Origin of the sequence: Bacillus cereus group sp. BfR-BA-01383 (genome assembly GCF_022663495.1) — a bacterium.
GTDB classification, from domain to species: domain Bacteria; phylum Bacillota; class Bacilli; order Bacillales; family Bacillaceae_G; genus Bacillus_A; species Bacillus_A cereus_AU.
The window spans coordinates 57672-115342 of record NZ_JAKUFP010000007.1; the positions used below are offsets into that span (position 1 = coordinate 57672).

Genomic DNA, 57671 nt, shown 5'->3' on the forward strand with positions numbered 1-57671 from the left:
AGAACTCTTTGCCCAGGCCATTCATGAAGCGAGCCTTAGAAGCAAGCAACCTTTTATCCCAATTAATTGCGGCGCTATTCCTGCCGCTCTCTTTGAAAGCGAGCTATTTGGTTATGAATCTGGAGCATACACAGGAGCCGCTAAAGGCGGAAAAGCTGGAAAGCTAGAATTAGCAAATGGCGGTACATTATTTTTAGACGAAGTAGGAGAACTCCCGCTTGATATGCAAGTGAAACTACTTCGCGCTTTACAAGAAAAAGAGATTTACCGCATTGGCGGGCAAACGCCGAAACAGATAAACGTAAGAATTATTGCCGCAACGAATCGTATGTTAGAAGATATGGTGCTCAGCGGGACATTTCGATCTGATTTATTTTATAGACTAAATGTATTCACAGCGCATATCCCGCCATTACGGGAACGGACGGACGATATTTCCTTCTTAACTCATCATTTCTTAAAGGAATTTTCTTTTAAATATAACAAGCCCGCCCCATTCGTTCATCAAGAAGCAATGAATCGACTACACACGTATTTTTGGCCAGGTAATATTCGCGAACTGCGCAATATAATAGAAAGATTAATTGTCCTTCATGACGGGAAAGAAATACGGGAAGCAAATATTTTGCAACTATTGCCTTCGCAAAAGTCTGTTCATCATACAGAGCGCTCACTCACTGATGAGAAAAAGAACTTAGAGAAAACTAGAATTATACAAGCTCTCGAAGACACGTACGGAAACAAAAGCATCGCTGCGAAAAAGTTAGGCATGTCCCGGGCTAATTTATATAAGAAGTTGAAGAAGTATGGGATTACTTATGAAGTAGAGCGTTAATCAGCGGTGTGTGTGTATTCATAAGCCAATAAAAAAGGCATTTATTCATTGTGGAATTCAAGCTACATATTCGTTCTTGGGAGGTGCTGTGGCACCTCCTTTTCTTTTCCAACAAACGGGCCAGATTGTTGGGGCTCTCTTCTGAAATAATTGGATATTAATATTAAAATAGATGGGGATTATGAAGTCATGTACTTAAACTATAGGACGGGATTATGGATTTCCTATATAATTATAGTAAACAAAAGATAGGTTATTTAAGGATGGCTGATATGTTGAAAACAAAAACTAAATATCAAACTTGGATACGAATTTACAAACTAATTATTTTTTTGGTTATTTCACTCATTCTTCTCTCGGTAACATTATTACCTGTTAATTTATATCTGCGAATCCTGTCAGGTATTTTTGCGTTACCTTTTATTTATATAGCATTTATACTTTCTTATTCAGTTTACCAATTTGCAGCATTTGGGGGGAATTATCAGTCAAAGATACATGATTTAATTGTTGCCAAGGTGAATTGGGATGGAAAAGGAAAAATACTAGATATAGGAACCGGTAGTGGTTCACTGATTATTAAACTGGCAAAGACTTTTCCTAAGTCCTTTCTAACTGGAATTGATTATTGGGGTGGAAATTGGGAATATTCCAAATCCCAATGCCAACAGAATGCTGAAATAGAAGGGGTCTCTGATAGAATTGATTTTCTGAAAGCAAGTGCTGCAGAACTCCCTTTTACTGATGATGAATTTGATATAATTGTAAGCTGTCTAACATTTCATGAAGTAAAAGATAGAGAAAATAAAACTGAAGTAATTAAAGAGGCTTTAAGAGTGTTAAAACCTGGTGGTGAATTTGTTTTCTTAGATTTGTTTATGGATGAAAAAATATTTGGGGATGAAAGAGAGCTCTTAAATGTCTTAAAGAAACATGGTGTATCTGAATTGAATAGCTACAAGCTTGCTGAAGAAATGGAGTTACCAAAACTCTTATTGAACAAAAAAGTATTAGGAAATGCAATGATTTTGAGTGGTAGGAAATAAGAATACACTAATTCGCCTTTATAATAGCGCGGACTTCTCTATTATAAGGGCAACTACTTAATTTAACTTAACAAAATGATGTATCTCTATTTGTTTTTTGCATCTTTTTTAGAAACATCGTAACTTTATTTCAAATTCACACAAACTATTATTTAGGTATTAACGAACATTAATGGTAGAAACATACGCATTTCCAATCTACAACCAACCCCACACTCTACAAAAATATATCGACGATTATTCAATTATATCGACGTTTCGACACAACTTATCGACTTACCGACAAATTCCGCATTTCCATACCCGGTAACCACCAACCAATCCCACACCTGGACCTCCACCGAGCATCCGAGATTTCACCTATACCTACGTCAAACAAAAAAATCCCCCAAAACCCGGGGGACCCATCAAACCCTAACCACCACCACATCCGGCACTTGCTTCGCAATCTCCTCACCAATCTTTATACTAGCCGTCGCGGCCGGGGATGGTGCATTGCAAATATGCAGCGAATTGATGCCAGGGATAATGCAGAAGTCATCTACCATATTTCCGTTTGATAAGATGGCTTGTGCCCTTACACCCGCATGCGTTGGGACGATATCTTTTTCTGTTAGTTCTGGTATTAAGCGCTGCAAGCTTTTTAGAAATGATTGTTTACTAAATGAGCGCACCATTTCTTTTATGCCTTCTTTCATGTTTGGCATCGCCATTTTCCAAAAGCCTGTGTATGTCATTGTTTCCATGAAGTCTTTAATATCAAAGTCTGTTTTCGTGTAGCCTTCTCGCTTAAAGCTTAATACTGCGTTCGGTCCTGCATGTACGTCCCCATTTATCATTCTTGTAAAATGAACACCTAAAAACGGAAATTCTGGATTTGGAACTGGATAGATTAAATGTTTTACGAGATGGCGTTTTTCTGGGACAAGTTCATAATATTCACCGCGGAACGGAACGATTTTCATATCCGTTAATATGCCTGTCTTTTTCGCAATACGATCACTATGTAAGCCGGCGCAGTTAATGAGAAATTTCGTTTTAAATGTGCCTTTGTTTGTCTCAATCGTTACAGCGTCTTTCTTCTCAGTAATACGCTCTGCGGCTGTTCCTAAATGTACTTCTCCGCCGCTTTCTTGAATCAAACGAGCAAATGCATAACTTACTCCTTTATAATCAGCAATCCCGCAAGAAGGAACACGGATTGCCCCAAGTCCTTTTACATGAGGCTCAATTTCAGCTAATTCTTCCTTATCTATTTTTAAAATATGTAAATCGTTTTGTAAGCCTCTCTCATATAAATTATGTAAAAGAGGAAGTTCTTCTTTTTCTGTAGCGACAATTACTTTTCCGCACATGTCATAAGCGATGTCATTTTCTTTACAAAATTGAACCATAGCTGCATTTCCTTCTTTGGCAAACTTTGCTTTATAACTTCCTGGTTTATAATAAATTCCAGAGTGAATTACTCCGCTATTATGCCCAGTTTGATGATGTGCAAGTTCCTTTTCTTTTTCAATGATCGCGATTTTCGCACGAGGGAATTTTTTCGTTAAAGCCATTCCAGTTGAAAGGCCAACAATTCCTCCGCCAATAATTATAAAGTCATACATCCTACTTCCCCCTTAATAGTATAAAAGGCAGGTCTCTTTTCAAGACCCGCCGTACATATTATTTAGAAAAACAACCACGCTGACGCATTAGTTCTCTATATAAATCTTTATTTTTTTCAAATGCAGCTCTTCCGTGCATCCAAAATAAATTGTTTAAAAGAACTAAGTCACCAACTGGTAATTTTAATGCATGTGTCGCTGGTGAGTTTTCAACTGAATATGATAAGTCTTTCAGATAGTTTGCTTGTTCAATATTATCTGGATAAGCGAACTGATCAATAAAGCAAATGCATGGTGCGTTATTTACATCAAAAAACGTTTCACGATAAACGATTTCTTGCGAATTTTTACTTGGTGGTGCTTTATACGTAATTTTAACAGATGCGAGCGAATGATCTCTAAATTTTTGAAGATCTTCCCAATCGTCTAAATGTAGTAAACGGGATTCCCCTCCTACTGCATTTTGCTCTTCAATTTTCATCATAAGAAGCCAATCTGTCGGTTCATCAACGAATGTACCGTCTGTATGAAGTGTAAACAATCGGTACGCTTGACGAAGGTAAGAATCACTACTATCCGTATCTTTCACATTAAATCTAGCATAATACGTTCCTGTCATCGCATCAAAGTTCGGCGCCCCGATTAAATGCGTTAATGCTGTTGCAAATTTCACGTAGTCTGCTGGATCTGCCGTTTCACCTTGCACCCCAATTGTAAATCCGCCCGTTTCACGGTCATGAATAATGCCGCGAATGTTATCCATAAATGATTGCCCAAAAATCTTTCTCATGCTATCCGCAATATTAAACCGAGAATACGGAATATATTGTAATGACTGCTCTGAATGCTCTTTTACCTCTTCAAAAAACTGCTGAAGCAATTGCTGATTTAATACGATATGATATAAACGTTTATGCTCTGGATGAGGAACAATTTCATACCCCTCATATTTCTTTGCAAACCTCATCTTCGTATTTTGTTCTGTAATAATCGACATTTCAATTCCTCCCTAAATTAAATATGAAGAACGTATTGACGCTTTTTACAGACAGTTATCCTTATCTTCTTATGCTGAGATTCGGTCTTACTGCCCTAACAACGAAAAAGCCAGTCATACGCATCCACGACATAACAATCGCAGATACATACAACTGGCTCATAATTACGAATGTTCTTTAATCTCTTAAAGTACAATAATAATAGACAGTTCATATGAAAATATGTGTAAAACAGGAAAGCAAGATCGAATATAGAGAAGGCTAATTTCTCGTATGGATCTTATTAATTAAATAATAATTCATAATATTCTAACTGTCAATTCGTTTTTTGTTATTTTCTCTACAAACTTTACACATTTTACAAATCCCCTTACTTTCCGCACATCTTCTTTTTTTCGTCTCTTGTTTTACAACTTGCACTTCATTTAACTTTTTCATATTCCTTGCCTCCTCAATAAAAATAAGCCAGTCGTATCCCGTTAACGGAAATACAACTGGCTCTTGTTTATGGTAATAAACTAGACAGTTTTTATGGTGTTGTTTCCTCGTACTCTCCCTCGAGCTGTTCATCATTTAAATAACTTACATATTGGCGATGCAAATCTTTTACCGCACTGACGATAGCATTTTGCGCTTTTCCTTGATAATGATCTGTAATATCTTGAACGATTTCTTCAATACCATCTCGTAAACTATGTCCTCTCAAAATTTGAGCAACGAAGTCTCTACCATGCTCTGTCGCAAGCGTACATGACGCTTCAATAATGACGTGATATTTATGATCTGCCTCAATTGTAATTGTTAGTGTCTCGTACATACTACGAACAGCCATACCTTTCGGAAGCCTAGAGTGTCCTGCCATAAAAAATGTCCCTTTACGCATATTGCATCCTCCATTACTATGTTTTTTATTGTTTATACTTGATCTACGTATACTGTCTTTATTCTCGTGTAAAATTCTTTCGCCGCTTTTCCTTGTTCACGCGGTCCAGCACTGGAGTTTTTCATTCCGCCAAACGGAACTTGAGGTTCTGCTCCTGCAGTTTCTGAATTCACATGAACCATTCCAACTTCCATATCATCAATGAACCTTTGCGATAAACTTAAATTATTCGTACAAATCGATGCACTTAATCCGTATTCTGTATCATTCGCTAAAGAAACTGCTTCTTCATAACTATTCACTTTAAATAAACATATAACTGGACCGAAAACTTCTTCTTTTGCAATGCGTGCATCTACATCTACATTTTCAAAAATAGTCGGTAACACGTAACAACCGTCCTGCAATTCTGCTTCGTCCGGTACGCTGCCTCCATAAAGTAAAGAAGCCTCTCCTTTTCCTACTTCAATCATCGATAAAACAGATTGCTGCTGCCCCTTGGAAACACATGGGCCCATAAATGTACCCTGTTCTAACGGGTTCCCAACTGTAAGAGCTTCCGTGCGCTGCAATAGTTGCTCACGGAACGCTTCATAAATGCCCTCTTCGACTATTACTCTACTTGTTGCGGTACACTTTTGCCCCGTTGACATAAACGCACCTTTTATCGTAATATTTACCGCCTTTTCAATATCGGCATCCTTTAATACAACTATCGGATTTTTCCCGCCCATTTCTAATTGTACTTTTTTCCGCGTTTCAACGGCTGCTTTTTGAATGATATTGCCAACGTGATTAGAACCCGTAAAAGATACCGCTTTTATATCCGGATTTCCCGTTAACTCTGCTCCAACTTCAGAGCCTTTGCCGAACACACAATTTATAACACCTGCCGGAATGCCTGCCTCATGAAAAGCTTCCACGAGATGGTACACCGATTTTGGCGTAACTTCAGCCGGCTTAATAACAATCGTATTTCCGTAAATAAGTGCTGGCGCCATTTTCCACGCCGGAATCGCAATCGGAAAGTTCCACGGCGTAATTAATCCAACCGGTCCTACTGCTACACGTTTACTGTAAAGCATCGTACTTTCATTAGCAGACGGAATGATCTCTCCGATCGGCTGATTCGCTTCCCCTGCATAATATTCAAGAATGCTAATTGCTCGCTTCGTCTCGCCTATGCCTTCTGCAATCGTCTTTCCTTCTTCATTCGTTACATCTCGGCCAATTTCATTTACTTTTTCTTTTAAAATAGCTGCCGCTTTCCATAAATAACTTGCTCTCTCTTGAAACGATAATTTTTGCCATTTATGAAAAGCTTCTTTCGCTGATGCGATTGCGACTTGTGTATCTTCTACTGAACTAAATGGGAATTCACCTAGCACTTCCCCGTTATGCGGATTATAATTTTTCACATATGCATTCGTGGAAGGTTCTTTCCACTCACCGTTTATATAATTGAAAAACCTCATGCCCCTGCCTCCACCATTTTTTTATTTTGATAGTTTCGCAATCGCAGCTTCTAAAATAGTAAGCCCTTCTTCAAGCTGTTCATCTGTTATAACAAGAGGCGGTAAGAAGCGAAGTACATTGCTATAAATACCAGCACTTATCGTAATGACCCCTTTATTATGCGTTTCCTTCATAATCGCTTTAACTTCTTCCGCTGCTGGCTCTTTCGTCTCTTTATCTTTTACAAGCTCAATTGCAGTCATCGCGCCGAGTCCTCTAACATCGCCAACTAATTCGTATTTATCTTTCCAGCTATTAAATACTTCCATCATGCGTGCACCAATTTCTACAGCACGACCTACTAAATTCTCTTCTTCGATTATATCTAAAACAGCTAATGCCGCCACACAAGCAGCCGGACTTCCTGAGAAAGTACCACCTAATTGACCTGGTCCAGGTGCATCCATCAAATCCGCTCTTCCTGTTACTGCGCTAAGCGGCATTCCAGCAGCGATTGATTTTGAAAAAGTCATTAAATCAGGAGCTACGCCGAAATGATCCATTGCAAATAAGCTACCCGTACGAGCAAAACCAGTTTGAATTTCATCCGCAATCATCACAATTCCGTACTTATCACAAATATTTCGGACACCTCGCATGAATGTAGTCGTCGGAACGATAAATCCACCTTCTCCTTGAAGCGGTTCCAAAATAATTGCAGCGATATTATCACTTGCCACTTCCTCTAACATAAAGCGTTCGAAATATGCTAAAATTTGCGCGTCTACTTCTTCTGGCGTCAATCCTTCTTCAGCACGGTAATAGTATGGGTATGGTAATTTGTATACTTCTGATGCAAACGGACCAAATCCATGCTTGTACGGTTTCACTTTACTTGTAAGTGACATCGTTAAAAGTGTACGCCCGTGATAGGCACGCTCAAACGAAACAATCGCACTTCTTCCCGTAGCTTTTCTAGCAATCTTCACTGCATTTTCTACTGCTTCAGCACCACTATTCGCAAACATCGTTTTTTTCTTGAAATCACCTGGTGTTAATTCATTCAGTCTTTCAGCTAATGCAATATAACTTTCATACGGCGCTACATGAAAACAACTATGAATGGAAGACTCCACTTGATCTTGAATCGCCTTTACTACTTTCGGATGACAATGCCCAACATTTTGCATACCAATTCCGCCCGCAAAATCGATTAATTCATTACCATCTACATCAGTAATAATCGCTCCTTTTGCTGATTGCACATACAACTCTGTAATATTGTAAGGCCCTTCTGGTACTGCATTTTTTCTTCTTTCATGTAATATGCTAGATTTTGTAGTTGTAATATCTTTCTTCTCTTTCAACATGGAACATACCCCTTTTCTTATTCTTTCTCTAAACTAACTTCCGAATCTTTTATAATCGTAAAATCATTCAACTTTTGCTTATCTAACTTTCTAACTCTTAGAAAATAGCTTATTATTACTACGATTGTAGCTAGTAACGTCATATAGAATTGCATGCGCATATCTGCTATAAATGCTTGTGAAACAAATATCGTAACAATCATTAGAAGCGTTGCATATGTGAGATAAGGGAATAACCACATTTTCACTTTTAGCTTTCCAGCCCCTTCTCTTTCCCGTTCTCGTCTTAACTTGACATGTGAAACGGCAACGAACATATACATAAGCATTGTTACCCCGCCTGAACTATTCGCTAAAAATGCGAACAGTTTATCAGGAGATATAAATTTCAACATCGCGCAAATAAATGCAAATACGATACTTGCAAATATCGCTACAACCGGCGTTCCTCTGCTGTTTAACCTTGAAAAAGAAGAAGGTGCATCTCCTTTTTTAGCAAGTGAAAATAACATACGCGAACTCGTATATATACCTGAGTTCATAACGGAAAGCAACGATAAAAATACAACACCATTCATAATTTCTGCGGCTGCAGGTACCCCTGCCATATTAAATAAACTTGCATACGGAAGTTTTAATAACTCTTTATCCGTCCACGGAATAAACATGACTAAAATTGTTACTGACCCTACGAAGAAAAGCATAAGACGCCATACAACACTATTAATCGCTCGTATAACATTCTTCTCTGGATTTTCCGATTCCCCGGCTGCAATAGCGGCTACTTCGCTTCCCGATAAAGAGAAAGAAATAAACACAACGCTCAGTAAGACAGGGACAACTCCATTCGGGAAGAAACCACCGTGTTCCGTAATAATAGCAAGACTCGGTCTATCCACCCCAGGAACAAGTCCAAAGAACATCGAAACTCCTAAAATTAAAAACGCAACAATCGCCACAACTTTAATGAACGCTAACCAATATTCAAACTCACCGTACAATTTTACTGAATATACATTCGTCATCGTCATTAAAAGGACCATACATAAACTCGCGATCCATGCTGGAACCGAAGGAAACCAATTGTTAATCATCACGCCTAAAAGCACCGCTTCAATTGCGATAATAATGACCCAGTTAAACCAATACAACCACCCAATCGTATACCCTGCCCACGGCCCAATTGCTTTATTCGCATACGTTGCGAAAGAACCGCTATCAGGATTTTCCGCTGCCATCTCTCCTAACATCCGCATCACGAGCACAACCATTAAAGCACCGATAATATAGGACAAAATTGCCGCAGGCCCTGTCGATTGAATAATCGTTCCACTTCCTACAAACAAACCTCCCCCGATAACACCGCCAATTGAAATCATTGTTATATGCCGAGTTTTTAAATCCTTCTGTAACTCCTTTTTCTCTTTAGCCAAACAGTTCACCAACCCCTCCATTAGCATGAACGTGCGCCATAACCCATTGACAACGCTTTCTCAAAATCCCCTCCTACGTTTTAAGAAAAAATAAAAAGAGCCAGAAAAACAACGCATATAGTCGCATTGAATTTTACTGCCTCTATCCTTATGGCTCGTCCTCCTGCTAAGGAAGCTCAAGTGGAAAGAAGTTCCTCTATTCATTTTCAAACATACATCCGGGCTTACAGAGAGGCTAATCACTGTCATCCGATAATAAGTTAATCATAATACAAATAAACTGAATATTCAATATTAATTTGAGATGAAATTTCCAAATCACCCCAACATATACTGTTCAAAAGCAAAAGGAAGTGATCTCATGTACTATGGAACAAAAGGCTGGTACGTAGCTGAGCTTAAAAAATTAGGTGTTCGTTATTTTGAAGGACGGAAGCTAGAAAGTTACCGTGGACACGTATTACGCAATTTACTAATTGCGCAACAAGAGAAAACGAAAGAATAGTAATTTACTAACAAAACAACTCTCGGAATATATCGGCTACTCGGAAAAAACCTTCAAATCACACATTGATATAAACCAAAAAAGGGCACCCAAACGGGTGACCTTTCCTATTCACAAACAAGAATTTGTCTAGAGAATGTTCCTTTTTTTGCGACACCACGATCTGTGATTTCAAATCCAGCTTCATGAATCATGTCGTCCATCGTTTCCATCGTGACAACGACTACTTTTTTTGCAATGCGGCGCGCACTTGAGAGAATTGAGAGTTGATCTTCTGGTGTTGCGTGCGTAAATAGATCGTACGGCATATCGATAATCGCGACGTCGTAGTTCTCAGTCATTTCTTCAATTGGACCTTTTGTTACTGTTCCTTCAAACCCGAAATGCGCGATGTTTTTTCTCGTTCCAAGAACTACAAGTGGATTTATATCTCTACCAACGATGTTAATTCCCATAGAAAGTGCTTCTACTACTACTGTTCCAATGCCACAGCACGGGTCAATAGCTCGTACTCCCTCGGGGTTTGGTACAGCGATATTTGCGACAGCTCTAGCAACACGTGTGCTCAGTGATGTCGAATAGCTATGCGGTTTTTTTATGTGATGATACCAAACTGGATCACTTTCTACATAGTGTCCGAAATACCAACGTCCTCCAAGAGGAACAATCCCAAATACACGCTCTGGATTACGAACGTCTGCTTCTCCTTCGATATGCATACCGAGGTCTCGCTCAATAAGACGTCTTTCTCCATATTCAATTTTATTCTCTCCAACAAAGTCATTAATTTTAACGAAGATAACTTTGAATGTTGCTCCCGCCAAGTCAATTTGTTCCACTTGTTTCAAGATGCTTTCTAAGTCGTCTCCTTCGTACATAACTTCAACTCGCTCTTTAATAAACGGACTTCTACTTGGATCAATTTTGACATCACTTTTCAAAATGTTAACGTGAGACTCCATTCCAAATAATGAACGCATTTCCAAGTAACATAAAGAACGTTCATCTTCACGAAATGCATACGTATATATACATGCAGGTGTTTTACTATGATTACTCAATCTATTATCATCCTTTATCGTTTAAAATTATTATGATCACAATTACTCGAATACTTTTTCATATAAAATTAAATGATATCATATGCCCGAAATAAAGAGAAACTTTTATAGTTCATTTCATAAATAAAAGAGATCGCCCATTGGCAATCCCTTTTATCATTATCCCTATTAATTAGCGGTAAGAAGATACGTCATTACCTTTCCACTCATAATAGTCTAAAATACCAGCATAAACTGCTTCTGCTGCACGTTGTCTCCATTTTTCTGAAGATAGTTTTTCACCTTCACCTTTTGCATCAATAAATCCTAGTTCAGCTAGAATAGCCGGCATTGTATTATATTTAATTACATAGAAGTTATCTGTTTTTACCCCTCTATCGTTTGTATCAAGGGCATTAACTAAACGTTTTTGTACTTTTTCTGCTAGTACACGGCTGTCATCTGTATTTGGATTTGTTACTGCTGATCTATAGTAGTATGTTTCAGTACCTTCTACTTTGTTGTTAAATCCATTAGCATGAATGCTTACGAAAATATCACCATTATTTTTATTAGCAAATTCTACACGTTTCCTTAAAGAATCGCCAGCATCATCTCCTGGGCGTGTATCATCTGTACGTGTTAATAACACAGTAAACGGTGTTTTCTTTTCAAATAATTTTTGTACTCGTAATGATGTATCTAATACAATGGCACTTTCATCCATATTTACACCAAGATGTCCTGGATCCTCTCCACCATGACCTGGATCAATAATAATCGCTTTACCTTCTAAGAAGTTACCTTGCTTCACTGGGTTTAACTGATTTTTATCAACCCATTGGAAGCCACTATTTGTACGGATACGAATCCAGCTATCTTTTTCTTCAATAACCGTTACTGTTTGCGCATCATATTTACCTACCACTTTAGAAGAATGTTCCGGTTTTTCATACGCAGTAAATCCTTCTTTAATACCTTCTGTTTTCTCTACTAAAGGTGTCCATTTATCACCTTTGCTCGTTACAATTTTGATCCATCCACCACGTTCTTCTTTTACTACAACCGTTTGTGGTTCATGTTGCATGTCAGTAATTCCTGATGATAAAGATGGTTGATGATATGTAATGAACTTATGATCTATATACAGTTTCTTCGTTGTGTCTTCTGGTTTACTAGTATTATCATTATTTTTCGTTAGCTTGTCCGCTTTATAAGTCATTTGTGCTGCTTGTTCACGTGGTATAGAAAGATTTGGGCTCCAAGTTGTCCCTCCTGTACCAGCAGAAATTTCTAACGCTACTAAAATATTTGCTGCTTCTTTACCGAAATGACCTTCTAAATCAGTAAACTTATTCGTTACTGGGGCTTTTACCAAACCTTGTAATTTATAAGCCTTCACAAGCATAGATGCCATCTCAGCACGTGTTACTTTCCCATCAGGATCAAATACACCTGCTTCTCGCCCTGCAATAATATTCTCTTTTTCAATTGCTGCAATATACTGAGCAGCCCAATGATTTTTTGAATCGTTAAAAGATGGCTTCCCAGCTGGATTAACGTTTAATCCAATTGCTTTCGCTACAATTGTCGCTGCTTCAGCACGTGTTAAAAGACCCTGTGGTGCAAAAGTACTGTCCGTCATACCGCTAATTACATTTCTCTCTACTAAATAGTAAATTGCGTCTTTTGACCATGCGTTGTCCGGAACATCTGAAAACTTCTTCGTTTCTGCTAAACTACTAACTGGATAAGCTAGTAAACTTGCCGCTAACATACCAGCAGCTATTGCTTTGTACTTCATAAAAAATAAATCTCCTCTCGAAATCTCACATTATACAATTCTCTTAATCAAACTAATATTAAAAATATTAACTGGTAAATAACTCCTATCATAGTTTATAACATTCTATCAATGTAGTAAATACGTTTTCTATCTATATTATTAAAGATAACCATATAAGGAATAATAAATATAAATAAACCTCAAAAAAGCGATTAGTTTCCCACCAAACTAATCGCCCTTTCTATTCTCTCCCAAATGAAAAGCTGATTAAAAATACTATTTTCAATCCGATATCTCTATTTTTTATGAAATTAGTCTTCAATTAAATGAGACATTACATACGCATAGACTAATGCTTCTGTATGCGCAATCGAGCTCTCATGCGTACGCTCAAATGCATGAGAAGAATCTATACCAGCTCCAATTAATGCATGTTTCACATCAAATCCAGCGCGAATCGCAGCTGATGCGTCAGAGCCGTAGTACGGATATATATCTACCTTATATTCAATATTGTTCTTTTTCGCAAGCTCTACTAAATGTTTACGTAATGCATAATGATACGGGCCACTAGAGTCTTTTGCACAAATAGATACTGTGTATTCATCTGATGCTTGTCCATCCCCTAATGCTCCCATATCAACTGCTAAATATTCAACCGTTTCTTCTGGAATGTTAGAGTTACCACCATATCCGATTTCTTCATTATTAGAAATTAAGAAATGAGTTGTATATGGTAATGTTACGTTTTCATCTTGTAATCTCTTAATTAATTTTAATAGAATCGCGACACTTACTTTGTCATCTAAATGACGTGATTTTATGTATCCACTCTCTGTAATTTGAACGCGTGGATCAAATGAAACGAAGTCTCCTACTTCAATTCCTAACTCACGTACTTCATCTGCTGAAAAGACACGCTCATCAATACGAACTTCAATATTTTTCTCATCGCGCTTCGCTTCCCCTGCATCTTTGTACACATGGACAGAAGTTTGATGCATTAAAATTGTACCTGTATACGTCTTACCGCTCGACGTTTCAATCTCGCAATATTCCCCTTCTACAGAGTTCCAGCGAAATCCACCAATCATAGATAGACGAAGACGACCGTCAGGCTTAATTTCTTTCACCATTGCCCCTAACGTATCAACGTGTGCCGTTAATAAACGGTGCTGTGCATCATTTTTCCCTTTTACCGTTAAAATAAGTGCTCCTTTATTGTTACGCTTCGTTTCTACGTTCCACTCACTTACATAGTTTTCAATAAAACGAATGATTTTCTCTGTATTTCCAGATGGACTCGGAATAGAGACAAGCTCCTTAATGAGTTCCATCGTTTCTTTCGCATGATGTGCCATTGTCATTTCCTCCTCATTTTCTCTACTATTCAGTATACAGAATTTACTATGAAACCTCTACTTATATAGCTTAATTTTCTAAATTGCAATAAAATTCACTTTAACCTAATCTTAATGACAAAAAAGCATCGCGTTATCCACTAACGCGATGCTTTTTCTATAAAACTATTCTTCTGAAACATCTAATAAATAAATGCCTCTTTCAAACCCACCGCGCTCTACTTCTTTCTGCTTGCGAAGACGTTCTACATCTTCAATCGATGCACCTTCTGCACGCGCTAATGAGATGATAACTTCCAGTGCATCTGCAAGAGAATCTAGTGCATGTTCACGCTCTTTCATAGAAGCAAATTCACGAATTTCTTCCGTTCCAATTTTCGCTAAAGCTTGTATGTATGCTTGTCCTGTTAATTTTTGTGCTGTATACGTTTTTCCAGACATTAAAATCTTCTCTGGAACACGATCTCTTACTAATTTATTATATGCTGACATCATTCATCCTCCTATGTTTAATAACAACCGAGCTCTGCTTTATAAAAAAACCACTCTTTTTTCACACAAGCACTTAACATATCAATTCCTGATCCGTGCGCCCTTACTACCGGAAAGAAGTAATGCTCTGGTTCTTCTTTCTTATCGCCGTATAAGGTTTGGTACTCATCAGGAATCGCCTCTTTTTTCACATCTCGTTCTTTCGTTACTTCACCAGAGAAAGCAACAGTTGGATGCCCCTCAAAGAATAATGCAGTCCGTACCGCAAGAGATGGTGTACTATGCAAAGCATAATATGTAAGTAAAATCATAACGATAACACCGATAATTTTCTTCATTTATTACCCCTAAAAAAAGTGCTAACACAATTATACTAAAATGTGTTAGCACTTTCTCCCTTTTATTCACCTTTAAATGTAGGTAAACGCTTTTCTAAAAATGCAGCAATACCTTCTTTATGGTCTGCTGTTTGTCTCATCGCATATTGCCCGCGTTTTTCAAGCTGCAGCGTTTGTTCTAAATTAGAGCGATTTACTTCACATAAAATTTGCTTCGTTTGAATCATCGCTTTAATCGGTTTTTGTGACCATTCATTAATTTTTTGCTTCACAGCTGTTTGGAAATCCTCGCCGATTACTTCATCAATTAAGCCGATATCTAACGCTTCTGTCGCCGATAATTTCTTTCCTTCCCAAATAATTTGCTTCGTCACATTTTCACCTACGCGCTTTTGCAGGAAGAAATGACCGCCACCATCTGGAATTAAAGCGATTCCAATAAAGTTCATCGCAATAACTGATGATATATCTGCCATAACATAATCAGCTGTTAATGCAATACTTAATCCAAGACCAGCAGTTGGTCCATGAATTGCACTAATAACAAGCTTCGGCATCGTATATAAAGTCACAACGACTTCAGAAATGGTATTCATAATACCATCAAACTTGCTTTCGTCATTACTTGAAAGCATCGATTTAATATCTCCACCCGCCGAAAAACCACGGCCATTCCCGCATAGTACAACAATATGCGCAGAACTCTCCGCTACTTCTTTCAACTTTTGTAATAGCTCTTTTAATGTTGGCTCATCTAATGCATTTAACACCTCTGGGCGATTGACCATAACCGTTGCAACGTGCCCTTCATATTTCACAACGACAGATTCTGTTTTACTTGTTACTTCCATTATATATACCCCTCTTTTCCACATAAAGATTATACTTATATAATTATAGAAAGTAGATGAAAAACCCTTCTTTTTTCTAAATTTTCTGTCTAATAATCTCATAATTTGTATATACCCTTGTATAAAACATACAATTTCGTTGAAAAATATAGCAATTAAAGTCGGTTTACTCATACATTTCATCTATTTACCATTACAATGAAATGGTGTATTCTTAAGTTTGATATAAAAAACAAGTATAGAAATTCATTCGCCTTCCTATTAATAAAGGGGTGCTGAAATAAAGGAATGAAGGAATGGAGGAACATATGGTTACTAAGTTAAAACAGATGGATAACTACTTCCCACATTTCCTACTGCTATTCATTGTGTTTCAACCAATCTTAGATTTATTAACATCTTTTTCAATCTATGTATTACACATGAGTGCAACAGTCGGAATCGTAGTCCGTTTCGCCTTTATGCTTCTTGCATTAGGTTATCTACTTCTTCATCATAAACAACAAGGTGCGAAAAAATACATTCTCTATTTATGTCTATTTGGCATTGTACTCGCAATCGGCCTTGTGAATAATTTAATGGTCAAATCTCCAATTTCATTTGGAGAAGAAGTGAAATTTATTATGAAGAGTGTATATCCAATTGTAATACTTTTTGGATATATTATCGCACTTAAAGAACTAAAAAATAACGAATATGCGTTTCATAAAATCATTACCTATTTCTTATATGCAACGTTAATTTTGAGTATCTCAATCATTGTGGCAATGGTAACTGGTACAGATTTCCCAAGCTATCCTAACTCAAAAATCGGTTCAAGAGGATGGTTCTTTGCTGGAAATGATTTAAGTTCCATTTTTGCCATTATGTTCCCAATCGTTGTCTTATACTCAGTTCATAAAACAACTTCTTTCTCAAAAGTTTATTACTGGATTCCAACTGTACTTGCGATGTATGCAAGCATTATGATCGGAACGAAAGTAGGTTACGGTGCCATTGTTATTACACTTGGTATCGCTCTTTTATTCTTATTCATTGAATATATGATGCATCGTAAAAAAGAAGGAAAAGGATTCACATATCTTGTAAACACAGTTGTTGCTGCTATCGTACTAGGAGGTTTACTCGTACTTACACCACACACTCCTATCGCCAAAAATATGACGATCCATTTACAAATATATGAATACAAAAAATCAGTACAAGAAGAAAAAGACCGAAAAGAAGGAAAAGTAGTTAAAGAAGAAGAACATAAGCAAGGCGAACTAACAGACTCTGAAATGAAAAGTTTAATTTACAGTGATCGTGACAAGTTTTTAAAAGTATATAAACAATACTATAAAGAAGCACCACTATCTCAAAAACTATTCGGAATGGGCTACGCTGGTAACTATACAACGAAAATGAAGTTAGTAGAAATGGATTTCCACGACCTATTCTTCGCATTCGGAATTGTCGGGTTCCTTATGTACTTACTACCGCTTCTTTATTTCGGTATTAAAATATTCATTCGTATTATTACAAACTTCAAGAAACTATTTAGCACAAAACACATGCTACTAGCTAGCACACTCGTCCTATCGCTCGGCATAGCCTTTATGTCCGGCCACGTATTAACAGCGCCAGCCGTAAGTATATTCTTTGCTGTGATACTTGCTTATATGATTGTTGATTTGGAAATTGAATAACACTTGAAATACCATGCCCCTGTTTTAAGGGCATGGTATTTTTTATATTTTCTATGTGTATTCATCGTCACTCATTATGAGATTGCAACAATCAAACAGCTGAACTCTCCTTCGAATTAGCAATCTGCCTGCTCGAAAATACTTAGATAATAAAAAAATCCCTTGCAGGAAATTTCCTACAAGGGATTTTCATCAATAACAGATATACTATCTATTATTTAGTTTCAACTACAGCAGCTGATGCAGTTACTTCACCAAGTGCTAACTTGTTACCAGTAGCATCTGTAATGTTGATTTCTGCGTTATTTGCACCTTCTGGTACTACACTAATTGTTGCAGCTTGAGCAACGTTTAGTGCTTTTTCAGTTGTTAAGTAAACAACTTTTTCATTTTTAGCAGATTTTTTAATGTTAGTAACTTTTGCAACGTTACCATTTACAACAACTTTTAAGTCATTGATAAAGTCAGTATTGTCTACAATTGCTCCAAGGTTTTCATCAAATGTTACTTTGATTTCATTTGAAACATCAGTTTCGTTATTAGCTTTCACATAAACAGCGCTTGCTAATTTTGGAGCTGTGTTATCAGCGAAGTTGATTAATTTTTCAACTGGAGCTTTCGTTTGAGCGTTAGCTACTACTTTGCTTCCAGAAGCAGTTAATACGTTTGTGCTAATTGTAAATTTAGCATCTTGAGCTTTTGAGAAATAATTTTTCGGTAAAGAAATCTTAACGATTTGTTTGCTACCAACGAATTCTGCAGTTGTACCTGTTGGTAATGCTTTACCGTCAATTTTGTAGTTCTCTACATCTTTCGCGTTACCGCTCATGTCTTCACCGTAATTTACAGTGATTACATCACCTGCGATTGAAATAATGTCAGCATTTTTTTCTACAACAGGTGTTACGATACCTGTTTTACCAACAGTTGTAATGAATGCAACGTTGCTGTTTGTGTTTACAGAGTAAGAAGCTAAGTCGTTATCTACTGCATACTTAACAGCATCAGCTTTTAATTCTACTGTGTAAGAATCGTCTTTTAATTCAACGTTGTTTTTAGAAGTAACTTTTAATACGTCACCGTCAGTTACGAAAGTAGACTCTACAACTACGCCACCTTTGTCACGTACTACGATTTTAGTGTCGTCATTCACAGCAATTTTACCGTTGAATTTAACTTCTAAAGTATTACCGTTGATTTTGTTTAAGCTATCAGTAGCTACTTTTGGTGTAGCAGTATCTTCAGATAAAGAAACGCTCATATCAACTGGTTTACCAAGTAAGTTTGCTCCATCTTTGAAGTTTTTAAGGTTAACACTTAAGTTAACGTTCTTTTCACTACCTGCATATAATGGGTTAAGAGCTTCCTTTGCATCTTCTTTAACAGAAACGATGTATGAAGTTGGATCTTGTGGATCTTTTGTAAATTGTACCTCTCCTGGTTTGCCTGGAGTATCAATTACAGCTGTTGGGAACGTGTAGTTACCTTTTTTCACAGTTACTTCAGGTTGTTGGCTTAATGGCTCTGAGAATGTAACTTTGAAAGTACGGCTGTTAATAGCTTTTAATTCTTTCACTTCTGGTGCTTTTGTATCAGAAGATACAGTGTATTTTGTTGTTAAGATTGAAGATGTATTAGGATTTTCGCGTAGTGTATCTTTCGCATCGTATACAACTACTTCATGATCACCTTTAGCGAAGATTCCATCTTTTCCTGTAACTACATCAGTTGTTAAAGTGTATACTCCTGGAGTTTCACTTGCAGTTTTTGTTTCTTTAAGCTCAACACCATCAATTTTAACTTTTGCATCTGTTGTCACTGGTTTGTTGAATGTTAATTCAACTTTTTTACCAACAACGCGTGCACCTAATAATTCTGGAGCTGTTGAGTCAGAGAATGTTTTTTCTGAATCAAGATATTTTTCAACAGGTTTTAAGTCAGCACCTAATACGCCTGTAGTTACGTGTACTGCATATTTGTGAGAGTTAGCAAATGCTTTCTCAGCTTTTAATTTGAAAGTTACGCTCTTACCATCTTCTGAAAGAACACCTTTCTTACCTGCGTCACCTAAGAAATCAACAGATGTTAAGTCAGCACCATTTTGTTTGAAAATGTAGTTAGCTTCGTTAATCGCAGATTTTTCATTTACTGGGTTTGTGAATGTAACTTTAATTTCTTGAGCGTTGATTGCACTTACAGATTCAACTTTAGCTTCTGTTTTTACTTCCGGGCTATATGTCATCGCATTGTAGATGAACTGAGCAGCTTGCTCACGAGTTACAACGCCGTTTGGATTGAATTTGCCTTCACCTTCACCAGCTACGATACCTAAGCTTGCAAGAGTCTCGATTGAAGATTTTGCAGTTGCCCAAGATAAACCGTCGATGTCATTGAAAGTTTTTTTGTTGTTTTCATCAGCTTTGAAGCCGTATGCGTTAACAAGAAGCTGTGCCATTTGTGCACGAGTTAACTTCTCGTCTGGACCGAATTTATTGTCGCCTAAACCAGCCATAATTTTGTTAGATTCAGCAGCTGAAACGTATTTAGCATACCATTTGTTTGCATCTACATCTGTAAATGGAGTTTTTGTTGAACCAGCTTCAATGCCTTTCGCTTTTACCATGAAAGTAGCTACTTCAGCACGAGTTACATCGTCACCAAATCCGAATAGGCCATTACCAGTACCTACGATAATACCTTGTGCAGCCATAGAGTTGATCGCATCTGCAGACCAATGTCCTTTAGGAACATCTTTAAATGCGCCCTCTTCTGCTGCTGTAGCAACTGGTGCTACTACTCCTGCTACCATTGCAGCTGTCATTGTACCAGCCATTAATTTGTTAAAAGACTTATTTTTTGCCATTGATTTATTTCCTCCTTGAGAAATATAATACTAGCTTTAGAAATATGTATTTGAAAAACTAGTGATTTACTAAATTCATATATTAATACTACAAACACTTTTTGAAGAATAGTAATTTATCAGCCATAATAAATTCTATCTTTTACCAAAAAGTTAAACCATGTATATAATACGTCATAATTCTTTTTTTTAAAAGAATTTATTATCGCATAATTCGACAAATTTTAAATATTTGTCGAATTATATATTTATCGACAATTCTAATATGTAAACGTATATATATATCGCTTGTGTTTAATATATAAATAGCATTATAACACAGAATGCAAATAGAATGACAATTTATATTATTTAAAATTATCGACACTGTTCGACATTTACACGTTTATTTTTTGTTTTTTTGTCTAATTATTTGTTATTATTTGCATAAAGTGGGATTGTTTTCATTTTAATGTCATTAAATAACATTCTGTGCTGTCGTTCGTTTTATTCGGCAAACAAAAAACTGATCACCTTTTCATTTTTCACAAAATGAATCTAGATGATCAGTCTTTTTTACTTTATTAGTGTTTTACATACTCTATACTGTCTTTTGCAATATACGCTTCATTTACAGCAGGGTCATCAGAAATGATTTTAACCCACGCTTGTCCATTTATCGTTTCTTCGCCTGTAACTGTTACAACTTTATTTGTAGTTAAACGATACAGTCGTTCATTCGACATATGTGGATCTTTTTTCACTTCCACATTGTTCGTAACACGAGCAAGTTTATACTTGTTGTACTCTTTTTTACCTAAATAGGAATCAAAACGGAACATATGCCCTGCTACTTTTTTACCCCAGTTCGCATCAGATGCATATTTCATATTTAAACCGCCAGCTTTATCACCTGTATACGTCGCTGTATAACGCCAATGTCCCGGATTTAAATAACCTTCATCCATGTATACTTTCGCTGCATGTTCAATACAATCTTCTTTTGTGTTGAATGTTTCTCCATTACCATATGGACTATTATCTGTTGCTCTTAAACCGAATAAGTTATTTTTATCTTGTGCAAGAGCACTTGTTCCATAGAAACTTTCATGAACTGCTAATGAATATAAGAATAATGCATTTACATTATACTTACTTTCTACTTCTTTAAATTTCGCACCTAAACCAATTAGTGGCGAATCTGGTTTAACTGATTTTACATAACTATCTAATTGCTCTGCTGTGTATTCTGTTTTAGAACGTAATGATACATAATTAAAATATTGATAGAATGTTTCATTTCCAAATGTTTTTCCATCTACACTATACATTGATTGCCCTTGCTTCATGAAAGAAGGCGCCGCACCATATCTAAACTCTGTATATCCAGGTGAACTTGTATTATACGTATAATATCTATGGTATAAATATCCATCTGATTTTACGTAATAGGATGACTTTTTCATTTCATTTTCAGGAATTAAAGTGACTTCATTTTTCTTCACATAACCTGTTAAATCAGAGAGTTGAACTTTCACGCGATCTTCTCCAACTTCTAACACTTTAAATTCCGTTCCGTACTGAAGGTATGTATACACCATTTCTAAATCATTGCCGTAAACATTAATTGTATTTCCAGAAATTTGCTTCGCACTTGCAAAGCCATCTTTAATCCATACGTATTCATTTTCATACTTCACTGCATTAATACCTTTATTTTGCGCAGCCATAACAGCTTCTTTATATGTAGTGTAACGCTCTACTACTTTTCCTGCATCATTTAACAATACATAATTCTTTGTTTCTACAGGCGTTTCTCCCCCGTTATTGCCAATTTTATCAAGCATCAAATTCAGCATCGCCGAAGCCATACCTCTTGTCGCTGATAAATGTGGTCTAAACGTATTATCTTCTGGATAGCCTTTAATAATCCCGGTAGCTACCATAACTTGTACATGTTCTTGATAGTTAATACGATTCGTATCAGCAAATGTAAGCGGATTTACAGTTACTTTAATATTTTTATAGTCTAGCGCCTGTTTTACCATTACCGCCATTTCTTCACGTGTAATAACATCACCAGGTGCAAAAGTCTCAGGACTACGCCCCTTAATAATTCCCGCTCCGAACGCTCTACTTACACCGTCATATAAACCGTAAGTTTTTGGCACATCATTAAAATTCGAATCTGCTTGTGGAAGTTGTAACGCTTTCGCTATTAATGTAGCAAACTCTGCTCTCGTTATCTCCTTGTCAGGTAAATACACATTATTTCCATACCCTGACATAATCCCCTTATTAATCAAAGTACGCATATGCTGCTCAAATAAATGCCCTGTAATGTCATCACTCGCCGCATAACTTGAAATAGGAGTTAAAAGCAATGATCCTGTTAATGCAACTGCTGTAATCCCCTTTGAAAATTTCTTCACGGTTATCCTCCTCGTAATCTACGAATTTATCATTCCAACACCGATTATATACTAATTATATACACATGATAAATAAAAATTCGTATACAGCCTTTTTAAAATACAAATTTTACTATATAAAAATAATATATATATATACCTGCCATCTTCTTTCGTACCTCATTCCTTTTACAACCGTGAAATCCTTTATGATATAATGGCGTAGTTATTTCTGTTTATATAGAAATAACTAAAAAGATATTACATACTACGGAGGATAATTATGCCTAGATTATATGCATTTGCATTTAAATCACTGCAAATATTAACATTATTATTTTTTGCAATGACTCTGATTTATTCATTGCAATTTTTAATAACTGAACCGAAGTACAACCACACCTTTTTCCTTGTAGTTGCACTCATGATCGTTCTAATCGGTATTATATTCATTTCTATCATCGTGAATCGATTCTTTACCCAAACACAATTTATCATATTTCTTTGTTTACTAGCATTCATACTTCGCCTTGCATGGGTGTTAACAGTTCATACAAATGTCGTACAAGATTTCGCACGAATGTATAACGGAGCCGTTGATGCAGCGAATAACGATTTCTCATTCGCGAACAATGCATACTTTACTACTTGGGTATATCAATTAGGCTTTACAATGTATCAAGCTGGTGTTGTGAAATTGTTTGGCGAAGGTGTATTAGCGATTAAATTATTAAACATACTGTACTGCACCGGTATTACGTACTTTATATATCGCATAGCTACGCAGCTGTTTAACGAATTTAGCGGTAGAGTCGCAGCACTTATTTTCGCAACATACATCCCTAACATTATGATGACTTCTGTTCTAACAAATCAGCATCTCGCAACATTCCTATTCTATGCTGGTTTTTATCTTTTCGTAAAAAAAGGAATCTCACATTCGTATGCATGGATATTTGTTAGTATCCTTATTGCATTTGGTGATATTATGAGACCGATCGGTATTGTTATTTTACTAGCTCTCATTCTATTCTTATTTATCGCTCATATAATAGGTGATCAAAAATTAAGCAAAAAAATGGTTGTGTCAAAGCTAATTGGCATGATTGGCATTTATTATATCGTGCATTTTATCTTTAGTTACACATTAATTGCTACAGGGGTTACACAATATCCTTTATCTAATCGAGACCCTTATTGGAAATTTGTAGTCGGATTCAATCCTGAAACAAAAGGTGGTTTCTCTTTCCCGGACTATGAACTTATAAATCAATATCCTCTTGGTGAGGAACGTTTCGAAGTTGAAAAACAGCTCATTAAAGAAAGAACTACCGATAAAGGACAACTATTATTGTTATTCAAAGATAAATTTAAAGTTATGTGGGGAGATTATGACGCAGCCATTTATTGGGGGCTAGAAGGGTATACAAAACCCGAGTTATCAAAATTACTGTGGACGTTAGAAAAATTATGTTACGTAAGCATTTGCATATTCGCTTGCATAGCCTCCATCAAAACGATAAAAGAACAAAAAAATAAAACGTTACTATTCTTCTCATTATTAATTTTAGGTTACGCAGGAGTGCATATATTCATTGAGGTTCAATCGCGCTATCGTTACTTTATTATACCAACGATTATGATAATACAAGGTTACGGTGTCTATCTCATTACGCAATATATGAAAAAAAGATTCCAACGTAAAGAAATACACTAAAAAAAACACTCTACTTTTTTAGTAGAGTGTTTTTTTCTATATGATAAATGAGTTTCTTGGCCGCTTGTTCGCCTTGTAGTTGAAGCTCATCTACTCTTATTTGTAAAGATTGCTGCATATCCTCATGCTGCGTCACTTGTTTTTTCGCAATTTTATATAAATCCTCGGCACTCCAGTCCCCATCTACACTTCCTATAACAGGTTGATTCACTTGTCTTAAAAACGAATCGATTTTCGGATCGTACGAAATTCCAACCATTGGTGTTTTCGCGACAGCAGAAAAAATAAGAGCGTGAAGGCGCATACCAATTAAAAGTGAACACTCTGATAAAATAGATATTTTCTCATCAATATCCATTTTATATGGAAGCATATACGTCTCTTCCCCCATTAAATCCACTACATCACGCGAAGCATTTTGATCAAACGGACCATGCATCGGGACGAATAAAATTTGGTATCCTTCTTGCTTTAACCTTTTTAAAGCAATCGCTAACTTTTTTATATAATCTTCTTTTGCATTCCAGTTGCGCACACTCACCGCAATTATTTTCCCGTGCAGCGAATGTTTTTGCAACCAATCCGATTGTTTTTTTCGTTTCCATGTTAAAACCGGATCTGGAACAAGTTCAATATCCCTTTTCATTCCAATTTCTTTTAAATATAAGAATGAATCCTCATCTCGAACTGATATATATGCCGCTTTCGACAAATACCGTTTTACTAATAGTCGATTATGTCTTTTTGTAATCGGCCCTATTCCTTGTGAATAAATGTAATACGGTTTTTTTAACATACGGGCAAACCCCATAATGCCCGTGTAATATAAAATACTTTTCACACTCGTTTTATCTTGGAGGAGGCTCCCTCCACCGCTAATTAGCCCGTCACTTTTTTTGATTGCATTATAAACCGATTTTATACTCCAACGATTTACCGCTTCTACTCCGTACATTTTCTTTGTATAGTCAGGGTCATTTGACAGCACAACGAGTTCAATATTCGGATTCTCTTTATGTAACGATTCAATAATCGATTGTAGAATAGCTTCGTCTCCAACGTTATAAAAACCATAATATCCTGATAAAACTAACCGCACTCTTAATCTCCTCCAACATTTGGTAACCAATTGTTTCATTCATCATAACTGGCACCAACTCCTTACCTAAAAACACAATATCATAAAAAAGTATCGTCACAATAAGCCCGTCCGAATTCCAATCCTAAAATTTCGTAGTTCTATATTTATTTTTTTAAAAACGATATTTGTTTTGTTGATATCCAGTTTAATTTCAAAGCACATACCCCATACAAAATTATTGCAATAGCAAGTGCTACACCACTAAATAATAACGCAATAATTCTTGAAGATGTAACATCTATCACCGTAGATAATTCATATAATCCTAATCCTAAAATACAAGATACTCCTATTACAGCAAAAAATCTTCCTGTGTGAATAGAATAGGAAAGATATTTTCGAATGTATAGATGATTTACGATACAGATTAACACATATGTAATCAATGTACTATACGCAGCTCCATCTATACCAAACTTTTTAGCTAATACGATGTTTAACAAGAATTTCACAAAACTTGCTCCGATTACAATCCAAGCTGCTTGTACAGAGCGGTTAATCCCCTGTAAAACACCTATTGATAATACCATAACCGATGTAAAATACGAACTACCAATCATAACAGCTAACATACTGCTCCCTTTTGCATCTGTAAACAATCCCACATTTAACGGAACCGTTAATGCAACTAGCCATATCGTTAACGGAGCTGTCAATACATGCATGAGTAAGTTAGTATTTTGAACTGTTGCTTTTGCTAAATTCATATCTCTCTTTGCTAGCGCAGACGTTAATAATGGTATTAACGGAAATACAATTGCACTTGCAAACACAACTATTAATTGTGTAAACGCAAAACCACGGCTATATATACCAAATTGCGCTTGAATTTCAGCCGATGATCCTTGCAGCACATGTGGTACTGTTAGAGAATCAACCAAATTTAAAAGCGGCATGGATAAAGCCCCTATAGCAATTGGAATAGATACTTGTAATATTTTCTTTCCGTCTTTTCTCAAATCTCGAAGCGAATATGAGTTTTCCTTATAACGATATGAACTCTTATTATATGTCATACGTAAATATATAAGGGAACTTATTACCCCGAGAAAAGATCCAACCATTGCCCCACTAGTAATGACAGCACTACTTTTATTCCAATATACTAATATATAAGCGATGATTAACATAAAAAATACTCGTACAAATTGCTCAATGACTTGTGATACCCCCGTCGGTTTCATATCACCAAACCCCTGAAAATAACCGCGATAAACGGCCATATATGGTGCAACGAGTAACGCAAATGACGTAACCAGTAATGGCATCCTCGTTTCTTGCCCACCAAGCATATTTGCAATTTCAGTAGAAAATAATATGATCACCAAACATCCGAATGCTCCAAATGCCATTCCTATAATCGATGCTGATTTAAATAATTTTGCAATTTCTTTTTGCTTATTTTTTTCTTTCAACTCTGCAATCAGTTTTGAAATTGCTAATGGTACACCAGCTACTGACAGTGTAAGAGCAATCATATAAACAGGAAATACGAGGCGGAATATACCAAGCACTTCATCTCCTGCAATATTTTGTAATGGAATTTGAAAGAAACTTCCAAGCAATTTCGACAAAAACGTTGTAATTGTTAAAATTGCTGCACCTTTCACAAACTTCTTATTCATTTTCCTTCTCTTTTCTTTTATACATATATTCTCAAACGTATTGTTACAAATTATAGAGACCGTATTTTATCTCATTAAATTATCATACCAAATTTCTTATATATTGAATACTTTCTTTTTTACCATAAAACAAAAGTATACTTACTCAAAAAACGATTTTACTCAAATCTCCTACCACTTTCCATTTCTACTTTTTTCTAGTATAACTATGCTATAATGTATCTATTGTCAGTAAGAGGAGTGTTACAAGAATGCTGAATTCGGTCAAGAAGTTATTGGGAGATTCACAAAAAAGAAAGATTAAAAATTATGAACAAATTGTGAATGATATTAATCAATTAGAATCTGTAATGGAAACATTATCAGATGATGAATTACGCAAAAAAACTATTGTTTTTCAAAACATGTTACAAAATGGAAAAACAGTTGATGATATAAAAGTAGAAGCATTTGCTGTCGTTCGAGAGGCTGCAAAACGAGTACTTGGTCTTCGTCACTACGATGTACAGTTAATCGGTGGCCTTGTATTACTGGAAGGCAACATCGCTGAAATGCCTACAGGAGAAGGAAAAACACTTGTTTCTTCTTTACCTACGTACGTACGTGCTCTTGAGAAAAAAGGTGTTCACGTTATTACAGTTAATGATTATTTAGCAAAACGTGATAAAGAATTAATCGGACAAGTTCATGAATTTCTCGGCCTAACAGTCGGATTAAATGTACCGCAAATGGAATCTATTGATAAAAAACATGCTTATGAATCTGATATTACATACGGAATTGGGACTGAGTTTGGTTTTGATTACCTTCGTGATAATATGGCATCATCTCGAGCACATCAAGTACAGCGTCCATATCACTTTGCAATTATTGATGAGATTGACAGCGTTTTAATCGATGAGGCAAAAACCCCTCTCATTATCGCTGGAAAAAAAGCAAGCAGTTCAAATTTCCACCATTTATGCGCAAAGGTAATGAAAACGTTCCAAGATACTGAGCATTATATTTTTGATGCAGAAACAAAATCATGTAGCTTTACAGAAGACGGTATTACAAAAATTGAAAGCTTATTTGATATTGATAACTTATATGATTTAGAGCACCAAACTTTATATCATTATATGATTCAAGCATTACGTGCACACGTCGCTTTCCAACTAGACGTTGATTATATTGTAGAAGATGAAAAAATTGTACTCGTTGATATTTTCACAGGGCGCGTTATGGATGGCCGTTCTTTAAGCGATGGATTACATCAAGCACTTGAAGCGAAAGAAGGCTTACCGATTACAGATGAGAATCAAACGCAAGCATCTATTACAATTCAAAACTTCTTCCGTATGTATCCAGCATTATCTGGTATGACTGGTACAGCAAAAACAGAAGAGAAAGAATTTAACCGCGTATATAATATGGAAGTTATTTCAATTCCAACAAATCGCCCTATACTTCGTGAAGACCAAAAAGACGTCGTATATGTAACAGCTGATGCTAAATATAAAGCTGTCTGCGCAGAAGTAATAAATATACATAAGAAAAAACGTCCTATTTTAATTGGTACGATGTCAATCCTCCAATCAGAGACTGTTGCACGTTATTTAGATGAAGCAAAGCTATCTTATCAACTATTGAACGCAAAAAGTGCTGAGCAAGAAGCTGATTTAATTGCATCAGCTGGAAAAAAAGGACAAATTACAATTGCAACAAATATGGCAGGACGAGGAACGGATATTTTATTAGAAAAAGGTGTTCACGAACTTGGTGGCTTACATGTAATTGGAACAGAAAGACATGAATCTCGCCGCGTTGATAATCAGTTAAAAGGACGAGCTGGCCGACAAGGTGACCCTGGAAGTTCTCAATTCTTCCTTTCATTAGAGGATGAAATGATGCAACGTTATGCGAGTGAGGACGTAGAGAAGTTTAAAAAATCACTTAAAGTAACTGAAGATAGTTTAATTCAAAACACAAAAATTTACGACTTAGTCAACCGTACGCAATTAATTTGTGAAGGTGGGCATTTTGCAATGCGTGAATATAATTTGAAATTAGATGATGTAATTAACGATCAACGAAATGTAGTTTATAAACTTCGTGATAACCTTTTAAACGAAGAAACAAATATGATAGAAATTGTCGTTCCAATGATCAAAAACACAGTAGATGCTATTGCTAAAGAATATTTATTAGAAGGTATGGTACCTGAAGAATGGGATTTCACTAGACTAGTAGAAGCTTTACAAGAAGTTTTATCTACTGAAGAACTTCCAGCATTATCTGCTAACAATGTCCATTCCGTTGAAGACTTACAAGGACTATTAAAAGATACTCTTACAAGTTATATAGAGCGCGTTACTAATTTAGAAGAAAATGCAGATGCACAACAAGTATTACGTCAAATTGGCTTGCACTTCCTTGATTCTGGTTGGACAAACCATTTAAATGCAATGCAGCATTTAAAAGAAGGTATTGGCTTAAGACAATATCAACAAGAGGATCCAGCACGCCTTTATCAAAAAGAAGGTTTTGAAATCTTTTTACAAACATTTAGCCATTTTGAAAAAGAGGTTGCTTTATATTTAGCAAGATATATAACTGTTCCACAAAATATATAACGAGGTGAATTGCATGCTATCATTTTTAAAAAAGGCAAGAAAAAAAGGTAGAGACTCTGTAATTTCGAGTTCTCAATTATTAGGAACCGAAGAAAATAACAACAATACAAAAAACATAAAACCTAACTTATACTTTCATCCTTCTTGGAATGAGGTTTCACAAGAACAGAAGTATATTTATCAATTTTTACATAAATCTTTGCCTACCTTACAAGAAAATCAAATTTCGCTAGCCGGAATTGAAAGTAAAAAACATGAAAATGCTTATTATATTACTACATTTATTCGTAGTAGTGTAAAGCATCCAATTCAATTTGAGACTCTTACTCTATCCTTATTAAATAAAGATGGAGAAACATGTGCACGTCAAGCATTTGATTTGTCACTCTTAGAAGAAATCCCATCAAATGTAAATATGCCTTGGACTTTCGTCTTTGAAGAAAATTCAATTACTGAAGCAACGCTATCTACAGAAGATTGGCAACTAGTATTTGAATTAAAAGGCAAACATTCATTAGATTTAGATCCTATATGGCAAGAAAGGCTATCTGAAAGTGCGATCATGAAATTGCAAGAAATTGTTGCTAATCTTACACCACCTACAGAGGGTGAAATTAACTTCCTAGGGCTAAACGCAGCTGTAGAAGAAAACGGAGATTTGAATGCAACTATTTTAATTCGTAATGGCTATAATCAAAATATAACCCTTGAACAACTTCCATTGCATATTGCAGATTGCTCTGGAGCCGTCGTTGCAGAAGGAACATTTACATTAAAAGATTTTCAAATCAAGGCCAATTCAACTAAACCTTGGACCTTTACATTCTCTGCTACTTCAGTATCAAAAGAAACAATCGATTTATCTAAATGGAAAGCGTTTATCCCGCAATAACCATTATTATTCACTAATCAATTAATCAAAAACACGTCGTACTCTTTTATGAATACGACGTGTTTTTCTATGTAAATCTATTATGTAATTCAACTACAAACGCTCAATATGATACGCTGCTTCTAACTTACAAAAATCATCTATATTGTTTATTTTGTTATCTTTTAATATTTTTAATTGCTCTTCAGTCGGCTCTTCATTAATAAGCTCGTTAATTTTTTCATTCACTTTCACTGCTAACGCTTGATGGAATTCTGGATGTTCTTTCAACTCATCATCTACTTTATTAATCCAAGTTGATTTTGTGTATAAATACTGTTTCCACTGTTCAACAAATTGTTGCATATCAAACTTTTCTTCGTTCCATTCAATTTCCTTCATATACTGCTCAAAAGAAGCAACAACTGAACGCGTAATCCCGACTTTTACTCCGTGTGGTAACTGTTTGTACATCAAATATTCCCTCCAGCTTAAAGCGATTTCTTTTTAGCGCAAAGAAATCTTAAAATTCTTATACTTTTTATAATATCATACTGCTAATCTAAGATGTTACTATACTGCTAAGTTTAGCAATTGTCAACAGACGTGTAACATCTAGATATTCAAATTAAATGCATACATATACAAATATACAGAATCCGCCTCACACTCTATTATGTGAGGCGGATTGTCCCTACATTGCTTCAGCTTTTACAAACTGTAATTTATCTTTCTGCTCATTACTTGCCATCATCACTATCGTCTTTTCAACATGCGGATGTACATGTTCAAGTGTCACACTCGCTCCTGCTTTATCCGATTGCTCAACAAAGTTTAATAATGCCATAGCTCCTGATACATCCATATAGCGTACATCTTTCATACGCAAAATAACTGGTGACTTCACATCTTGTAAAGAAGCAAAAATACGATCTACTGATAGAAATGAAAGTGGCCCCTGAATTGTATACATCGCTTCTTTTTCTTTTATAATAGAAGCTTTACGTTCTTTACACTTCACCATGTATATAATGAAGGAAAGAATAATACCAAACGCAACAGCAATCATTAAATCGAACTTCACTGTCACAAACATCGTCACGAACATTACAATCACATCACCCTTTGGAGCTACATGCGCCTTCCTCAGGCTTTCCCAATCAAACATCCCGATGCCAGTTAAAATTAAAATGCCTGATAATACAGCAAGCGGAATATATTGTACCACTGAACCGAGTCCCATAATGAAAATAAATAATATGACGCTATGCATACAAGCTGAAAGTGCCGTTTTCCCGCCACTTCTTATATTAACGATGGATCTAACAGTTGCACCTGCTCCTGCTAATCCACCGAACAAACCGCTCGCAATATTACCAATACCTTGTCCGATTAACTCTTTATTACTTTTATGACGTGTCCCTGTCACATTATCCATTACGACAGACGTTAATAATGAGTCAATTGATCCTAGTAAAGCAATACTAAGTGCTGGTAATACAAGTGCTAACATGCCATTTGCGTCTAAAGTCGGTACGTGAAGAGATGGCATCGCTTCTGGAATTGCACCTATCTTTTCAACCACCATATTTAAAGAAAGAGTTCCTACAATTGGTAAGTTTACCGTAAGTCCTTGTAGCATAGAAGAAAATAACGGCAACGTTACTGTGACACCTACTAATGCCACTAGACTTGATGGAATGGCCTTAATCCATTTTCCAGAAACAATCATTACAATGATCGTTAATAACACGAGTAGAAAGCTATTTTGTACGTGCTTCATTTCACCTAAAATAATAATCAGTGCAATCCCATTCATAAACCCTGAAACAACAGGATACGGAATGTAACGAACATAAGAGCCTAGCTTGCATACACCAAATAAAATTTGAAATAACCCTGCCATCATAAAGGCAATAAAACTTGCTTCTAACCCGTGAGTTGCAATAACGCCTGTTGCAATTACTGTAATCGGCCCAGTTGGCCCCGTTACTTGCCCAGGTGTCCCGCCAAATAACGCTGCGAATAAACCCGCAAAAATCGCACCGTATAATCCTACAAGCGCTCCCTCAGATGTTCCTGTTGCGGCAATACCAAATGCAATTGCTAATGGCAAAGCAACTATCGCAACAGTAAACCCTGCTAAACATTCCTTTGCTATTTTTTGAAACATAAAAAAACCACCTTCATATAAAGTCCACGTTCCATTGTACACCTAAAAATACTCATTCGTTAGCGTATTTATAAGAAACTCTTTACAGTCTCGTGAAGTAAACGCATCCAAATAAAAGTTTCCCCTTACCTATGGAAACAATTGCAACTATGCTATAATGAACAAATTAAATCTTTTACTATATACTTGGAGGCACTATGCTAACTTTTGAAGAAAAATTATCGATTATTGAATCTTTCCCGGAATTAGAAAGAAAGAACGTATCATTAAAACGCGTAAACTTTCACTTTGAAGAAAGTCGTTTAGATAAAAAGAACGTTGTATATCATTTACATCCAAACGGAAACGGATTTGTATATGCAAGCGGTATTAAAGGTTACAAAACGGATGATAAAGGTATGGTTAACATCCGTGAATTTTCAGCAGAAGAACTACGTTCATTAATTGAAAAAACAATTGAACGTCTATCACAGGAGCAAGAGGAAATTGTAACACCATTGACGCCTGCTACCGAAGAGGAATGGCGTAATGAAGACGGCCATATCCTAACTCTTATTCAAGAGGATGACATGTGGAACGTTTACGCTGGCGTAAACTTAGACGGTACATTCAACTCTTATCCAGAAGCTGCTGAATACCTTGATGAAGAAGGTTTTTCACGTAAATAATACGTTCCTTACTACTAATGAGGCCGTCCCAAAAGTTTTTTTGGTACGGCCCTCTTTTTATTAATAGGCAGGGTTTTATTGTCGTATTTTGCAGTTTAGTCGATATATGTAGTGTTGTGTTCGATATAATTTCATGTACTATTACAATTTTCCCCAATAAGAACATAACTCCATTTCAAAGTTAGGTTTTCTGGGCAGTCCATTCCATAAAATTACGAAATCAAAACTTCTTATTCTCACTATCCCCTATAAAAATTTGAATTTGACAACTATACGTCTCCGTATTAAAAAAATCATTAATTAACTCAACTTCAATAAAACTCTCCACTTCTATATCATTTTCTTTTGTATATTTAATCATGGTATTTCTACGTTCTTCTTCATTTTCTTTACTATACGCTAATGTTATATATTTCCCGCCCGGTAATACTTTTATATTTTGCATCTCTTCCATATGTACATGATCTTGCACCTTATTAAAAACATACTTTGGTTCTACATCCCACTTTTCATTGACATTGTAGAGAATCCCCATTTCCATTGACATTTTCTCTTCATAATCTTGAACGATTTTCTCTAGATTGGAATAATACAGTAACTCCTGTAAACTCCCGACTTCTTTACAAGACGCTACAATTACATAACGCTGTTCAAAGAACTTAATAGATATTTCATCATTCTTTAATATTTCCTGTGAACTCCCTACTTTCGCATGTAACCCATCAATCGTTTCAATTACTCCTTTCATTTTCTTTATATGTTCTTCCGCTTCCGCTCTCTTTAATTGTAAAAATTGCAGCAACTTGTCCGTATTACATTCCTTAAAAATCTCTTGAAGTTCTACTATACTGGTGTTCAACTCTCTACAACTTTTTATAATATCAATGTGAATGAATTGATCAATAGAATAATATCTATATCCTGTTGATTCATCAATATGTTTTGGAATAAGGATCCCCATCTTATGATAGTACCTTAATGCCTTTATCGTTATATCCTTTATTTTTGCAACTTCTCCAATAGAAAATAATGTTTTCACCTGAATCTCTTCCTTTTTATTTTTTCCCTACCACTATTGACTCTCCCCTTAGAGGAGACCTTACTATTTATAATAAGTTATTTATATTAATAAAGGGAGCATACAATTATGAACACAGTAAAATATAGAAGTCTTGTTAAGGAAGACTATGAGCCTATAAAACATTTAATTGGCGAGGCATTTAGATTTAATCAATTCATTACAGATAAAAAATTTTTAAACTCCATATTAAATGTCTACCTACACAGTTGCATTTTAGAAAGTTCCTTTAGTATGGTAGCTGAAAAAGATAATAAAATTATCGGTGTCATTTTAGGCGATTCCGAAAAAGATAAAAACCGTTTAAAGAGATTCCATAATACGTTTAGCTTTGCCTTTAACACACTGAAACTATTCATGACGAATAAAGAGAATAGAGAGTTTTTAAAAACGTTTATAAAAGTTCAAAAAACATACAAAGAACTCATTCAAGGAAAAGAAGAGCAGTTTCAAGGTTGTATACAATTATTCATCGTATCCGAAGAATCTAGAGGTCTTGGAGTTGGAAAACATTTATTAAATCATTTATTACAATACATGACAAAAGAAGAAGTAACATCTTTATACTTATATACAGATAATGCATGCAACTATAGATTTTATGACAAACAAAACTTCAAACGTATACAAGAAAAAGCAGTTAATTTTGGACCAAAAGAAGAAGATTTCAACGTATTTTTATACCGCTATGACTTTAACTAATAGTAACATTTACACTTCGATGCTCTTTGCTAATTAGCAAAGAGCTATATTAAGTATGCTATCTAGCCTAAATCCTCCAACCAAACTCTTCTACTACTATTATTTCAGTTCGATCAGTGCGAAAAAGAGGAAGATATGTAACAACTTCAATTTAAAAAGGAGCGCACAACATGGAATGGATTCACGAATTATTTCAGCAATATGGGGATTATGTAGTACTCGTTGGATTGCTTTTAGAATACATTGCTCTTCCGTTTCCAGGAGAGCCAACATTAGCCTATGCAGGATTCTTATCACATCAAGGTGATTTGAGTTTACCCATTTTAATTATTTTATCCTTTATTGGGACAAGCATAGGTATGACATTCCAATACTTTTTAGGAAATAAACTTGGCATGCCTTTCATTCAGAAATACGGGAAATATGTATTTTTAACAGAACGGAAAATTAATTTAACGAAAATGTGGTTTGATAAATACGGATATTTTCTAATCTTTATCGCCTTTTTCATCCCAGGCGTTCGCCACTTCACAGGATACTTTGCAGGAATTATCAACTTACCGTTTCGCCGCTTTGCGATGACCATTTATTCAGGCGCCCTATTTTGGGTATCATTCTTCTTAATCGGTGGTTACTGGTTAGGGGAAAACTTAGAAAATATATTCCTAGTACTTGAACAACACATTTGGAAAATTATCTTCGGTATTATTATCATTACGCTAATCGCCCGATTTCGCCAGAAAATAAAGCATGTGCTTGTAAAAAATATGAATTAAAACGAAAAGCATGTTATTAAAATCGTTCATTCATAAGTATTATCCAGCTTAGCTGATTACACAAATAAAAAAAGCGGAGACCCATAGTCTCCGCTTTTTTACATACATCTTGCTCTCAAACTAAACCTCAAGACCATTAATTTTTTTTACGTCCAAACATCATCGCTCCCAAAATTAATGCGAACATACCTGCAAGGATAGAAGTAGATTCAGTTGCTGCTCCACCTGTTTGAGGAAGTAACTTTGATTGCTTATTACTTTCTTTACTAGATGGTACTTCTGATTTATTTTGTACATCTTGTTTGCTTTGTACTTCTACTTTATCTTGTACCTCTGGTTTGTTTGAAATTTCCGGTTGCTCTTTTACCTCTGGTTTGTTCGGTACTCCCGGTTGCTCTTCTGTTACCTCTAGTTCTTCTTCTTTTCACTCTTCTGTTGTTTCAACTTCTACTTTTTCTTCTTCTGGTGTTACCCAGATTTCCGGTTTGTCTGTTACCTCTGGTTTCTCTAACTCATTCGGTTCTTCTGTCACCTTTGGTTCTTCCGGTTTTAATGGCTCTTCTAGTTCTTCTGTTGTTTCTTCTTCAATCTTTTCTTCTTCTGGTTTTACCCAAATTTCCGGTTTGTCCGTTACCTCTGGTTTCTCTAACTCATTCGGTTCTTCTGTCACCTTTGGTTCTTCCGGTTTTAATGACTCTTCCAGTTCTTCTGTTATTTCTTCTTCAATCTTTTCTTCTTCTGGTGTTACCCAAATTTCCGGTTTGTCTGTTACCTCTGGTTTCTCTAACTCATTCGGTTCTTCTGTCACCTTTGGTTCTTCCGGTTTTAATGACTCTTCTAGTTCTTCTGTTGTTTCTTCTTCAATCTTTTCTTCTTCTGGTTTTACCCAGATTTCCGGTTTGTCTGTTACCTCTGGTTTCTCTAACTCATTCGGTTCTTCTGTCACCGTTGGCTCTTCCGGTTTTAATGACTCTTCCAGTTCTTCTGTTGTTTCTTCTTCAACTTGCTCTTCTACTTCTGTTACTTCATGGATCTTTATATTTGTAATATCATAACCATTAACTTTCGATTGATATCCCGTTACTGGTTGTTCTTTTACTTCATACTTATGAGCTTTTCCTTCATTATTAACTGCTGGTAACTTTTCAAACTCATATTTCCAACCATTTGCTGCAGTTACTTCTTCCGTTGCAATTACTTTACCATCTTGCAGTAAATCTACTTTAATTGTTTCCGGGCGATCATTTGCTTTGTCGCCTTCCCATGTTTTCGTTCCCATAACTGATGTAGTTTTTAACTTATTTGGAACCATAAGTTTTATTCCATTTACATCATCCTTCTTAATTGTAAAAGGAATTTTCGTTTGTGGATCGAACTCTACATAGTTCGGTGCTGAAATTTCTTGCACATAGTAATTACCTGGAGTTAGATTTTGTGCCTCAACTACTCCGTCTTTATTTGTTGTATAAGAATCACCAATCTGCTGACCTGACTCTGTATACAATTTAAAAGAAACACCTGGGATAACTTTCCCTTCGTTTCCTTCAATATGTTTCACAATTTGCAGCGTTCCTTTCGCCGGTAAATCCCCTTCAGCTCCGCCGCCAAATGATATATTTTTAACCTTTACACTATTAGTTTCAGTAATAGGTTTCTCATATAAAATTTGATAATCAAGTTTATAGTCATTCTGTAAATATTTTAACTTTTTCCCGCTCTCAGTAATTGTTGATTGATAGGAAACTGTAAATGAAGTAGCATGACCCTTATCTTTATAAATTACAACTTCAAATGAGTTATCACTCGTAAACTTAATGTATCCATAGCCTCGCTTTTGAAATTCCGCAAGAGACAATTGTTCTTTATTATTTACATTAATAGTAAAGCTCTCTTTATTCAGTAATTGTCCTTCTTGTAGTGTATCTTTCAAAACGATATTGTCATGTAAATATTGTTTCTTTAAATTTATATTTAAAAACCAACGCACTACATTACTATTGTCTGGCTGAATATCACCAGCTTTATAGAAAAAGATCCCCGGTTCTGTACCGCCGCCTTTCGAGTGGGTAATGCTAACCGTTTGTTTTTCTAAATTTGTCCCTAAATTCGTTTGTACATCTTTCGTTTTTCCTGCTTCTACATTCGTACCTTGAACAGTAAAATTAAAGTTCCCTCGAATATTTTCGAGCTGTTCTACTGTATCATTAAATGTACAAACTACATTATTTGCATTGATCTGGCACGTACCAAAAACACGTCCCGATTCATCCTTTAATGCAATAGTTCCACTATATCCCTTTAATTCTGGAGGTAGTGCTAACGTTAATGTATCCCCAGATTTCATCTTCTTTCCAGGCTTTTCACTAAAGTTTACATGTATGCTAGTCTGTTCTCCATAATTTAATTTTGTCTTTTCAAATGCAAAACTATCAACAAATCCTGCTGTATTTAATTCTTGAGCATGCCCTATGATAGGCATAAAAACTTATCCAATAAAAATAGTAAAAATAAAACAAATTACAGATATTCTTTTTAAATATGTACTCATAACGCCTCCAATTTTACTTATCACATTGTTCTGTCGTTAAATATTTCCATCCTAAACCATCTTAAAAAGGTTACGACTAAAGAATATTTGCAGCATCAAACTATCTTTAATCATGCAAAACAAAGCAGTAACAAAGCGATTCATTAACCATATTGTTCGCTTGTTTTGGCAGCCAGCAATAAATATTAGTACTTATAAAAATGTATTACAAGACTGTTCATTCACATTTTAATATGTTACTATATTAGTAGTAACCAAAACGCACTAAGTGACCACTTTATTCATAAGGTCATCCGATGACTGACCATCTTTCTTTACAAATATGCTCCACCAACATTCTCCTCAAATTTATTTATTCAACTCGTACTCAAATATGAATATATTTCGTAATTCCAAACCCACTATTTACTATTTTAATATTCCTCATCCAATCAAAAACACTTCTATTCAAAACATAAAATATGATTTCAAGACCAAAACACTAAAAACAAAAAATATTTCATTATAATATAGGAATGTAATTTAAAATAGAAAGTATACACTATTTTTTTGACCAAACTACCTCCCTTACTTGATCATTTTAAAAAAATAAAGCTACCTTTCCTTATTCAGAAAGATAGCTTTATTTTTATATACAACCGACCTATCGACTATTTTTTCACGCCTTTCAGCGACTCTCTCAGCACAAATTTTTGTAATTTCCCACTCGCATTACGAGGAAGTTCATCCACAAATAAATAATGACGTGGGCGTTTATAGTCTGCTAGTTCGTCACTTTCTTTACAATACGTTTCTAAATCAGCTTCTGAAATATTATCATCTTTCTTTACAACGACCGCAACGACACGCTCTCCCCATAGTTCGTCTGGCTCACCAAGTACTGCAACATCTAATACACCAGGGTGACTATGAAGGAAATCTTCAACTTCACGAGGGTAAATATTTACCCCACCGCTAATTACCATATCATCAACGCGATCTGCAACAAATAAATAGCCGTCTTTATCGAAGTAGCCTAAATCACCAGAATGGTACCATCCTTTATACATTGATTTTGCATTTGCTTCTTCTCGATTATGATAACCAGCCATCATAGTCGGGCCGCGTAAAATAATTTCCCCTACTTCATAAGGAGGCAATACATCATCTGGCTCTGCCGGTGCATCTTCGTTCGGTTTGACAATTCGAATTTCATGGCTAAAGCACGGTGTTCCCGCTGAACCAGCTTTTGTAATTTGATCCTCTTCTACGAGAAACGCAACAACCGGTCCCATTTCTGTCATTCCGTAAATTTGGACAAGATCAATATAAAGACGCTCTTTACATTCCTTGACTAACGCTGGTGCCATTGCAGCTCCGCCATAAACCCCAATCTTCATCGAAGTTAAATCATACTTAGTTAGATCTTTTTGCAGCAACATATTCCACATCGTTGGTGCTGCAAAAAACGTCGTAATCTTCTCTTCTTGAATGGTATGTAATACTCTATCCGTATCAAAATGATGTAAAATAACATTCTTTCCGCCAACTTGAATGCGCGGTATAATCCCAGCATTTAACTCGCCGCAATGATATAAAGGTGCGACTACAAGCCCGGCGCTATCCCTGTTATATTTTATGAAATACGTACAAATCATACTATGCTCAGCCATATCACGATGGCGATGTAATACGCCTTTCGGATGACCAGTCGTACCACTCGTATAAAGCATAGAACAATAATCCATTTCATCGACTACAATATCTACTTGTTCAGCTGATGCTTCATTTACTTTTTCATGGTAAGAACTAGCATAGGAAGGTGTATCGTCTTCTACATACCAAAAAGACGAATTTGGAAAATCTCGTTCAATCATAGCAACAGTTGATTCAACTGCTTTTTCAAAGACAACTACTTTCGAGGCTGCATCTTGGAGGATATACGATAATTCTTTTGCTTTTAAGCGGAAATTAATCGGGTTAAAGATCGCCCCAATTTTCGCACAGGCTAAGTAAACGTTTACAAATTCACGACAGTTATATAAGTAAACAGATACACAATCTCCCTTTCTTACTCCTTCTTTCAATAGAGCTTGCGCCGTTTTATTTATTTGCTCATCCCACTGCTTATATGTCCAGCGAATATTTTTTTCTGGTTCTACTAGCGCCTCTTTATTCGGATACTTGCCAACTGCTAAATCAAAAATTCTCCCTATCGTCATGTACATGCCAACAATTTCCCCCTTTTCTCTTTCATAAATCTATCATTTCGTCTATAAGTAGACATTGTCCTCTAATAATATGACTAATTTTTCTGATTATTATCGACATAGTTTTACAAATGGACCGTTCAACGGTAAATGAAATTATACCGGTGATTTTTAAGATATATCGATTTACCAACAAAAACTGACAACAATAGTCCCCTATATTAAAAAGAGGCCATCCCAAAATTGGGACAGCCTTCTTCTCCTTACACGAATAGCTCTTCTAAAATTTTCAGTTTATCTTCTGTATATTTCACGAAGCCATCGTTATATGATTTTGGATCTTTCGGATTTGCAAAGTGTGTAATTGCTCCTGTTTGTGGGTGAACAAATTTACTCGATGCCCCGCAACCAAGTCCGATAATCGATTGTACTTCTTCCATAATGACAATGTTGTAAATACTTTCTTGCGTAGGCATTGCATACCCAACGTTCTCTAAGTTACCTAAAATATTCTTTTGACGATATAGGTAATATGGTACGTAATTATGCTTTTGCGTCCACTCTTCAGCTTCATGCATCATCGCTGTAATTTCTTCACGACCTGCTACTTTATATTTACGTTTGTTTTGCGTCATTTCAGAAGCACGTTTAAATGATAACGTATGAACTGTTAACGATTCTGGCATTAACTTTTCTGTTTCATCTAACGTATGCTTGAAAATATCTAGCCCTTCACCAGGAAGACCAATAATTAAGTCCATATTAATATTGTTCATTCCCATTTCACGAGCTAAATGATACTTCTCAATTGTTTCTTCTACAGTATGATGACGTCCAATTGCTTTTAGTGTTTCTTGATGGTATGACTGCGGATTAATACTAATACGGTCAATGTTCCATTTATTTAACACTTCTAACTTTGCTGGTGTGATTGTATCTGGGCGACCTGCCTCAACTGTTACTTCACGCACATTTTGTACATCTGGGAACGCTTCATACATTTCTTCATACAGCATATCCATCTCTTCTGCTGTAATACTTGTCGGTGTACCGCCGCCGTAATAAATCGTCGTAACTTTCACACCTTTTTCTTTTAAAAACTTACCAATTTCACGAACTTCATAATGTAAACCGCCTAAGAATGAGTCGACTGATCCTTGGCGTCCGTTAATTGCGTAAGCTGGGAATGTACAGTATGCACATTTCGTCGGACAGAACGGAATACCAATATAAATACTCACTTCTTCTTTTAAGCGGTATAAATCCGGAACAACCGCTAATTGGCAATCAACAATACGCTGAAGAAGTTCAATTTTTTCTTCATGAATTAAATAGCTTTCACGAAGCTCTTGATGTGCTTCTTCTTTTGACATACCACTTTGAAGCATTTTATGAAGAAGTTTCGTCGGACGTACTCCCGTTAAAATGCCCCAGCTTTGTTCAAGTCCAGTTAACTGCTGAAGAACAGAAAGATATACGTAAGAAACGACGTGTTTCACTTGCTTCATACGCTCTTTTTCGTCTGTAAAAGCAGATAAATCTTTCGCGAATGTTTCTTCATACACATTTCCTGTGCTAACATCTGTTAAACGAGCTGATGCTTTCACATTCTCTTCAATGTGTATATCAACGATAAGATTTGCTTCCTCTTGTTCAAATCCAATCGTACTCTCTTCAAAAAATAAGCCGCCAATATTTTGCAGCGGACGTAAAAAACGATCATCTTGTAACGTTTTAATTGAAATTAACAACATTATCACCTTTTCATTTGCAAACTCTCTTTAGTTTACTTGAAGGGCGTTTGTAGGTCAATACAGAAGGTTTTACCTTATTTTATAAGATGATTATTATTGTATATTTTGGAGTTACTTTACGTTTACAATTACATGGTAAAGATGATTTCGTGCTTTTTCTTTTGATTTTCTATAGCCTTCGCCTTAATAAAAGATTTATTTCTGCTTTCCTACACATACTTAAAAGTAGGAGACTTCTTTCAAATTGTGTTAAAATTTTATGAGATACTATTCAATATACATTAATAAAAGGTGAGGGTACCCAGTGAACAAGAACAACAATACATATTGCACTATGGTTATATTTGGAGCAACAGGAGATTTAGCAAAGAGAAAATTATTTCCTTCTATATATAGCCTATATAAAAAAGGGCAGCTCTCTAAAAATTTTGCTGTTGTTGGTGTAGCGAGACGTGAATGGAGTGACGATATATTTCGTGAAAATGTATTAGCCTCTATTCAAGAGTCAAAAATTGAACCAGGGAATGATTTAGATGAATTTTTAACTCATTTCCGCTACTTAGCGTTTGATGTTACGAATACTGCTTCATACCAAGATTTGAATGCATTAATTACTAACCTTGAAGAACAATTCAATATTCCAGGAAACAGAATGTTTTATATGGCGATGGCTCCTGAATTCTTTGGAACAATTGCTTCTTACTTGAAATCAGAGGGCGTGACAAACTCAAGTGGCTGGAATCGATTGATTATCGAAAAACCTTTTGGACATGACTTGCCATCCGCACAAAAATTAAATGAAGAACTTCGTCACGCATTTGCGGAAGATGAAATTTATCGCATTGACCATTATCTAGGAAAAGAAATGGTTCAAAACATTGGCGTTATTCGTTTTGCAAACGCAATATTTGAATCATTGTGGAATAATAGATACATCTCTAATATTCAAATTACATCCAGTGAATCTTTAGGTGTAGAGGATCGCGGAGGGTACTATGACAATTCCGGTGCCTTAAGAGATATGATACAAAACCATATGTTACAAATGGTTGCTTTACTGGCAATGGAACCGCCAATTCGTTTAACAACAGAAGAAATCCGAAGCGAAAAAATTAAAGCATTACGTTCACTTCGACCAATAGCAGTAGAAGAAGTGGATCAATATTTTGTGCGAAGTCAGTATGGCCCAGGAACAAGCAACGGAAAAGAAGTTCCTGGGTACAGAAGCGAAAATAAAGTGGATCCAAACTCAAGAACGGAAACATTTGTGGCGGGTAAATTATTAATAGACAATTTCCGCTGGGCTGGTGTGCCGATCTACATTCGTACAGGTAAACGCATGCAAGAGAAATCAACAAAAATCGTTATTCAGTTTAAAGAATTGCCAATGAATTTATATTCTAAATCAGAAAACAGCGTTCATCCGAACCTGCTTATTATTCATATTCAGCCGGATGAAGGAATTTCTCTTGTTTTAAATGGTAAGAAAATCGGTACTTCTGAAAAGACGAAACCATTTAAACTTGATTACTGCAATGACTGCGTAGACGGAGTAAATACACCAGAAGCTTATGAGAAGCTGCTGTATGATGCAATTCAAGGCGATGCAACAAACTTTACTCACTGGGATGAAGTAGCGTTATCATGGAAATTTGTTGATGTTATTTCTAAAGCATGGAAACAGGATGTATCAACCGATTTACTTACTTATGAATCAGGATCAATGGGACCTCAAGCTTCAGATGATTTGCTTGCAGAAAACGGCTTCCATTGGTGGCCAATTTCAGATGATAGTGACTACTCAATCTAATCATAGCAAAGGCAAAAGGAGCATTTGCTATGAAAAAAGTATATGACATTACAGTACCTATTTACGAAGGAATGCCTGTATATAAAAATAAACCGGAAAAACAGCCTCAACTTTCTAAAGTTACAAACGGTCATGTAACAGAATCCACATTAAAAATGGATGCTCATACAGGAACGCATATTGATGCGCCTTTGCATATGATCAATGACGGAGACACGTTTGAAACACTTGATATCGAGAAATTGGTGGGCGAAACAAAGGTTTTTGACCTGACACATGTTGAAGGCGGTATTACTGCTGAAGACCTGAAAAATTTTGATATTCAAAAAAGTGATTTTGTCTTATTTAAAACAAAGAACTCCTTTGATGAAGAATTTAACTTTGATTTTATTTAGCTGAAAGCGGTGCGAAGCTGCTTGCTGAAAAAGGCATTCGCGGTGTTGGTATTGATGCATTAGGTGTTGAACGTGCACAAGAAGGCCATCCAACTCATAAAACACTATTTGCACACGATATTATTGTAATCGAAGGATTAACATTTAAAGAAGTAGAAGCAGGAACATACTTTATGGTCGCAGCCCCATTAAAACTAATGGGTACAGATGCAGCACCAGCGCGTGTGTTATTATTTCAATAAAATGAAACTGCCCGTTAATGCAGGATAAAAAAATGGACCAAGATTTCAATCTTGGTCCATTTTTTATTTTATATCCATTTCGTATGGAATGTACCTTCTTTATCTACTCGTTTATACGTATGTGCTCCAAAATAATCGCGCTGCGCTTGTAACAAGTTTGCAGGTAATGTTGCAGTACGATAGCTGTCATAGTAAGAAATCGCTGCTGAAAATGCAGGTACCGGAATACCTTGTTGTACAGCCAATGAGATAATTTGACGTAATCCGCCTTGGTATGACTCCACAATTTCTTTAAAGTATGGGTCAAGTAAAAGATTCGGTAAGTCAGTGTTCTTCTCATAAGCTTCTTTAATGTTCTGTAAAAAGGCTGCACGAATAATACATCCGCCTCTCCAAAGCATAGAAATGCTGCCAAAATCAAGGTTCCAGTCATATTCCTCAGAAGCTGCCTTTAATTGCGTGAATCCTTGCGCATAAGAACAAATTTTACTCATATATAAAGCTTGGCGCACTGCTTCAATTAATTCTTCTTTTTCAATTCCAAGCGCTGGTTTATCTTTAGGGCCAGATAATAATTTGCTTGCATGCACACGCTCTTCTTTTAAAGCAGAAATACAACGTGCGAATACAGATTCTGTGATAATCGGAAGAGAAATACCTAAATCAAGTGCACTTTGGCTTGTCCATTTCCCTGTGCCCTTTTGTCCCGCAGTATCAAGAATAACATCCACTAATGGCTTTCCAGTTTCTTCATCTTTCTTCGTGAAAATGTCTGCTGTAATCTCGATTAGATAACTGTTCAGTTCGCCCTTATTCCATTCAGCAAATATTTCATGAAACTCTTCTGCAGTCAAATCAAGTGTTTGTTTCAAGAAGAAATATGCTTCACAAATTAATTGCATATCTCCATACTCAATACCGTTGTGAACCATCTTTACATAGTGGCCCGCCCCATTAGGTCCGATATAAGAACAGCAAGGCTCGTCATTCACTTTTGCAGAGATATTTTCAAGCATATCCTTCACTTTTTCGTATGCAGCCTTCTGTCCACCCGGCATAATAGACGGTCCCTTCAATGCACCCTCTTCTCCGCCTGACACACCTGCTCCAATGAAATTGATTCCTTCTTCGGCAAGACGTTTGTTTCGGCGAATTGTATCGACAAAGTATGTATTACCGCCGTCAATTAAAATATCACCTTTATCGAGGTAAGGAAGCAGAGAATCAATCGCCTTATCTGTAATTTCCCCTGCATTAACCATTAACAAAATTTTTCTAGGTGATTCAAGTGAGTTAACAAACTCTTCAACCAGATGAGTACCAACCATGTTTTTACCACGGTTTTCCTCAATGATTTCATTTACTTTCTCCTTTGAAATATCATATAGGGCAACAGAATACCCTTTACTTTCAAAGTTAAGTGCGAGACTTTTTCCCATAACGCCCACACCAACAACTCCAATTTGTTGCTTTAGCATATTTCATCGTTCCTTTCTATGCATGTTACTCTGTCTATATTATAGTATATATACCTAAAGTAACAATTAAATCAAATAATCCATCTTATTCATTTCAATATGCTCCGCCAAGATGCGTGCAAAAGGTCATAGGAACACGGCAAATCGCCATCAAGTTAAAAAATAAAGAGAAACTTCCATCCTTATCAATTAATCATGAAAAATCACATCATCCAACTTCCGTACCCCTTTTACTGTCTAGAAAGGTCTATACAAATAAGCTTAGTAATAAAGTAAATCCTAATCCGGCTACGGAAATGATAGTCTCAAGCAAGGTCCATGTTGCAAATGTTTCTTTCATGCTTAAACCAAAGTACTCTTTGAACATCCAGAAACCAGCATCGTTCACGTGTGAAGCAATTAAACTACCAGCTCCTGTTGCAAGGACAACTAAAGCAAGGTTAACGTCAGAGTGACCTAACATCGGGATCACTAAACCGACAGTTGTTAATGAAGCAACCGTAGCAGACCCTAATGAAATACGTAAGATGGCAGCGATAATCCATGCGAGCAAGATCGGTGATAATGAAGTTCCTTTGAATAATTCGGCTACATAGTTACCAACGCCGCCATCAATTAATACTTGTTTGAAGGCTCCGCCTCCGCCAATAATTAAGAGCATCATCCCAATATTTGAGATCGCTGTTGTACAAGATTCCATCACATTTTTGATTGGAATATTTCTTGCCAATCCCATTGTATAGATCGCAACTAATAAGGATATCAACATGGCAGTATCCGCATTCCCAATAAACTGGATCGCTGCTAGTAAACTATTATCTTTAAATCCCATTGTTTTTTGCAGCAAAGTAATAATTGTAGCGATTGCCATTAAAATAACAGGCAGTAAAGCGGTAAAAACACTCATTCCAAAGCCAGGAGTTTCTTCAAGTTTAAATACTCTCTGCTCGCCTAAAGATTTGATATTACCAGTTTTTGTGAATGCTTCAGGTACTAGTTTTTTTGCAATTTTAGTAAATACAGGTCCAGCTAAAATAACTGTTGGAACCGCTATCATAAAACCATAAAGTAATACTTCACCGATATTTGCATGCAACTCACCAGCGATAGCAGTTGGTCCTGGGTGTGGCGGTAAAAATCCGTGTGTTACAGATAAAGCTGCTGCCATCGGAATACCGAGATATAAGATAGAAACTTTTAATTCTCTTGAAATAGCAAATACAATCGGAATTAATAATACTAATCCTACTTCAAAAAATAATGCAATACCGATAATAAATGAGGCAGTCACAACAGCCCATTGAATGTTCTTTTCACCGAATTTTTTCACAAGTGTCATGGCAATGCGTTGTGCGCCCCCAGCATCTGAAAGCAGCTTACCTAACATCGCACCAAGTCCAAAAACGAGTGCTAAATGACCAAGTGTTCCGCCTAATCCTGTTTCAATGGTTTTAACAATTTTTTCTGGCGGCATTCCAAGTGCTAAAGCAACGCCGAATGATACAATGATTAATGAAATAAAGGTATTTAATTTAAAGCGCATTATCAGTAAAAGTAATGCTAAAATCCCAATTGCTACAATGACTAATGGCATCGTAATTCCCCCTAATATTAGCTGTATTTGTGTTTATCCCCTATTTTTTTGGTAGTAACCCCCAACCTCAAAATGTAAAGAGCGACGAGGAGTGGGGATCACTGATAAAAGTTTTACTTTATTAAATTTCTTTGATAATTAGCAATTCGTGTATAATCGTCTTCTAATACTCTTGATAGGTTGATAAATATCGGTAGTAACTGTCTATATTCTTTTGTTGCTTCTTCTTTTGGTGTGTGTTTGTAGGTGCTGCCAACCATTTCGGAAACGATTTCAAAAGAATCAATTTTCCCTGTAGCATAGAGACCTAATATACATGCACCTAGACAGGAGCTTTCGTAGCTTTTTGGAACAACGACTTCAGATGAGAAAATATCGGACATCATTTGTCGCCAAACATCAGACCTTGCGAAGCCTCCTGTTGCTTGAATACGGGTCACAGGACCGTCCATGCATTCAGTTAATGCTAAAAATACGGTGTATAAATTATAAATAACGCCTTCTAAGGCTGCACGAATCATGTGTTCCTTCTTATGTGACATAGTTAAGCCGAAGAATGAACCACGTACATCTGGATTCCATAATGGCGCACGTTCACCTGCGAGGTATGGATGGAATAATAATCCGTCTGCGCCAGGTCTCACTCGTTCAGCAATTTTGGTTAATACATCGTATGGGTCAATTCCTAGTCTTTTCGCAGTTTCTACTTCTGATGAAGCAAGTTCATCGCGAATCCAGCGGAGGACCATCCCTCCATTATTTACCGGTCCACCAATTACCCAATGTTTTTCCGTTAAGGCATAACAGAATATTCTTCCTTTTTCATCTGTTTGCGGCTTGTCAATGATGGTTCGAATGGCACCACTTGTCCCGATTGTGACTGCAATCTCGCCTTTTCTAATTGCATTCACACCTAGATTAGAAAGCACTCCATCACTAGCACCAATGACAAACGGTGTTTGTGAATCGATACCAATCTTTTTAGCTAAATCCGGATTGCAGTTGCTAAATATTTTGGTGGTTGGTACGAGCTCAGATAATTGAGCAGGTGTTACACCAGCAATTTTTAAAGCTTCTTCATCCCAATCTAGTGTTTGTAGATTCATCATCCCCATGCATGAAGCGAGAGAATGATCCACAACATATTGATCAAATAATTTTTTAAAGATATATTCTTTTATTCCGATATATTTTTTCGTTTTGACTGCGATTTCAGGATGGTCATTCACAATCCAAGTAATTTTACTTAATGGTGACATGGGGTGAATGGGTGTTCCTGTTCGTCTATAAACTTCATGGCCATTCAGTTCATCTTTGATTTTATGTGCCCATGCCTCACTGCGATTATCTGCCCAGGTGATACAAGCTGTTAGCGGATGGTCATTTTCATCCATGGCAATGACACTGTGCATGGCGCTACTAAATGAAATAAACGATGGTTTTTTATCTGAATGATGTCTCGTTATATTTGAAATCGCTCGCAAAACAGCTTGAAAAATCTCTTCTGGATCTTGTTCCGCTGTAGATATATCCGGTGTGCGAAGTGGGTAACCAATATTCTCTATTTGGACGACTTCGCCTTTTTCAGTAAATAATACTGCTTTGGTACTTGTTGTACCGATATCTATACCTAACATATAGCTACTCATGTTCTTGCTCTACTCCTTTAGATAACATTTGTTGTGACATCCAGAGGTCTTCAACTTCCCCTTGAACATCATCAAAGTTTTGATGTAAGGCCTCAATCATGAGGGCTCGATCTTTTGATTCAATCGCTTTTATATAAAGCTCATGATTTTTGATAATCCGTTCAAAGTCTTCATATTTTTCCTTGAAACGGGTACGCATTGATAAAAGGATTAAGCTTTCCATAACAGGCTTTAAATTATTCCACATCATCAGGATATGGGAATGATGAATAGTGCGAATGATCGTTTCATGGAATAAGACATCTTGATAAGAAAACTCATCAGCATCATGATATTTAATAGCGATTTTCATCATTTCTATAATTTTATTCAGTTCCTTTACTAACTCATTCGTGTCCATTTTTACAAGCCGTTCAAAGATAAACGTTTCTATTAGTAAACGAACATCGTATATTTCTTCAATTTCTTTTTCAGTTAAACCAATGACAACTGCGCCCATTCTTTCTAAGCGAATGATATTTTCTGAGGCCAGCACTTTTAATGCTTCACGAACAGGTGACCGACTTACAGAAAAATCGGCAGCTAATTTATTTTCTGATAGAATAGTACCGTTTTCAAATTTACCTGCAATAATACGCATTCTAAGTTCGCTCGCAACACGATCACCAGTAGAAGCTTTTGAAAGCCATTTTTCAGGATAAAGAAATTCCATTGATTCCGTCATAACGTCACCTTCTCATGTTAATCAAGTATACTTGTATACAAGTATTATAACTCGGATTTTTAATTATGCAAGCGCTTTACTTTTTGTGTCGATTTTTTAGGGGAACAGCCGAGATATTGGAATTATCTTAACTTCGATGAGAGAACAATTGAAATATCAATTGTTCTCTCATCATTTACATGTATTCAATGTAAATATTGGTTTAAATAAAGTTTGCCCTTTTAGGGGTATCGCCACACATCCATCAACTTAAGAATTTGGACTATTCTTGAAATTAAAAGCGCGTTACTATTTTCTTATATTAATGAGAAAGGGTGACGTGCTTTTTATGAATATGCATCAAAAACAAGAGTTGTCTTTATTTGCCGAAGAGTTATATCGATATATGTCTCCCGCTACACTTAATCAATTAGCTATAGAAGCTGGCGGAATGAAACGAAAACGTAAGTGCCATGGGCACCATTTTCTATCTTTGTGTGTATGGTTAAATCAACAAATCGCTACTACCTCTCTTACTCAACTTTGTAGTCAGTTAGAAACCTCAACAGGAGTTTTATTAAGTCCGGAGGGACTTAATCGACGTTTTAACTCAGCTTCTGTAGCTTTCTTTCGAACTGTATTTACTACACTTCTACAAGCTAAAATTGGAGGGTTATCTAAGATTTCTCATTCTCTTTCAGCTTACTTTGAGCGCATTTGCATCCTTGATTCTACAACTTTTCAAGTTCCAGATCGATTCGCATCTACTTATCCTGGTGCCGGAGGATGTAGTCATAAAGCTGGTGTAAAAATTCAATTAGAGTATGACTTGCTCAGTGGAGAATTCTCTGATGTGAAAATTGAACCAGGAAAACGAAGTGATCAGGCGTATGGTGCGACTCGAACAGGCATGATACAAAAGAATGAATTATATATTCGTAACTTAGGATATTTTCGTTTACAAGACTTTAAGTCTATCCAAGATAAGCAAGGATATTATTTATCACGTCTTAAATTACCAACTAAAATATATAGAAAAGAATTCGAAACAGTGGTATTTAAAACAAAACCCGCTCAATTGAGACCGGTATATATACAAGTTCATTTGGAAGACATCATGAAACAATTACAACCTGGCCAAGTGTACGAGTTACATGATGTATATGTAGGGAGCAAAGACAAACTGCCTACTCGTATTGTGGTTTATAAATGTACGGAGGAGCAAAAACAGAAACGCCTACATGATCGAGCTATTCGTGAAAAGAAAAAAGGGATTACATATACAGATCGTACGAAGCTTTTACAAGGAATTACGGTATATATGACAAACATTCCTACGGAATGGGTACCAAAAGAGAAAATCTATGATTTATATTCACTGCGTTGGCAAATTGAGCTGTTATTTAAAATATGGAAATCTTGGTTTCAAATTCATCGTTGTAAATCTATTAAACAAGAGCGGCTAGAATGTCACCTTTATGGACAACTCATTAGTATCCTATTATGTTCTTCTACTATGTTTAAAATGAGAGAACTCCTGTTACGTAAGAAACAGAAAGAACTAAGTGAATATAAAGCGATGTACATGATTAAAGATTATTTCTTACTTTTTCATCAAGCATTACATAAAAACACCCAAGAATTATCAAAGATTCTCCTTCGTCTGTTTAACCTCCTACAGCGAAACGGACGAAAATCCCACAGATATGAGAAAAAAACGGTCTTTGATATTTTGGGCGTTGTTTATGAGTATACCACTTCCATTCATCAGGTAGCATAATTATAGTGAAAAAATTGTAACCCGTCAGGGTTTATTTGATATGCCTACTTTTAGGGTATCTATAAAAAATAATGAAAAACTACATGGAAAGATCCGCATTTGTATAAACATATACCTTAAGTTGATGGATGTGGGGTATCGCCACATCACAATCAAGCTAAGACAAGCGAATACCCCAATAAGAGAATAAATAAAAAAAAAGCGTGTTTTGAAAAAAAATTGATCAAAACACGCTTTTTCTATATTCAGTAGCCAAAAAGCTACGTTTTTCTCTCATTGTTTCGGTGTATATTTATGATTCTTTAAAAACGGCAGTGGGAATTGCTTACGGAAGTGTTCTTTAATCATGTACTCTACACCATTTTCACTATTCGAACGTGTAATCCAGTCTGCAGCTTGCTTTAATTCTACAGGAGCGTTCCCCATCGCTACCCCGAGTCCAACATTTTCAATTACCTCTAAATCTTCCATGCTATCCCCAATCGCAACCATTTCATTTAGCGAAATATTTAAATGCTCTCCAAGCAATTGTAATCCGCGTAACTTTGATACATTTTGCGGTAAAATTTCTACTCGTTTCGAATCACACTCCACATACACTATATCTTGGAATGCTTTTCTTAGTGTATTTAGCCCTCTTTCTTTTTCACCTTTACTATGGAAAATTACATCAATTTTCGGTGCCGCTACCGGATGATCACGAAGCGCATCACCTAACGAATCTACAAATTGAACCGGATAAAATAATGGATCTGCGCTTGATAATACAGTACGAGCAATTATGTTTGGTGTATTTCTCTCACGATTCCCTATCGAAAACCGTTCATGAGAAATGCGTACATTACAATCAAAGTGCTCTAATACTTGCACAATGTTAAAAGTCTTCTCTTCGGATAATCTCCTTTGGACATACGGCTTATCTATCGTCGCTGAAACGAAAGCACCACCGTGTGTCACTAATATAGAATCTAATTTTAATGCCTTTGCTACTTTATGAGCGGATTGAAAATTACGATTCGTGAATAATGTAACGTATACATCTTTTCTTTTCACAAATTCAATCGTCTCCCGTAATCCTTTAGCGATTTTTCCGTTGTTGTATAGTAGTGTCCCATCTATATTAAGAGCTAGTAAGCGATAAATCATGTCGCACTCCCCCTCTTCGCTGTTGTACTCTATCCATAATTTATGAAATAAATGTAGCAAATAGAACGAGTTAGAATTACTACTGAAAATTTGGTTTACTATATACATATACAACTGGTAAAGGAGATCATACAATGCAAGCACCATCTTCTTTTTACGAAGGCGATACGTTAGAAATCGCAAAGAAGTTACTCGGACAAAAACTTGTACATATTGTAGATGGGATAAAACGAAGCGGCATCATTGTAGAAGTGGAAGCATACAAAGGCCCAGATGATAAAGCAGCTCATAGTTACGGGGGCAGACGAACGGATCGTACAGAGGTTATGTTTGGCGCACCGGGGCATGCTTACGTATATTTAATTTACGGTATGTACCATTGTTTCAACGTCATTACAGCACCAATTGACACCCCGCAAGGCGTTCTCATTCGTGCGATTGAGCCTGTAGACGGACTAGAAGAAATAAAACTAGCGCGCTACAACAAAACCGATCTTACCAAAGCGCAGTACAAAAACTTAACAAACGGTCCCGGCAAACTATGCCGCGCACTCGGAATCACTTTAGAAGAACGAGGCGTATCACTACAAAGTGACACATTACATATTGAACTCGTTCCAGAAGAAGAACACATATCATCACAATATAAAATAACAGCAGGACCTCGTATTAACATCGACTATGCAGAAGAAGCTGTACATTATCCGTGGCGTTTTTATTATGAGGGACATCCGTTTGTTTCAAAGTAAAAAGGGAAGCTTAAACAGCTTCCCTTTTTACTCTGCACCTTCCGCAGTCGCAATATCATTCTCTAAGTTTTCCCTTGATAATTCAGCCGCCATAAAATCAGCTATTTTTGGAAGTGCTAAATGCATATGGATTTTTTTACAAATTTGGATCGTACAGTTTTCTACGACATAGTCGAAAACATGTCCGCCCCCGCTTATTAGACTGCCTCTAACAATCGGGGGCACTTCAAAATAGGTAACTTTTGCTTTTTGTCATTCTTGTTTTATACATAAAGAACCGCTGTATCAAAGTCATTTTAAATACAACTAAACAAAAAAGACGCCCCATATAAGGGGCGTCTTCCACTGTTACGCTTGTTGTTGCGCGTTATATAAATCTTCAAGTGGCTTCATGATAATTTTGTTAACGTCAGTGATAACGATGTTTAAACGTTGCTCAGTTTCCATTAACTTTGTAATTTTAGCATCTTGTTGAATGCGAACTACAACTTCTTGTGCTTTTTGGTTGTCTTCTTCTGTGATTTCTTGGCCTTGCATCATTTTTTGTTGTAAACCAAGTTGCATCGTACGGAACTCATCGAATAAGTTCTTTGACGCTGCATCACCTTGTACTGCTGCGTAGCTTGCTTTTAATGTTTGGAAATCTTCGTTTTCAGCGATTGCTTTTTGTAATTCATATGCAACATCATGAATGTTTTTTGTCATTTTATTTTTCCTCCTTTAGAAGGCTAGCGCTTTTCGTTCGCACCGCCTTTTAAGTGCATTTACATCCGCACCTCTTCTTACCATATCAAACAATGCAAGAGATGTGAAGAAATTTCACTTTTATTTCTATGTACTTATCTCTGTTACCTAAGGAACAACAGTAACACTCCTTGCATTAGTCCAATCATTCCGCCTAATAAGGCACCTAAATACGTAATCATTTTCAATTCATTTTTTGTAATGGACAAGACAAGATCTTCTAGTCTCTCCGTTGAAAATGTAGACACTTCTTGCTGGACAATTTCTGCAAGGTGTAGATTATTTAATATGCTCTCTACGTTTTCTGTTCCCCACTTTAAGCCTTTCGTTACTGCGCTCGGAACCACTTTTTCAATGATTGTTTCTCGAACCGGCTCACATACTTGCTGAACAGATTGATTTAAAAATTTACTCACTGTTTCTTCTACTTTAACTGCTGATAGTACGGAGCTTACAATCATTTCTTTCTCTACAAACGTTTCTAATTCTTTGACATTTCTTCCTTTTAACTTTTCCCACTCTTTTTGCAGTACATCAGTTAAAAGCTGCTTTGTACCATCTTGCCCTAAAAACTTAATGACTTCTGGCTGCACACGATCCACTACACTTACATTTCCTAAAAACATCCCGACTAAGTTAAGCAAAGCTCCCCTAGAAGCAAAGAAGTCATCAATCATTTTTGAAAGGCGAGCTTTCCCTTCTTCACTTTCAAAAAAGTTAATTCCTCTCTCTAAAATAAACACCGAGACATTCGGAATCATATTCTCTACTTTTTCATGTACAGAGTGAGGTAAAGCTTGTTCCCATGTATATGTATAGTACTCCTCTAAAAATGCCTCAACTTTTTCTGTAATCACATGTTCGATTTTTTGAGTTGCCTCTTCTTCTATATGCGCTACATTCCATTTTTCTAACATATGTCGTAACGACTGTTCATTCGTAAGTACTTTATCCACTTCCACTTGTGCCCAGTGAATTAAATTTTTTTGAAACTCTTCATTTGTTAACTTTTTTCCGATTCCTTCTGGCGTTAACAAATGCTCAACAACCATTTTCCCTAATTGAACAGCAAGCTCATCGCGCCGCTTCGGAATTAACCCCGGTGTAAATGGAACTTGAAACTTTCCAATATAAATAGGACGATGAGGACGAAATAACATTTTTATCGCTAAATGATTCGTGTATCCTCCAATAATCGCCCCGAGTCCTGTTGTCGTTAACATATTTAACCATATATTCATTACAATCAACCTTTCGCTTCTCCAAAACTATAGCATATCATCATACGGACAAAAGTATAATGGTATAAAAACGTATTTGCAATATATAGCTTCGCCTATTATGCAAATGTTAGTAAAGGAGTGATTTCGTTGGTTCTTGGTCTTTTAACTTCCAGGCTTCATTATGAGCAAACATATTACACCGAAATCGCTAAACGTGCTCGGCTTTATCATAATGTCGTTGCCCAGTTTACGCCATTTTGTATTGATCCTAAAACAGACCTTATTTCTGGTCTTATTTACGATACAGATACAGGAGAATGGAAAGAGCAAACATTCCCGATTCCTTCTTATATATATGATCGTCATTCTTTTAATGAGGAAACAGACTTTGAAAAAGCGAAACCAATTATTCACTCGTTACACAACCGTCCTACAACTACCTTTTTAAATAACACACTGATTGACTTAAGCGAACTACATGATGTATTTCTCACTAATAAAAAATTATCTCCTTATATACCAAAATTTGAGGTAGCAACGATTCAAAACATTTTCAAACTGTTATTAAAAACAAAAGATATTATTATACGTCCCGCCAATATACATTCGAAGGATAGCTTATATCGAGTCGCTTACAAAAATAAAACGTTTCATATCGATACGATACATGAAACACACCATACTTCTACTCCAATCAAACGGACAGATGAATTTATATGTTGGTTCAAATCTAACATACGCTCAGCACGTTACATCACACATACGATGCTTCAACCACCAAATCAATTAACATATCCACTCCATATCCGAACCATTTTGCAAAAAAACAAAGAGAACACTTGGAATGTTATCGGGCAATTTATACAAAAAAGCTCATTTCCGAATCAATTTTTACTTTCTGCAACAGATGATTCTACACTGCATTCCTTTTCAAAAATTAAATATGTACTATCTAGTACTGGTGTGCGACTATTACAAGACGCTTTACACGATATTATAAATGAAGTGTTTCAAACACTGGATCAATCTTATACTTCGTTATTCGAACTCGAACTTTCCACAATTATGGATCAAAAAGGGGCGATTTGGCTTATGTATGTCAACACAGTCCCACCTTACGAACATTACATTCGTCATAGTGATGCATTAGCTGAAAAAATCTTTCACGGACCATTAAAGTTTAGCCGCTTTACACCATAATGAAAGGAGGTAACCTCATTTTGAAAGAGCACATATATACATTAAACATTTCAGATGAACATCCAAATAGTATTACTTTACCTTACGTTTTTTCTATTACACCACCTATTACATCCCTCTCCTTCGGCATACGTCACGTTGCAAGTGAAGATGTAAA

General features: G+C 36.1%; 45 protein-coding genes and 3 pseudogenes (2 of these 48 cut by a window edge). 16 read left to right on the forward strand and 32 right to left on the reverse strand.

Annotated features, from left to right (window positions below; translation table 11 throughout):
- On the forward strand, nucleotides 1–835 hold the 3' portion of the coding sequence (locus MR065_RS09535; RefSeq protein ID WP_242213463.1) for a sigma-54 interaction domain-containing protein. It extends 545 nt beyond the left edge of the window; 835 of the gene's 1380 nt are visible here — the last part of the coding sequence; its start codon lies off the left edge, out of view; the stop codon is at nucleotides 833–835.
- A 272-nt stretch (nucleotides 836–1107) separates the two neighbouring features.
- A complete protein-coding gene (locus MR065_RS09540; RefSeq protein ID WP_242213464.1) occupies nucleotides 1108–1881 on the forward strand; it encodes a class I SAM-dependent methyltransferase in 774 nt (257 codons plus the stop codon).
- 407 nt (nucleotides 1882–2288) lie between these two features.
- On the opposite strand, the gene lhgO is transcribed toward MR065_RS09540, so the two are convergent.
- The 7 genes from lhgO to MR065_RS09570 all read right to left on the reverse strand — a co-directional run bounded on the left by lhgO (nucleotide 2289) and on the right by MR065_RS09570 (nucleotide 9639).
- On the reverse strand, nucleotides 2289–3491 hold the full coding sequence (gene lhgO / locus MR065_RS09545) for an L-2-hydroxyglutarate oxidase (protein WP_242213465.1): 1203 nt from the start codon (nucleotides 3489–3491) through the stop codon (nucleotides 2289–2291).
- 58 nt (nucleotides 3492–3549) lie between these two features.
- A complete protein-coding gene (glaH, locus tag MR065_RS09550; protein WP_242213466.1) occupies nucleotides 3550–4488 on the reverse strand; it encodes a glutarate dioxygenase GlaH in 939 nt (312 codons plus the stop codon).
- A gap of 310 nt (nucleotides 4489–4798) precedes the next feature.
- The gene (locus MR065_RS27440) at nucleotides 4799–4927 is read right to left on the reverse strand and encodes a hypothetical protein (protein WP_277927367.1); all 129 of its coding nucleotides are present in this window, start codon (nucleotides 4925–4927) and stop codon (nucleotides 4799–4801) included.
- 91 nt (nucleotides 4928–5018) lie between these two features.
- Entirely contained in the window at nucleotides 5019–5372 is a 354-nt protein-coding gene (locus MR065_RS09555; RefSeq protein WP_088232471.1) for a DUF3870 domain-containing protein, read from the reverse strand.
- A gap of 32 nt (nucleotides 5373–5404) precedes the next feature.
- Nucleotides 5405–6847: an aldehyde dehydrogenase family protein gene (locus MR065_RS09560; RefSeq protein ID WP_242213467.1), complete on the reverse strand. Its 1443-nt coding sequence runs from the start codon at nucleotides 6845–6847 to the stop codon at nucleotides 5405–5407.
- A gap of 21 nt (nucleotides 6848–6868) precedes the next feature.
- Entirely contained in the window at nucleotides 6869–8197 is a 1329-nt protein-coding gene (gabT, locus tag MR065_RS09565; protein ID WP_242213468.1) for a 4-aminobutyrate--2-oxoglutarate transaminase, read from the reverse strand.
- 17 nt (nucleotides 8198–8214) lie between these two features.
- Nucleotides 8215–9639 carry an amino acid permease gene (locus MR065_RS09570; RefSeq protein ID WP_242213469.1) on the reverse strand — a complete coding sequence of 475 codons (1425 nt, stop codon included), beginning with the start codon at nucleotides 9637–9639 and terminating at the stop codon, nucleotides 8215–8217.
- 308 nt (nucleotides 9640–9947) lie between these two features.
- Here MR065_RS09570 and MR065_RS09575 point away from each other — a divergent pair.
- A pseudogene (locus tag MR065_RS09575) lies at nucleotides 9948–10135 on the forward strand (YflJ family protein).
- Between the two features lie 107 nt (nucleotides 10136–10242).
- Here the strand turns inward: MR065_RS09575 and MR065_RS09580 are convergent.
- The 6 genes from MR065_RS09580 to MR065_RS09605 form a co-directional block, all read right to left on the reverse strand.
- The gene (locus MR065_RS09580; RefSeq protein ID WP_242213470.1) at nucleotides 10243–11196 is read right to left on the reverse strand and encodes a TRM11 family SAM-dependent methyltransferase; all 954 of its coding nucleotides are present in this window, start codon (nucleotides 11194–11196) and stop codon (nucleotides 10243–10245) included.
- A 172-nt stretch (nucleotides 11197–11368) separates the two neighbouring features.
- The gene (locus MR065_RS09585; RefSeq protein WP_242213471.1) at nucleotides 11369–12979 is read right to left on the reverse strand and encodes an N-acetylmuramoyl-L-alanine amidase; all 1611 of its coding nucleotides are present in this window, start codon (nucleotides 12977–12979) and stop codon (nucleotides 11369–11371) included.
- Between the two features lie 293 nt (nucleotides 12980–13272).
- The gene (locus MR065_RS09590; RefSeq protein ID WP_242213472.1) at nucleotides 13273–14322 is read right to left on the reverse strand and encodes a M42 family metallopeptidase; all 1050 of its coding nucleotides are present in this window, start codon (nucleotides 14320–14322) and stop codon (nucleotides 13273–13275) included.
- Nucleotides 14323–14487: 165 nt separating this feature from the next.
- Nucleotides 14488–14814 (reverse strand): nucleoside triphosphate pyrophosphohydrolase, encoded by a 327-nt coding sequence (locus MR065_RS09595; RefSeq protein ID WP_098448111.1) that lies wholly within the window; start codon nucleotides 14812–14814, stop codon nucleotides 14488–14490.
- Between the two features lie 17 nt (nucleotides 14815–14831).
- Nucleotides 14832–15152, reverse strand: coding sequence for a hypothetical protein (locus tag MR065_RS09600; RefSeq protein ID WP_242213473.1), 321 nt, complete (start codon nucleotides 15150–15152; stop codon nucleotides 14832–14834).
- A gap of 62 nt (nucleotides 15153–15214) precedes the next feature.
- Complete coding sequence (locus MR065_RS09605) at nucleotides 15215–16027, reverse strand: enoyl-CoA hydratase (RefSeq protein ID WP_242213474.1); 813 nt, start codon at nucleotides 16025–16027, stop codon at nucleotides 15215–15217.
- Nucleotides 16028–16311: 284 nt separating this feature from the next.
- On the opposite strand from MR065_RS09605, the gene MR065_RS09610 reads away from it, so the two are divergent.
- Entirely contained in the window at nucleotides 16312–17691 is a 1380-nt protein-coding gene (locus MR065_RS09610; protein ID WP_242213475.1) for an O-antigen ligase family protein, read from the forward strand.
- Nucleotides 17692–17905: 214 nt separating this feature from the next.
- Here MR065_RS09610 and MR065_RS09615 read toward each other — a convergent pair whose 3' ends face one another.
- Both MR065_RS09615 and MR065_RS09620 read right to left on the reverse strand, forming a co-directional pair.
- A complete protein-coding gene (locus tag MR065_RS09615) occupies nucleotides 17906–20554 on the reverse strand; it encodes an S-layer homology domain-containing protein (protein ID WP_242213476.1) in 2649 nt (882 codons plus the stop codon).
- Nucleotides 20555–21117: 563 nt separating this feature from the next.
- Nucleotides 21118–22965 carry an S-layer homology domain-containing protein gene (locus MR065_RS09620; RefSeq protein WP_242213477.1) on the reverse strand — a complete coding sequence of 616 codons (1848 nt, stop codon included), beginning with the start codon at nucleotides 22963–22965 and terminating at the stop codon, nucleotides 21118–21120.
- Between the two features lie 262 nt (nucleotides 22966–23227).
- Between MR065_RS09620 and MR065_RS09625 the strand changes: the two genes are divergently transcribed.
- On the forward strand, nucleotides 23228–24661 hold the full coding sequence (locus MR065_RS09625; protein WP_242213478.1) for a glycosyltransferase family 39 protein: 1434 nt from the start codon (nucleotides 23228–23230) through the stop codon (nucleotides 24659–24661).
- Between the two features lie 10 nt (nucleotides 24662–24671).
- On the opposite strand, the gene csaB is transcribed toward MR065_RS09625, so the two are convergent.
- Complete coding sequence (gene csaB / locus MR065_RS09630) at nucleotides 24672–25760, reverse strand: polysaccharide pyruvyl transferase CsaB (protein WP_242213479.1); 1089 nt, start codon at nucleotides 25758–25760, stop codon at nucleotides 24672–24674.
- 146 nt (nucleotides 25761–25906) lie between these two features.
- Complete coding sequence (locus MR065_RS09635; RefSeq protein ID WP_242213480.1) at nucleotides 25907–27427, reverse strand: putative polysaccharide biosynthesis protein; 1521 nt, start codon at nucleotides 27425–27427, stop codon at nucleotides 25907–25909.
- A gap of 251 nt (nucleotides 27428–27678) precedes the next feature.
- Here MR065_RS09635 and secA2 point away from each other — a divergent pair, with 251 nt between their 5' ends.
- Nucleotides 27679–30042 (forward strand): accessory Sec system translocase SecA2, encoded by a 2364-nt coding sequence (gene secA2, locus MR065_RS09640; RefSeq protein WP_242213481.1) that lies wholly within the window; start codon nucleotides 27679–27681, stop codon nucleotides 30040–30042.
- Between the two features lie 13 nt (nucleotides 30043–30055).
- On the forward strand, nucleotides 30056–30934 hold the full coding sequence (locus MR065_RS09645) for an accessory Sec system S-layer assembly protein (RefSeq protein ID WP_242213482.1): 879 nt from the start codon (nucleotides 30056–30058) through the stop codon (nucleotides 30932–30934).
- Between the two features lie 93 nt (nucleotides 30935–31027).
- On the opposite strand, the gene MR065_RS09650 is transcribed toward MR065_RS09645, so the two are convergent.
- On the reverse strand, nucleotides 31028–31387 hold the full coding sequence (locus MR065_RS09650; RefSeq protein WP_242213483.1) for a hypothetical protein: 360 nt from the start codon (nucleotides 31385–31387) through the stop codon (nucleotides 31028–31030).
- A 220-nt stretch (nucleotides 31388–31607) separates the two neighbouring features.
- Nucleotides 31608–33086 (reverse strand): SulP family inorganic anion transporter, encoded by a 1479-nt coding sequence (locus MR065_RS09655; protein ID WP_242213484.1) that lies wholly within the window; start codon nucleotides 33084–33086, stop codon nucleotides 31608–31610.
- Nucleotides 33087–33283: 197 nt separating this feature from the next.
- Here MR065_RS09655 and MR065_RS09660 point away from each other — a divergent pair, with 197 nt between their 5' ends.
- On the forward strand, nucleotides 33284–33754 hold the full coding sequence (locus MR065_RS09660; protein WP_242213485.1) for a hypothetical protein: 471 nt from the start codon (nucleotides 33284–33286) through the stop codon (nucleotides 33752–33754).
- A 220-nt stretch (nucleotides 33755–33974) separates the two neighbouring features.
- On the opposite strand, the gene MR065_RS09665 is transcribed toward MR065_RS09660, so the two are convergent.
- A complete protein-coding gene (locus tag MR065_RS09665) occupies nucleotides 33975–34793 on the reverse strand; it encodes a MerR family transcriptional regulator (RefSeq protein ID WP_242213486.1) in 819 nt (272 codons plus the stop codon).
- A 108-nt stretch (nucleotides 34794–34901) separates the two neighbouring features.
- On the opposite strand from MR065_RS09665, the gene MR065_RS09670 reads away from it, so the two are divergent.
- Both MR065_RS09670 and MR065_RS09675 read left to right on the forward strand, forming a co-directional pair.
- Nucleotides 34902–35534 carry a GNAT family N-acetyltransferase gene (locus MR065_RS09670; protein ID WP_242213487.1) on the forward strand — a complete coding sequence of 211 codons (633 nt, stop codon included), beginning with the start codon at nucleotides 34902–34904 and terminating at the stop codon, nucleotides 35532–35534.
- Nucleotides 35535–35704: 170 nt separating this feature from the next.
- A complete protein-coding gene (locus MR065_RS09675) occupies nucleotides 35705–36310 on the forward strand; it encodes a DedA family protein (RefSeq protein WP_242213488.1) in 606 nt (201 codons plus the stop codon).
- Nucleotides 36311–36446: 136 nt separating this feature from the next.
- Here the strand turns inward: MR065_RS09675 and MR065_RS27890 are convergent, their stop codons facing one another.
- From MR065_RS27890 to MR065_RS09695, 4 genes are all read right to left on the reverse strand, one after another.
- Complete coding sequence (locus MR065_RS27890; RefSeq protein ID WP_242213560.1) at nucleotides 36447–36659, reverse strand: LPXTG cell wall anchor domain-containing protein; 213 nt, start codon at nucleotides 36657–36659, stop codon at nucleotides 36447–36449.
- Nucleotides 36660–36734: 75 nt separating this feature from the next.
- Nucleotides 36735–38789: a Cna B-type domain-containing protein gene (locus MR065_RS09685; protein WP_242213489.1), complete on the reverse strand. Its 2055-nt coding sequence runs from the start codon at nucleotides 38787–38789 to the stop codon at nucleotides 36735–36737.
- A gap of 719 nt (nucleotides 38790–39508) precedes the next feature.
- The gene (locus MR065_RS09690; RefSeq protein WP_242213490.1) at nucleotides 39509–41065 is read right to left on the reverse strand and encodes a fatty acid--CoA ligase; all 1557 of its coding nucleotides are present in this window, start codon (nucleotides 41063–41065) and stop codon (nucleotides 39509–39511) included.
- A gap of 245 nt (nucleotides 41066–41310) precedes the next feature.
- Nucleotides 41311–42801 carry a coproporphyrinogen III oxidase gene (locus MR065_RS09695; RefSeq protein WP_242213491.1) on the reverse strand — a complete coding sequence of 497 codons (1491 nt, stop codon included), beginning with the start codon at nucleotides 42799–42801 and terminating at the stop codon, nucleotides 41311–41313.
- 334 nt (nucleotides 42802–43135) lie between these two features.
- Here MR065_RS09695 and zwf point away from each other — a divergent pair, with 334 nt between their 5' ends.
- Entirely contained in the window at nucleotides 43136–44611 is a 1476-nt protein-coding gene (gene zwf / locus MR065_RS09700; protein ID WP_218014976.1) for a glucose-6-phosphate dehydrogenase, read from the forward strand.
- A gap of 29 nt (nucleotides 44612–44640) precedes the next feature.
- Nucleotides 44641–45248 (forward strand): annotated as a pseudogene (locus tag MR065_RS09705) (cyclase family protein).
- Nucleotides 45249–45316: 68 nt separating this feature from the next.
- Here the strand turns inward: MR065_RS09705 and gndA are convergent.
- The 4 genes from gndA to MR065_RS09725 form a co-directional block, all read right to left on the reverse strand.
- The gene (gndA, locus tag MR065_RS09710) at nucleotides 45317–46726 is read right to left on the reverse strand and encodes an NADP-dependent phosphogluconate dehydrogenase (protein WP_242213492.1); all 1410 of its coding nucleotides are present in this window, start codon (nucleotides 46724–46726) and stop codon (nucleotides 45317–45319) included.
- A 247-nt stretch (nucleotides 46727–46973) separates the two neighbouring features.
- Nucleotides 46974–48320, reverse strand: coding sequence for a gluconate permease GntP (gene gntP / locus MR065_RS09715; protein WP_242213493.1), 1347 nt, complete (start codon nucleotides 48318–48320; stop codon nucleotides 46974–46976).
- Nucleotides 48321–48433: 113 nt separating this feature from the next.
- Nucleotides 48434–49969: a gluconokinase gene (gntK, locus tag MR065_RS09720; RefSeq protein WP_242213494.1), complete on the reverse strand. Its 1536-nt coding sequence runs from the start codon at nucleotides 49967–49969 to the stop codon at nucleotides 48434–48436.
- Nucleotides 49962–50693, reverse strand: coding sequence for a GntR family transcriptional regulator (locus tag MR065_RS09725; protein ID WP_242213495.1), 732 nt, complete (start codon nucleotides 50691–50693; stop codon nucleotides 49962–49964). Before MR065_RS09725 ends, gntK begins: the two co-directional genes overlap by 8 nt.
- Before the next feature lie 328 nt (nucleotides 50694–51021).
- Between MR065_RS09725 and MR065_RS09730 the strand changes: the two genes are divergently transcribed.
- Nucleotides 51022–52452, forward strand: coding sequence for an IS4 family transposase (locus tag MR065_RS09730; RefSeq protein WP_242213496.1), 1431 nt, complete (start codon nucleotides 51022–51024; stop codon nucleotides 52450–52452).
- 273 nt (nucleotides 52453–52725) lie between these two features.
- Here MR065_RS09730 and MR065_RS09735 read toward each other — a convergent pair whose 3' ends face one another.
- Entirely contained in the window at nucleotides 52726–53598 is an 873-nt protein-coding gene (locus tag MR065_RS09735) for a Cof-type HAD-IIB family hydrolase (RefSeq protein WP_000640397.1), read from the reverse strand.
- A gap of 134 nt (nucleotides 53599–53732) precedes the next feature.
- Between MR065_RS09735 and MR065_RS09740 the strand changes: the two genes are divergently transcribed.
- On the forward strand, nucleotides 53733–54347 hold the full coding sequence (locus MR065_RS09740; protein ID WP_242213497.1) for a DNA-3-methyladenine glycosylase: 615 nt from the start codon (nucleotides 53733–53735) through the stop codon (nucleotides 54345–54347).
- Nucleotides 54348–54374: 27 nt separating this feature from the next.
- Here the strand turns inward: MR065_RS09740 and MR065_RS09745 are convergent.
- The 3 genes and pseudogenes from MR065_RS09745 to MR065_RS09755 all read right to left on the reverse strand — a co-directional run.
- Nucleotides 54375–54545: pseudogene (locus tag MR065_RS09745) on the reverse strand (acetolactate decarboxylase); the annotation flags it as partial.
- Between the two features lie 150 nt (nucleotides 54546–54695).
- On the reverse strand, nucleotides 54696–55052 hold the full coding sequence (locus tag MR065_RS09750; protein WP_097904060.1) for a YlbF/YmcA family competence regulator: 357 nt from the start codon (nucleotides 55050–55052) through the stop codon (nucleotides 54696–54698).
- A gap of 143 nt (nucleotides 55053–55195) precedes the next feature.
- Nucleotides 55196–56332 carry a DUF445 domain-containing protein gene (locus tag MR065_RS09755; protein ID WP_242213498.1) on the reverse strand — a complete coding sequence of 379 codons (1137 nt, stop codon included), beginning with the start codon at nucleotides 56330–56332 and terminating at the stop codon, nucleotides 55196–55198.
- A gap of 129 nt (nucleotides 56333–56461) precedes the next feature.
- Between MR065_RS09755 and MR065_RS09760 the strand changes: the two genes are divergently transcribed.
- Both MR065_RS09760 and MR065_RS09765 read left to right on the forward strand, forming a co-directional pair.
- Nucleotides 56462–57514 (forward strand): YheC/YheD family protein, encoded by a 1053-nt coding sequence (locus MR065_RS09760; RefSeq protein WP_242213499.1) that lies wholly within the window; start codon nucleotides 56462–56464, stop codon nucleotides 57512–57514.
- A 20-nt stretch (nucleotides 57515–57534) separates the two neighbouring features.
- Nucleotides 57535–57671 carry the 5' end (the start) of a YheC/YheD family endospore coat-associated protein gene (locus MR065_RS09765; protein WP_242213500.1) on the forward strand. It continues 1321 nt past the right edge of the window, so the window shows 137 of its 1458 coding nt (coding positions 1–137); the start codon lies at nucleotides 57535–57537; the stop codon falls past the right edge of the window.

What these genes read in the sequence shown, in the direction of transcription:
- MR065_RS09605 (WP_242213474.1), bottom strand. Translation starts at nt 16,027, where the DNA reads ATGTGGAAAAGAGGGGTATATATAATGGAAGTAACAAGTAAAACAGAA.
- gntK (WP_242213494.1), bottom strand. Translation starts at nt 49,969, where the DNA reads ATGAGTAGCTATATGTTAGGTATAGATATCGGTACAACAAGTACCAAA.
- MR065_RS09635 (WP_242213480.1), bottom strand. Translation starts at nt 27,427, where the DNA reads ATGAATAAGAAGTTTGTGAAAGGTGCAGCAATTTTAACAATTACAACG.
- MR065_RS09600 (WP_242213473.1), bottom strand. Translation starts at nt 15,152, where the DNA reads ATGAAGAAAATTATCGGTGTTATCGTTATGATTTTACTTACATATTAT.
- MR065_RS09615 (WP_242213476.1), bottom strand. Translation starts at nt 20,554, where the DNA reads ATGGCAAAAAATAAGTCTTTTAACAAATTAATGGCTGGTACAATGACA.
- MR065_RS09625 (WP_242213478.1), top strand. Translation starts at nt 23,228, where the DNA reads ATGCCTAGATTATATGCATTTGCATTTAAATCACTGCAAATATTAACA.
- MR065_RS09755 (WP_242213498.1), bottom strand. Translation starts at nt 56,332, where the DNA reads ATGAATATATGGTTAAATATGTTAACGACAACAGGACTCGGGGCGATT.
- MR065_RS09650 (WP_242213483.1), bottom strand. Translation starts at nt 31,387, where the DNA reads ATGTACAAACAGTTACCACACGGAGTAAAAGTCGGGATTACGCGTTCA.
- gntP (WP_242213493.1), bottom strand. Translation starts at nt 48,320, where the DNA reads ATGCCATTAGTCATTGTAGCAATTGGGATTTTAGCATTACTTTTACTG.
- gabT (WP_242213468.1), bottom strand. Translation starts at nt 8,197, where the DNA reads ATGTTGAAAGAGAAGAAAGATATTACAACTACAAAATCTAGCATATTA.
- MR065_RS09685 (WP_242213489.1), bottom strand. Translation starts at nt 38,789, where the DNA reads ATGCCTATCATAGGGCATGCTCAAGAATTAAATACAGCAGGATTTGTT.
- MR065_RS09610 (WP_242213475.1), top strand. Translation starts at nt 16,312, where the DNA reads ATGGTTACTAAGTTAAAACAGATGGATAACTACTTCCCACATTTCCTA.
- MR065_RS09730 (WP_242213496.1), top strand. Translation starts at nt 51,022, where the DNA reads ATGAATATGCATCAAAAACAAGAGTTGTCTTTATTTGCCGAAGAGTTA.
- MR065_RS09695 (WP_242213491.1), bottom strand. Translation starts at nt 42,801, where the DNA reads ATGTTGTTAATTTCAATTAAAACGTTACAAGATGATCGTTTTTTACGT.
- gndA (WP_242213492.1), bottom strand. Translation starts at nt 46,726, where the DNA reads ATGCTAAAGCAACAAATTGGAGTTGTTGGTGTGGGCGTTATGGGAAAA.
- MR065_RS09585 (WP_242213471.1), bottom strand. Translation starts at nt 12,979, where the DNA reads ATGAAGTACAAAGCAATAGCTGCTGGTATGTTAGCGGCAAGTTTACTA.
- MR065_RS09590 (WP_242213472.1), bottom strand. Translation starts at nt 14,322, where the DNA reads ATGGCACATCATGCGAAAGAAACGATGGAACTCATTAAGGAGCTTGTC.
- MR065_RS09655 (WP_242213484.1), bottom strand. Translation starts at nt 33,086, where the DNA reads ATGTTTCAAAAAATAGCAAAGGAATGTTTAGCAGGGTTTACTGTTGCG.
- MR065_RS09595 (WP_098448111.1), bottom strand. Translation starts at nt 14,814, where the DNA reads ATGTCAGCATATAATAAATTAGTAAGAGATCGTGTTCCAGAGAAGATT.
- glaH (WP_242213466.1), bottom strand. Translation starts at nt 4,488, where the DNA reads ATGTCGATTATTACAGAACAAAATACGAAGATGAGGTTTGCAAAGAAA.
- MR065_RS09555 (WP_088232471.1), bottom strand. Translation starts at nt 5,372, where the DNA reads ATGCGTAAAGGGACATTTTTTATGGCAGGACACTCTAGGCTTCCGAAA.
- MR065_RS09670 (WP_242213487.1), top strand. Translation starts at nt 34,902, where the DNA reads ATGAACACAGTAAAATATAGAAGTCTTGTTAAGGAAGACTATGAGCCT.
- zwf (WP_218014976.1), top strand. Translation starts at nt 43,136, where the DNA reads ATGGTTATATTTGGAGCAACAGGAGATTTAGCAAAGAGAAAATTATTT.
- MR065_RS27440 (WP_277927367.1), bottom strand. Translation starts at nt 4,927, where the DNA reads ATGAAAAAGTTAAATGAAGTGCAAGTTGTAAAACAAGAGACGAAAAAA.
- MR065_RS09560 (WP_242213467.1), bottom strand. Translation starts at nt 6,847, where the DNA reads ATGAGGTTTTTCAATTATATAAACGGTGAGTGGAAAGAACCTTCCACG.
- MR065_RS09540 (WP_242213464.1), top strand. Translation starts at nt 1,108, where the DNA reads ATGTTGAAAACAAAAACTAAATATCAAACTTGGATACGAATTTACAAA.
- MR065_RS09660 (WP_242213485.1), top strand. Translation starts at nt 33,284, where the DNA reads ATGCTAACTTTTGAAGAAAAATTATCGATTATTGAATCTTTCCCGGAA.
- secA2 (WP_242213481.1), top strand. Translation starts at nt 27,679, where the DNA reads ATGCTGAATTCGGTCAAGAAGTTATTGGGAGATTCACAAAAAAGAAAG.
- MR065_RS09675 (WP_242213488.1), top strand. Translation starts at nt 35,705, where the DNA reads ATGGAATGGATTCACGAATTATTTCAGCAATATGGGGATTATGTAGTA.
- MR065_RS09645 (WP_242213482.1), top strand. Translation starts at nt 30,056, where the DNA reads ATGCTATCATTTTTAAAAAAGGCAAGAAAAAAAGGTAGAGACTCTGTA.
- MR065_RS09735 (WP_000640397.1), bottom strand. Translation starts at nt 53,598, where the DNA reads ATGATTTATCGCTTACTAGCTCTTAATATAGATGGGACACTACTATAC.
- MR065_RS09740 (WP_242213497.1), top strand. Translation starts at nt 53,733, where the DNA reads ATGCAAGCACCATCTTCTTTTTACGAAGGCGATACGTTAGAAATCGCA.
- MR065_RS09690 (WP_242213490.1), bottom strand. Translation starts at nt 41,065, where the DNA reads ATGTACATGACGATAGGGAGAATTTTTGATTTAGCAGTTGGCAAGTAT.
- MR065_RS09725 (WP_242213495.1), bottom strand. Translation starts at nt 50,693, where the DNA reads ATGACGGAATCAATGGAATTTCTTTATCCTGAAAAATGGCTTTCAAAA.
- MR065_RS09750 (WP_097904060.1), bottom strand. Translation starts at nt 55,052, where the DNA reads ATGACAAAAAACATTCATGATGTTGCATATGAATTACAAAAAGCAATC.
- lhgO (WP_242213465.1), bottom strand. Translation starts at nt 3,491, where the DNA reads ATGTATGACTTTATAATTATTGGCGGAGGAATTGTTGGCCTTTCAACT.